Annotated in this window: 44 protein-coding genes and 1 pseudogene; 29 read left to right on the forward strand and 16 right to left on the reverse strand. The window is 69.9% G+C overall.

Going from position 1 to position 55,820, the window contains the following annotated elements; genetic code table 11:
* From PV679_RS30025 to PV679_RS30100, 16 genes are all read left to right on the forward strand, one after another.
* A partial coding sequence (locus tag PV679_RS30025) for a non-ribosomal peptide synthetase (protein ID WP_319683729.1) occupies positions 1–6,582 on the forward strand: 6,582 nt, incomplete at its 5' end.
* Positions 6,582–6,788: an MbtH family protein gene (locus tag PV679_RS30030; RefSeq protein ID WP_319683730.1), complete on the forward strand. Its 207-nt coding sequence runs from the start codon at positions 6,582–6,584 to the stop codon at positions 6,786–6,788. The genes PV679_RS30025 and PV679_RS30030, both read left to right, overlap by 1 nt.
* Positions 6,789–7,039: 251 nt before the next feature.
* Entirely contained in the window at positions 7,040–7,498 is a 459-nt protein-coding gene (locus PV679_RS30035) for a cobalamin B12-binding domain-containing protein (protein WP_319683731.1), read from the forward strand.
* Positions 7,495–8,802, forward strand: coding sequence for a methylaspartate mutase (locus PV679_RS30040; protein WP_319683732.1), 1,308 nt, complete (start codon positions 7,495–7,497; stop codon positions 8,800–8,802). Before PV679_RS30035 ends, PV679_RS30040 begins: the two co-directional genes overlap by 4 nt.
* Before the next feature lie 14 nt (positions 8,803–8,816).
* Positions 8,817–9,833: an asparagine synthetase A gene (locus tag PV679_RS30045; protein ID WP_319683734.1), complete on the forward strand. Its 1,017-nt coding sequence runs from the start codon at positions 8,817–8,819 to the stop codon at positions 9,831–9,833.
* A complete protein-coding gene (locus PV679_RS30050; RefSeq protein ID WP_319683735.1) occupies positions 9,830–11,152 on the forward strand; it encodes a glutamate synthase-related protein in 1,323 nt (440 codons plus the stop codon). Before PV679_RS30045 ends, PV679_RS30050 begins: the two co-directional genes overlap by 4 nt.
* On the forward strand, positions 11,149–12,078 hold the full coding sequence (locus tag PV679_RS30055; protein ID WP_319683736.1) for a 3-oxoacyl-[acyl-carrier-protein] synthase III C-terminal domain-containing protein: 930 nt from the start codon (positions 11,149–11,151) through the stop codon (positions 12,076–12,078). Before PV679_RS30050 ends, PV679_RS30055 begins: the two co-directional genes overlap by 4 nt.
* Positions 12,079–12,151: 73 nt before the next feature.
* Positions 12,152–13,549 carry an ATP-grasp domain-containing protein gene (locus PV679_RS30060; protein WP_319683737.1) on the forward strand — a complete coding sequence of 466 codons (1,398 nt, stop codon included), beginning with the start codon at positions 12,152–12,154 and terminating at the stop codon, positions 13,547–13,549.
* Positions 13,542–14,822 (forward strand): alanine racemase, encoded by a 1,281-nt coding sequence (locus PV679_RS30065; protein WP_319683739.1) that lies wholly within the window; start codon positions 13,542–13,544, stop codon positions 14,820–14,822. The genes PV679_RS30060 and PV679_RS30065 overlap by 8 nt, the downstream gene beginning before the upstream one ends.
* 130 nt (positions 14,823–14,952) lie before the next feature.
* The gene (locus tag PV679_RS30070; protein WP_319683740.1) at positions 14,953–15,219 is read left to right on the forward strand and encodes an acyl carrier protein; all 267 of its coding nucleotides are present in this window, start codon (positions 14,953–14,955) and stop codon (positions 15,217–15,219) included.
* 3 nt (positions 15,220–15,222) lie between these two features.
* Positions 15,223–16,155, forward strand: coding sequence for a hypothetical protein (locus PV679_RS30075; RefSeq protein WP_319683742.1), 933 nt, complete (start codon positions 15,223–15,225; stop codon positions 16,153–16,155).
* Entirely contained in the window at positions 16,152–16,871 is a 720-nt protein-coding gene (locus tag PV679_RS30080; protein WP_319683743.1) for a hypothetical protein, read from the forward strand. The genes PV679_RS30075 and PV679_RS30080 overlap by 4 nt, the downstream gene beginning before the upstream one ends.
* A complete protein-coding gene (locus PV679_RS30085) occupies positions 16,868–18,037 on the forward strand; it encodes an acyl-CoA dehydrogenase family protein (RefSeq protein ID WP_319683744.1) in 1,170 nt (389 codons plus the stop codon). Before PV679_RS30080 ends, PV679_RS30085 begins: the two co-directional genes overlap by 4 nt.
* Complete coding sequence (locus tag PV679_RS30090) at positions 18,018–18,932, forward strand: 4'-phosphopantetheinyl transferase family protein (RefSeq protein ID WP_319683745.1); 915 nt, start codon at positions 18,018–18,020, stop codon at positions 18,930–18,932. The genes PV679_RS30085 and PV679_RS30090 overlap by 20 nt, the downstream gene beginning before the upstream one ends.
* Positions 18,933–18,937: 5 nt before the next feature.
* The gene (locus tag PV679_RS30095; protein WP_319683746.1) at positions 18,938–19,399 is read left to right on the forward strand and encodes a hypothetical protein; all 462 of its coding nucleotides are present in this window, start codon (positions 18,938–18,940) and stop codon (positions 19,397–19,399) included.
* Between the two features lie 27 nt (positions 19,400–19,426).
* Positions 19,427–20,833 (forward strand): MFS transporter, encoded by a 1,407-nt coding sequence (locus PV679_RS30100; RefSeq protein WP_319683748.1) that lies wholly within the window; start codon positions 19,427–19,429, stop codon positions 20,831–20,833.
* 202 nt (positions 20,834–21,035) lie between these two features.
* Here PV679_RS30100 and PV679_RS30105 read toward each other — a convergent pair whose 3' ends face one another.
* Together PV679_RS30105 and PV679_RS30110 are read right to left on the reverse strand one after the other, a co-directional pair.
* Positions 21,036–21,821 carry an SAM-dependent methyltransferase gene (locus PV679_RS30105; RefSeq protein ID WP_319683750.1) on the reverse strand — a complete coding sequence of 262 codons (786 nt, stop codon included), beginning with the start codon at positions 21,819–21,821 and terminating at the stop codon, positions 21,036–21,038.
* A 330-nt stretch (positions 21,822–22,151) separates the two neighbouring features.
* Complete coding sequence (locus PV679_RS30110; protein WP_319683752.1) at positions 22,152–23,375, reverse strand: epoxide hydrolase; 1,224 nt, start codon at positions 23,373–23,375, stop codon at positions 22,152–22,154.
* Positions 23,376–23,513: 138 nt separating this feature from the next.
* Between PV679_RS30110 and PV679_RS30115 the strand changes: the two genes are divergently transcribed.
* The 6 genes from PV679_RS30115 (at position 23,514) to PV679_RS30140 (ending at position 30,159) form a co-directional block, all read left to right on the forward strand.
* Positions 23,514–23,909: a metalloregulator ArsR/SmtB family transcription factor gene (locus PV679_RS30115; protein WP_319683753.1), complete on the forward strand. Its 396-nt coding sequence runs from the start codon at positions 23,514–23,516 to the stop codon at positions 23,907–23,909.
* Positions 23,906–25,021: an ACR3 family arsenite efflux transporter gene (gene arsB, locus PV679_RS30120; RefSeq protein WP_319683755.1), complete on the forward strand. Its 1,116-nt coding sequence runs from the start codon at positions 23,906–23,908 to the stop codon at positions 25,019–25,021. The genes PV679_RS30115 and arsB overlap by 4 nt, the downstream gene beginning before the upstream one ends.
* Positions 25,014–25,427 carry an arsenate reductase ArsC gene (locus PV679_RS30125; protein ID WP_319683756.1) on the forward strand — a complete coding sequence of 138 codons (414 nt, stop codon included), beginning with the start codon at positions 25,014–25,016 and terminating at the stop codon, positions 25,425–25,427. Before arsB ends, PV679_RS30125 begins: the two co-directional genes overlap by 8 nt.
* A gap of 226 nt (positions 25,428–25,653) precedes the next feature.
* Positions 25,654–27,300: an alkaline phosphatase D family protein gene (locus PV679_RS30130; protein WP_319683757.1), complete on the forward strand. Its 1,647-nt coding sequence runs from the start codon at positions 25,654–25,656 to the stop codon at positions 27,298–27,300.
* A 306-nt stretch (positions 27,301–27,606) separates the two neighbouring features.
* Positions 27,607–28,956 carry an aspartate aminotransferase family protein gene (locus PV679_RS30135; RefSeq protein WP_319683758.1) on the forward strand — a complete coding sequence of 450 codons (1,350 nt, stop codon included), beginning with the start codon at positions 27,607–27,609 and terminating at the stop codon, positions 28,954–28,956.
* Between the two features lie 216 nt (positions 28,957–29,172).
* On the forward strand, positions 29,173–30,159 hold the full coding sequence (locus tag PV679_RS30140; protein ID WP_319683760.1) for an alpha/beta hydrolase: 987 nt from the start codon (positions 29,173–29,175) through the stop codon (positions 30,157–30,159).
* A gap of 78 nt (positions 30,160–30,237) precedes the next feature.
* On the opposite strand, the gene PV679_RS30145 is transcribed toward PV679_RS30140, so the two are convergent.
* Positions 30,238–31,077: an alpha/beta hydrolase gene (locus PV679_RS30145; protein ID WP_319683761.1), complete on the reverse strand. Its 840-nt coding sequence runs from the start codon at positions 31,075–31,077 to the stop codon at positions 30,238–30,240.
* Between the two features lie 231 nt (positions 31,078–31,308).
* Between PV679_RS30145 and PV679_RS30150 the strand changes: the two genes are divergently transcribed.
* Entirely contained in the window at positions 31,309–32,262 is a 954-nt protein-coding gene (locus PV679_RS30150) for a hypothetical protein (RefSeq protein ID WP_319683762.1), read from the forward strand.
* 347 nt (positions 32,263–32,609) lie between these two features.
* Positions 32,610–34,250, forward strand: coding sequence for a pentapeptide repeat-containing protein (locus PV679_RS30155; protein ID WP_319683763.1), 1,641 nt, complete (start codon positions 32,610–32,612; stop codon positions 34,248–34,250).
* On the opposite strand, the gene PV679_RS30160 is transcribed toward PV679_RS30155, so the two are convergent.
* Both PV679_RS30160 and PV679_RS30165 read right to left on the reverse strand, forming a co-directional pair.
* Positions 34,240–34,866: a hypothetical protein gene (locus PV679_RS30160; protein ID WP_319683764.1), complete on the reverse strand. Its 627-nt coding sequence runs from the start codon at positions 34,864–34,866 to the stop codon at positions 34,240–34,242. The two genes, PV679_RS30155 and PV679_RS30160, sit on opposite strands and share 11 nt — an antisense overlap.
* Positions 34,867–35,148: 282 nt before the next feature.
* Positions 35,149–38,586, reverse strand: coding sequence for a S8 family serine peptidase (locus PV679_RS30165; RefSeq protein WP_319683765.1), 3,438 nt, complete (start codon positions 38,584–38,586; stop codon positions 35,149–35,151).
* 261 nt (positions 38,587–38,847) lie between these two features.
* On the opposite strand from PV679_RS30165, the gene PV679_RS30170 reads away from it, so the two are divergent.
* Complete coding sequence (locus PV679_RS30170) at positions 38,848–39,831, forward strand: helix-turn-helix transcriptional regulator (protein WP_319683766.1); 984 nt, start codon at positions 38,848–38,850, stop codon at positions 39,829–39,831.
* 164 nt (positions 39,832–39,995) lie between these two features.
* Here PV679_RS30170 and PV679_RS30175 read toward each other — a convergent pair whose 3' ends face one another.
* From PV679_RS30175 to PV679_RS30205, 7 genes and pseudogenes are all read right to left on the reverse strand, one after another.
* Positions 39,996–40,445: a cold shock domain-containing protein gene (locus tag PV679_RS30175; RefSeq protein WP_319683783.1), complete on the reverse strand. Its 450-nt coding sequence runs from the start codon at positions 40,443–40,445 to the stop codon at positions 39,996–39,998.
* Positions 40,446–40,693: 248 nt separating this feature from the next.
* Positions 40,694–40,936, reverse strand: a pseudogene (locus PV679_RS30180) (cadmium resistance transporter); the annotation flags it as partial.
* Positions 40,937–40,971: 35 nt separating this feature from the next.
* A complete protein-coding gene (locus PV679_RS30185) occupies positions 40,972–41,376 on the reverse strand; it encodes a nitrile hydratase accessory protein (RefSeq protein ID WP_319683768.1) in 405 nt (134 codons plus the stop codon).
* Complete coding sequence (gene nthA / locus PV679_RS30190; protein ID WP_319683770.1) at positions 41,373–41,969, reverse strand: nitrile hydratase subunit alpha; 597 nt, start codon at positions 41,967–41,969, stop codon at positions 41,373–41,375. Before nthA ends, PV679_RS30185 begins: the two co-directional genes overlap by 4 nt.
* Positions 41,966–42,631: a nitrile hydratase subunit beta gene (gene nthB / locus PV679_RS30195; protein WP_319683772.1), complete on the reverse strand. Its 666-nt coding sequence runs from the start codon at positions 42,629–42,631 to the stop codon at positions 41,966–41,968. Before nthB ends, nthA begins: the two co-directional genes overlap by 4 nt.
* A 294-nt stretch (positions 42,632–42,925) precedes the next feature.
* Entirely contained in the window at positions 42,926–45,292 is a 2,367-nt protein-coding gene (locus PV679_RS30200) for an alpha-L-fucosidase (protein ID WP_319683773.1), read from the reverse strand.
* Between the two features lie 364 nt (positions 45,293–45,656).
* A complete protein-coding gene (locus PV679_RS30205; RefSeq protein WP_319683784.1) occupies positions 45,657–46,016 on the reverse strand; it encodes a DUF805 domain-containing protein in 360 nt (119 codons plus the stop codon).
* Between the two features lie 264 nt (positions 46,017–46,280).
* On the opposite strand from PV679_RS30205, the gene PV679_RS30210 reads away from it, so the two are divergent.
* Complete coding sequence (locus PV679_RS30210; protein ID WP_319683774.1) at positions 46,281–46,925, forward strand: hypothetical protein; 645 nt, start codon at positions 46,281–46,283, stop codon at positions 46,923–46,925.
* Between the two features lie 184 nt (positions 46,926–47,109).
* Complete coding sequence (locus tag PV679_RS30215; protein WP_319683775.1) at positions 47,110–47,247, forward strand: hypothetical protein; 138 nt, start codon at positions 47,110–47,112, stop codon at positions 47,245–47,247.
* Between the two features lie 110 nt (positions 47,248–47,357).
* On the opposite strand, the gene PV679_RS30220 is transcribed toward PV679_RS30215, so the two are convergent.
* Positions 47,358–47,822 carry a hypothetical protein gene (locus tag PV679_RS30220; RefSeq protein ID WP_319683776.1) on the reverse strand — a complete coding sequence of 155 codons (465 nt, stop codon included), beginning with the start codon at positions 47,820–47,822 and terminating at the stop codon, positions 47,358–47,360.
* Between the two features lie 206 nt (positions 47,823–48,028).
* Between PV679_RS30220 and PV679_RS30225 the strand changes: the two genes are divergently transcribed.
* Positions 48,029–52,693, forward strand: a complete 4,665-nt coding sequence (locus tag PV679_RS30225) for a cation-translocating P-type ATPase (RefSeq protein WP_319683778.1) — start codon at positions 48,029–48,031, stop codon at positions 52,691–52,693.
* A gap of 347 nt (positions 52,694–53,040) precedes the next feature.
* Here PV679_RS30225 and PV679_RS30230 read toward each other — a convergent pair whose 3' ends face one another.
* Positions 53,041–53,277, reverse strand: coding sequence for a hypothetical protein (locus PV679_RS30230; protein ID WP_319683779.1), 237 nt, complete (start codon positions 53,275–53,277; stop codon positions 53,041–53,043).
* 105 nt (positions 53,278–53,382) lie between these two features.
* Here PV679_RS30230 and PV679_RS30235 point away from each other — a divergent pair, with 105 nt between their 5' ends.
* Complete coding sequence (locus tag PV679_RS30235; protein WP_319683780.1) at positions 53,383–53,730, forward strand: SDR family NAD(P)-dependent oxidoreductase; 348 nt, start codon at positions 53,383–53,385, stop codon at positions 53,728–53,730.
* A 205-nt stretch (positions 53,731–53,935) separates the two neighbouring features.
* Here PV679_RS30235 and PV679_RS30240 read toward each other — a convergent pair whose 3' ends face one another.
* Together PV679_RS30240 and PV679_RS30245 are read right to left on the reverse strand one after the other, a co-directional pair.
* Positions 53,936–54,712 carry a hypothetical protein gene (locus PV679_RS30240; protein ID WP_319683781.1) on the reverse strand — a complete coding sequence of 259 codons (777 nt, stop codon included), beginning with the start codon at positions 54,710–54,712 and terminating at the stop codon, positions 53,936–53,938.
* A 187-nt stretch (positions 54,713–54,899) separates the two neighbouring features.
* Positions 54,900–55,343: an SRPBCC domain-containing protein gene (locus tag PV679_RS30245; RefSeq protein WP_319683782.1), complete on the reverse strand. Its 444-nt coding sequence runs from the start codon at positions 55,341–55,343 to the stop codon at positions 54,900–54,902.
* Positions 55,344–55,820 lie beyond the last annotated feature (477 nt).

Raw genomic sequence — 55,820 nt, forward strand, 5'->3', positions numbered from 1 at the left:
CTCCACCACTGGCACACCACACTCCACAACGCACCACCCGTCCTCGAACTCCCCACCGACCGCCCACGACCCGCCACACCCACACACACCGGCGCGGTGATTCCCTTCGCCCTGGACGGACAGGCGCATCAGCGGCTGGCGCGGATCGCCGCGGAGAGCGGCGCGACCGTGTTCATGGTGCTGCAGGCCGCGCTGGCCGTCACGCTCTCCCGGCTCGGCGCCGGCCACGACCTGCCGATCGGCACCGTCGTGGCAGGACGCGCCGACGACGCACTGGAGGACCTGGTCGGCTTCTTCGTCAACACCCTCGTCCTGCGCACCGACGCCTCCGGCAACCCCACCTTCACCGAACTCGTCCACCGCGTAAGAGAGACAGACCTCGCCGCCTACGCCCACCAGGACCTTCCCTTCGAGCGCCTCGTCGAACACCTCAACCCCGCACGCTCCACCGCACACCACCCGCTCGTGCAGGTCATGCTGATGCTGACGAACGCCGTGGCGCCGGAGACCGGTGACTCGCCGCTGGCCGGTACGGAGATGCCCTTCGACTCCGGTCTCGCCAAGTTCGATCTGACGCTGACGCTCGGTGAAGAGCGCGACGCCGACGGTGTGCCTCAGGGACTGGACGGTTTTCTGGAGTACGCGACGGATCTGTTCGATCCGGCGACCGCCGAGCTCATCGCCACCCGCCTCGGCCAGATCCTCCACACCGCCACCACCGACCCACACCAGCACATCGACGACATCGACCTCCTCACCACCGAAGAACACCACTGGCTCCACCACCAATACAACAACACCACCACCGACAACGACCCCACCGGACCCGTCCACACACTCTTCGAAGCCCAGACACACCGCACACCCCACCGAATCGCCCTCTCCTACGAAGACGAACACCTCACCTACACCGAACTCAACCAACGCGCCAACACACTCGCCCACCAACTCATCCAGACCGGAGTACAACCACAGGACGCCATCGGCATCCTCATGGACCGAAGCCCCCACCTCATCACCGCCACCCTCGCCGTCCTCAAGACCGGCGCCGCCTACGTACCCATCGGTACGGGTCTGCCGGCTTCCCGGGTTCGGATGATCATGGAGGAAGTGGGTGCCACCGTCCTGCTCACGGACACGGCCCGGCTGAGCGGCGAGGCCGTGCGCCAGGAGGAGCGGGCCGGCAGCCGGATCATCGTCGCGGATCTCCCTGTCACCGAGCCGGCTACGGCCGGCGACCCTCAGGTGGAGACGGACGACCAGGCGCTGATGTACATCATGTTCACCTCCGGCTCGACCGGCCGGCCCAAAGGCGTCGGCGTCACCCACCGCAATGTCGCCCAGCTCGCCGCCGACCGCTGCTGGGACCTCGACAACCACCGCCGGATGCTGGTCCATTCCGCCTATGGCTTCGACGCCTCGACCTATGAGATCTGGATCCCGCTGCTGCACGGCGCCCAACTGGTCGTGGCCTCCGGTGACGACGCCGATGTGCGGGCGCTGGCCCGCACGATCGAGACATACGGCGTCACGGCCGCGTATTTCACCGTGGGTCTGTTCCATGTCATGGCCGAGGAGGCCCTCGACACGCTCAAGCTGCTGCGGGAGGTCTGGACCGGCGGCGATGTCGTCTCGCCCGGCGCCGTGCGGCGCGTCCTGGAACACTGCCCGGACACCGTGCTGGTCCACTCCTACGGGCCCACCGAGACGACCTTCGGCTCTCACCATCAGCGCTTCGGCCTGGCGGACCGGGTGCTCGACGCGGTCCATCTCGGCATGCCGATGGACAACACGCGCGCCCATGTCCTGGACCACCGCCTGCGTCCCGTCCCTCGCGGCGGCACGGGCGAGCTCTATCTCGCGGGATCGCATGTGGCCCGCGGCTATCTGGGCCGACCGGGTCTGACCGCGGACCGGTTTGTCGCGGACCCGTTCAGCGCCACCGGTGAACGCATGTACCGCACCGGAGATGTCGTGAGATGGACCGCGGCGGGACAACTGCGCTTCGTCGGCCGCGCCGACTCCCAGGTCAAGATCCGCGGTTTCCGCATCGAACCCGGCGAGATCGAGACCGTCCTCGGCCGCCATCCGTCGGTCGGACAGGCCGCCGTCGTCATCCGTGAGGACCGGCCGGGCGACAAGCGGCTCGTCGCCTACCTGGTCGCGCGGGCCGGCGCCTCTCTCGACGAGGCGGCGCCGCTGTCCTGGGCGGCCGAGACGCTGCCCGGCTACATGGTGCCCTCCGCCGTGGTCGTCCTCGACGCACTGCCGCTCACAGCCAACGGCAAACTCGACCGGGCGGCGCTGCCTGCTCCGGTGCGCGGCGCCGCGCGCACCGGACGCGGTCCGCGTTCGCCTCGCGAGGAAATTCTCTGCGGACTGTTCGCGGACGTCCTCGGCCTCGGCCAGGTCGGCATCGACGACAACTTCTTCGACCTCGGCGGACACTCCCTGCTCGCCGGCAGGCTCATCAACCGGGTGCGCTCAGCGCTCGGAGCCGAGGCGACGATCAGGGACCTGTTCCAGGCGCCGACGGTGGCGGGTCTGGACCGGCGGATCGGCGAGGCGGCCCAGCCGGTGAGCCGGGCGGCGCTGGTACCGGCGGAGCGAGCCGAGCGGATGCCGTTGTCGTTCGCACAGCGCCGGCTGTGGTTCATCAACGAACTCGACGGACCGAGCGGCACATACAACATCCCTGTCGTCGTACATCTCGACCGGGCGCTGGACCCGGCTGTCCTGGCCTCGGCGCTGGCCGATGTCGCCGCGCGGCACGAGGTGCTGCGGACGGTGTACCGCGCGGCGGACGGTGAGCCGTACCAGCTCATCCTGCCGGACGCCCGACCGGAGCTGAGCGTGGTGCGCACCTCCCGCGAGGAACTGGCCAAGGCCATCGACACGGCGGCGGGACATGTCTTCGACCTGGCCACGGAGATCCCGTTGCGAGCCTGGCTGCTGGAGGTGGACGACACCGGCGAGCAGGTGCTGGTGATCCTCGTCCATCACATCGCGGCCGACGGCTGGTCCATGGCGCCGATGATGTCCGACCTGTCCGCGGCCTGTGTCGCCCGGCTCGCCGGACACGAGCCCCACTGGGAGCCGCTGCCCGTGCAGTACGCGGACTACACCCTCTGGCAGCGGCGGCTGTTCGGGTCGGAGTCCGACCCGAACAGCGTGCTGAGCCGTCAGCTCCACCACTGGCGCACCGTGCTGGACGGCGCGCCCGCCGTGCTGGACCTGCCGGCCGACCGGCCGCGCCCGCCGGTCGCCAGTCATCACGGCGGCCTGGCGCCCGTCATCCTGAGCGAGGAGATACACGACGGGCTGGCGCGGATCGCGGCGGAGAGCGGCGCGACGGTGTTCATGGTGCTGCAGGCCGCGCTGGCCGTCACGCTCTCCCGGCTCGGCGCCGGCCACGACCTGCCGATCGGCACCGTCGTGGCAGGACGCGGCGACGACGCACTGGAGGACCTGGTCGGCTTCTTCGTCAACACCCTCGTCCTGCGCACCGACGCCTCCGGCAACCCCACCTTCACCGAACTCGTCCACCGCGTAAGAGAGACAGACCTCGCCGCCTACGCCCACCAGGACCTTCCCTTCGAGCGCCTCGTCGAACACCTCAACCCCGCACGCTCCACCGCGCACCACCCGCTGGTGCAGGTGATGCTGCTGCTGGAGAACGGCGCGGAGCCGGACGGTTCCGGTTCGCCGCTGGACGGCGCTCCCGTGCCCGTCGACACCGGCGTGGCCAAGTTCGATCTGACCTTGTCGCTTCGCGAGCTGCGCGACGCCGACGGCGCGCCTCGCGGTCTGCGGGGCTTTCTGGAGTACGCGGCGGATCTGTTCGATCCGGCGACCGCCGAGCTTATCGCCACCCGCCTCGGCCAGATCCTCCACACCGTCACCACCGACCCACACCAGCACATCGACGACATCGACCTCCTCACCACCGAAGAACACCACTGGCTCCACCACGAATACAACAACACCACCACCGACAACGCCCCCACCGGACCCGTCCACACACTCTTCGAAGCCCAGACACACCGCACACCCCACCGAATCGCCCTCTCCTACGAAGACGAACACCTCACCTACACCGAACTCAACCAACGCGCCAACACACTCGCCCACCAACTCATCCAGACCGGAGTACAACCACAGGACGCCATCGGCATCCTCATGGACCGAAGCCCCCACCTCATCACCGCCACCCTCGCCGTCCTCAAAACCGGCGCCGCCTACGTACCCATCGACACCCGCGCGCCCGGCAGCCGCGTACGCATGATCATGGCGGAGGTCGGCGCGACCGTCCTGCTCGCCGACGCGGCCACGCTCGACGGCGAGGCCGTACGAGGAGAACGGGCCGCCGGGACGGTGGTCCTGGCGGCGGACTCGCCCGCTCCGGCGGATACTCCGGCCGGCGATCCGCTGGTGGAGACGGACGACCAGGCGCTGATGTACATCATGTTCACCTCCGGCTCGACCGGCCGGCCCAAAGGCGTCGGCGTCACCCACCACAATGTCGCCCAGCTCGCCGCCGACCGCTGCTGGGACCCGGACGTGCACCGGCGCGTGCTGGTGCACTCCCCTTACGGCTTCGACGCCTCGACCTACGAGATCTGGGTGCCGCTGCTCAACGGCGGCCGGCTCGTGGTGGCTCCCGGCGACGGCGCCGACGTACGGGAACTGACCCGCACCATCAGGAAGCACCAGGTGACCGCCGCGTTCCTGACCGTCGGTCTGTTCCATGTCATGGCCGAGGAGGCGCTGGACACACTCAGGCTGCTCCGTGAGGTGGGCAGTGGCGGTGACGTCGTGTCACCGGCCCTGGTCCGCCGCGTCCTTGAGCACTGCCCCGACACGGCGGTGGTGCATGTCTACGGCCCCACGGAGACGACCTTCGGTTCGCATCTCAGGCGCTACCACCGCTCCCAGGGACTGCCGGAGGCCGTGCATCTGGGCCGTCCGCTGGACAACACCCGCGCCTATGTCCTGGACGGCCGGCTGCACCCGGTGCCGCGTGGTGCCACCGGCGAGCTGTACATCGCGGGCGGCCATGTCGCCCGTGGATACATCCGGCGCGCCGCGCTGACGGCGGACCGGTTCGTGCCCGATCCCTTCGCCTCGAACGGGAGCCGGATGTACCGCACCGGCGATCTGGTGGCCTGGACCGGACACGGCGAACTGCGCTTCGTCGGCCGCGCCGACGGCCAGGTCAAGCTCCGCGGTTTCCGTATCGAACCGGGCGAGATCGAGGCCGTACTGGCCAAGCGGACCTCGGTGGGCCGGGTCGCGGTGGTGGTACGCGAGGACCGGCCCGGCGACAAGCGTCTGGTCGCCTACGTGGTACCGCGGCCCGGCGCCGTCCTCGACGAGGCCGCGCTGCGCGCGGCCGCCGCCGAGCGACTGCCCGACTACATGGTCCCGTCGGCCGTCGTCGTGCTCGACGCCCTGCCGCTGACGGTCAACGGCAAGCTGGACCGGCGCGCTCTGCCCGCGCCCGTCCACGACACCACCGCCACCGGACGCGGTCCCCGCACCTCCCGCGAGGAGATTCTCTGCGGTCTGTTCGCCGACATCCTCGGCCTCGGCCAGGTCGGCATCGACGACAACTTCTTCGACCTCGGCGGACACTCCCTGCTGGCGGTCCGGCTGATGAGCCGGGTCCGGGCCGCGCTGGATGTGGATCTCGGCGTCCGCGATCTGTTCCGCTCGCCGACCGTGGCCGGTCTGCTGGGCGAGGAGGCCGGCGCGGACGCTCTGGGCGTGCTGCTGCCGCTGCGCGCGGAAGGCGGCGGGCGCCCGCTGTTCTGCCTCCATCCCGGCGCCGGGATGGGATGGCCGTACGCCGGGCTCACCCGGCATCTGGACGGTCCGCTCTACGCGCTCCAGACCCGGGCGCTGACCCGGCCCGGCTATCGCGCGGCGAGCGTCGAGGAGATGGCGGACGACTACCTGGCGCGGATCCGCGAGGTCCAGCCGCGAGGACCGTACCGGCTGCTCGGCTGGTCCTTCGGCGGTGTCGTCGCACACGCCATCGCCACCCGGCTCCAGGAGACCGGTGAGCAGGTGGAGCTGCTGGCGCTGCTGGACTCCTATCCGGTACCGGCCGAGGAGGCCGCGATCCCGCTCACCGACCGGGAGAGCCTGGAGATCCTGGTCGGGCCGCAGGACGAGGAGGACGGCCTGCCCGCCGGGTTCTTCGACCGTTTCGACGCCGCCGCGGTCGTGCAGGTGCTGCGGCGCAGGGACCCGGTGCTGGCGGGCTTCGCCAGGACGGAGGTGGCCGCACTGGTCGACGCGGCCCGCAATCACGTCGACATCATGCGCGCGTACCGGCCCCGGGTCTTCGTCGGCGATCCGGTGTTTTTCACCGCCACCGCCGGGAGAGGATCCAACACGCCCACCATCGACCGGTGGAACGGCCATGTCGAAGGAAAGGTGGACGACTACGACATTGATTCCACTCACCTTCGGATGACAGAACCAGAACCCCTCGCACAGATCGGCCGCATTCTCCAGCGGAAGCTTTCCGCACTGCCAGAAATTCCCGCCACTCTCAATAAGAAGAGGAACTCCTGATGACCAACCCCTTTGACGACAACGACGGCACCTTCCTTGTCCTGGTCAACCACGAGGGACAGCACTCCCTGTGGCCTGCCTTTGCCGAGGTGCCCGCAGGCTGGGACATAGCCCGAGGTGAGGGCACTCGTCAGGAGGCTCTGGACTATGTGGAGACACACTGGACCGATATCCGGCCGAAGAGCCTGGTCGCCCAGTACTCCTGAACGCACGGCCCGGTACTCCTGAATATCCGTCAGCAGCGACGGCCCGTCCCGCCATCGGCGCGGCGGGCCGTCGCTCTTTGTCGCATGCCGGCCGTCGCAATCATATCCACCGACTGCCCGCATTACTGCCGCATCAACTTCCGTCGGCACCACGACAGCGCTTCTATATTTTAAGTGCGCCACAAGGAATGGCCCCGGTCGCGGAATTCGTCCGACAACACGGGGACCCCACATCTTTTCGGAGAGCGTCAATGGTGCTGTCGCAGTGCGGGCTCAAGGTCCTGGTGACCAGTAGCGCATCGGATTCGCACAACTGGAACCTGGTCTTTCTCCAGCTCCTCATCGAGGAGATGGGTCACCAGGTGGTCAACCTCGGCCCGTGTGTGCCGGACGAGCTGCTGGTCCGGCGGTGCCGGGCGCACGCTCCCGACCTGGTCGTCATCAGCAGTGTCAACGGTCATGGGTATCGCGACGGGCTCACGGCCATCACGCGGCTGCGACGGGACGCGGCGCTCGCCGAGGTCCCGGTCGTGATCGGCGGCAAGCTGGGAGTGACCGGCGCGGGCGACGCGGACAGCGCTCTGCGGCTGCTCACCGCCGGTTTCACGGCCGTCTTCGACGACGGTGACCTGACCGCCTTCCAGGAGTTCGTCTCGGCGCTGGCGGCCGGTGCGTCGCCGGCCCTGCGGACCAGGCGGGTGGCGACATGACCGGGCCCGGGATCCCGTACACCGCCGACGCACCGCGCGGCCATGGCGCCGGTGTCTCTCCGACGGTGCGGCGATCGCCCTTCGGACGGTTCGTCGCGGACTCGGCGGCGGCCGGCCGGCTGGTCGTCCAGCCACGGATGGGCTTCAGCGACCTGGCACGGATGCGTGCCGGGCTGGCGCGGACCAAGTCCGCCGCGGCCACCACCGTCGGCACCCTCACCATCGACAGCTACACACGGCTGGGCGAGCACGCGGCGGCCCGTAAGGCCCTCGCGGAAGGCGCGCGGCTCAACGGCTACCCGATCGTCTCCCATTCACTGAGCTCCACCCGGGCCGTGCTGGACGGGCTGCTGGACGAGTCCTTTCCGGTGCAGGTACGCCACGGTTCGTCGCGGCCCCAGCGCATCGTCCAGGCCCTCACCGCCGCAGGTCTGGAAGCCACCGAGGGCGGACCGGTCTCCTACTGCCTGCCCTACGGCCGCACCCCGCTGCGCGAGTCGGTGAAGAACTGGACGCTCACCTGCGCGCTGCTCGCCGGTTCGGCCAGGACACCGCATCTGGAGAGCTTCGGCGGCTGCATGCTGGGCCAGCTCTGCCCGCCCGGCCTGCTGGTGGCGATCAGTGTGCTCGAAGCGGTCTTCTTCACCCGGCACGGCGTCAACAGCGTGTCCATGAGCTACGCGCAGCAGACCGATCCCGCCCAGGACGAGGAGGCGGTCCGGGCACTGCGCCGGCTCGCCACCGAGTTCCTGCCGGCCGAGACCGACTGGCACGTCGTTCTCTACACGTACATGGGCGTCTATCCGACCTCGGAGAGCGGCGCCCGGCGGCTGCTGGAGAGATCCGCCGAGCTGGCCGTACGGTCCGGAGCGCGGCGGCTGATCGTCAAGACGGCAGCGGAGGCGCACCGCATCCCGACCGTCGGAGAGAACGTGCGAGCGCTGGAGACCGCCGCCGCCACGGCAGCGGCCACGCGCGGTACGGCGAATCCTCACCCGCCTCTGGACAGCGGGGTCTACGAAGAGGCGCGCGCTTTCGTCACCGCGGTCCTCGATCTCGGCGACGACCTCGGCCGGGCCCTGGAGACGGCGTTCCGCCGCGGCTATCTGGATGTCCCGTTCTGTCTGCACCCGGACAACGCCGGCCGGTCCCGGAGCTTTATCGACCACGCCGGACGGCTCCGCTGGTCGGCGGTGGGCGCGATGCCGATCAGACCGAGTCCCGCGCCCAGTGCGCGATCCGCCATGACCTCGACGCAACTGCTGTCCGCTCTGCACAGCGTCGCACGGAAGTTCGACCAATGAAGCCAGGAGGCGAGATGCTCCACACGGACGACATCGCAAGCAACGCGGCGGACGGCAACGGGCCCGCACCGCTCGGCGAGCATCTGCGCTCGCCGTCGCTCAGGGCCGCCATGTCCGTACAGCAGGAAGCGCTGTACGCGGCGCGGGAGTTCCTGCGCTCACACGGTTTCACCGAACTCCTGCCACCACTCGTCGGCCCGGTGACCGATCCCGGCGGACGCGGTGCCAAGGCGCTCGACGTCGACTACTACGGCGAGCCGTACAAACTCATGACCAGCGCGATCCTCTACAAGCAGGCGTCGCTGCGCGGCTTCGGCAAGCTCTTCTACATCGCGCCGAACGTCCGAGTGGAACCTCCGGAGACGGCGGGCACCGGACGGCATCTCGTCGAGTTTCACCAGATCGACGTGGAGATGGCCGGCGCGTCCAGGGACGATGTGATGGAGATCGCCGCGGGACTGCTCGCGCATGTCACCGCGCGGGTGTGGGAGACGGTGCCGGAGGTCCTGCGCGGACTCGGCCGCGACGAGCTCTCGTTCGCCGAGCTGCTCACCGGCAAGTTCGATGTCCACACGCACGAGGAGGCCGTCGGACGGCTGCACGGCCAGGGCCACGGGCAGAGCGCGGACGCCGAGATCGACTGGGCCGGTGAGGAGGCGCTGTCCCGGCAGGCGGACCGGCCCTTCTTCATCACCGACTACCCGAAGGGCTCCCGCGGGTTCTACGACCGTGAGGCGCCGGACCGGCCCGGCACGCTGCGCAACTTCGATCTGATCGCGCACGGCGGCTACGGCGAACTGGTCAGCGGCAGCGAGCGGGAGACCGACTACGCCACGATCGTCACCAGGATGCGGGAGAGCGGTGAGAACCCCGCCAAGTACGCGTGGTATCTGAGCCTGGCACGCGAGGGCATTCCGGCGAGTTCGGGCTTCGGCATGGGCGTCCAGCGGCTGGTCCGCTTCCTCACCGGCCTCGACGCGCTCTGGCAGGTCAGCGCCTATCCGAAGCTGCCGGGAGTGATCGCGCCATGAGCGGTCTGCGCGCACAGGGCTTTCCCGAGCGGCAGGTGCGGGCCCGCGCCCGCAACGGGACCGGCGAGGTGTTCCCGCCGGTGGCCGCGTACGGCACCGAGTTGTTCGGCGCGGACGTGCCCGGCCCCGGCCACGGATACGGCGACGAGCTGGACCGGGCCCGGATCGTCCCGCCGGTCTTCATGCCCCGGCGGCTGGAGAAGCTCATCGCGCTGGGCCGTGAGCCGCTGGACGACGATGTCGACCTGCGCACCGTCATCGGCGGTTTCCGCTCCACCCTGCCGGTGTTCCTGTCGGCGTTCGGGTCCACCCGGGCGGGCAGCGGCGACCTCGGGATCGCGGCGAGCCGGCAGGCCGGCAGACTCGGCGTCCCCATGGTCATCGGCGAGAACATGGTGCCGGTGCACGGATACCGGAAGGGCTCCGGCCGGGCCGCTCCGGCGATGCTGGCCCGGATCCACGCCTACCTCGACGAATCCCCGGCCGGCCTCGGCGGAGTGACGGTGCAGCAGAGCACCGAGGACGCCGATTCGGAGGTCTGGAACCTCGTCTACAGCGACCCGGCGACACGCCCGCTGCTGGAGTCGGGACGGCTCGCCTTCGAGCTGAAGATCGGCCAGGGCGCCAAACCGGGCCTGGGCGGTATGACGGTGATGGAGCGGGCCGAAGGGCTGCGGCTCGCCAACCGCTTCTCGGTGCGCGAGGTGTTCGGCGCGGACTCCGGCAGCGTGCTGCGGTGCGCCAGCCCAGGCACCTTCACCGAGGAGATCGTGCGCCAGCAGGTGCGGTTCATGCGCAACAACTTCCCGAGGGCCAAGGTGTGGGTGAAGTTCCACCCGGGCCGCGACATCGCCACGGCCGCCGCCACGGCATGGCGCGCCGGTGCGGACGCGGTGACCGTCGACGGCGCGGAGGGCGGCACCGGCTGGGCGCCTCGCACCTTCCTCGACCATGTCGGCCTGCCGCTGGCGGAATGCCTGCGCCGGATCGGCCGCCCGGAGGGCTGTCTGCTGGTGACCGGACGCATGTGGGAAGGCAGCCGGGTGGTACGCGGCCTCGCGCTCGGCGCCACCGCGGCGGGACTGGGCCGGGCGGCGCTCGTCGCGGTCGACGAGGACCCGGAGGCCGGACTGGTCCGGCTGGCCGAGAGCCTGGCGCTGGAGACCCGCCTGCTGATCAGCTCGCTCGGCAAATACACCGCCGACGCGCTCACGCCGGACGACCTGTGGTGGCCGGCCGCCGGATCCCCGTACGACGGCCCGCCTGCCGCGCCCGCGCCCGCCGGTGTCGGCGCCGACGAGATCGGAGAAGGAGCATGACCGCTCTCGTGGAAGTCGGCTGCCATCTGCCCGAGTCGAGCGTCGGGATCACCGAGATCGGCGCGGAGGTGGCCGCCGAGGACAGCCTCATGTGGACATTCCGCAGGTTCTACGGGCTCAGGTCGGTGCGCCGGGCCCCGGACGACGATCTGCGGACGACCCTGCGGTCGGCGGTGAACTCTCTGACGGCCTTGCGCGGCAACGAGCACCGGGTGCGATACGTCGTCTACGCACGGACCGTGTCCACCGTCGAACCGGCGGGTGAGAACACCGTCGAGGACCTCTGCGCGGAGCTGGGACTGGCCAACGCCATCGGCTTCACCCTGACCCAGCACGGCTGCGCGACCGGCGTGTTCGCCATGGATCTCGCCGGGCGGCTGCTCGCCGCCGACGGAGACGCCACGGCCCTGGCCCTGGTCGTCACCGGCGAGAAGGTGTTCAGCCGCACTCTGCAGATCATTCCCGAGAGCACGGTCATGGGTGAGGGCACCGCGGCCTGCCTTGTCTCCGCCGACGGACAGCGGGACCGGCTGCTCGGCTTCGCGACCGTCACCCGCGGTCAGTACAGCGGTGAGTTTCCGCCGTACCCGCTGGATCCCATGTTCCTCAAAGAACACAACGACACACTGGCCGCCGTCATGCGGGACGCGGCCGAGGACGCGGGTGTGGACTTCGACGATCTGGCCCTGATCCTGCCGCACAACGTCAACCGCCTTTCCTGGCAGTGGACATGCAAGGCCCTCGGCATCTCGATGGACCGGGTCTACCTCGACAACATCCCGGTGACGGGACACTGCTTCACCGCCGATCCCTTCATCAACTACGTGCACGCGCGTGAGGCGGGACGCCTCCGGCCCGGAGACCTCTATCTGATGGCCGCCGTCGGTCTCGGCGCGACGTTCTCCGCCGCGGTCCTGCGCCACTGACCCGCACGTCCCGCGTCGCCGGCAGGCGGAGCGCGCCGGATCCCACCCACACGAACGAGACAGAAGGAACTCCATGTCACCGTCCCCACCACTCAAGAGCCTGAACTTCCTCGACGGCGTGAAGAGCGCCTGCACCGGCGATCCGCGGACCCCGTTCGTCCTGCTCGGCAACTTCGAGGTGGAGGACGAGTGGGCCAGGGACGAGGTCGGCCTGCCCACAGTGGGAAGCAGCGCCTCGGCGGCGATCGTCAACAGGATGGACGAGTTCGCCCTGCTGCTGGCGGGCAAAGGCGACTGCGTCGTACTGAAGTCGGCGCCCGATCCCGGCTATCTCGGCTACCTCGAAGGGCTCGGCCTCGACCTGCCGGAGATCCTCGTCACGGACTCCCATGACCCCGCGCACACCGTCAGCGCCGACGCGCTGCTCTCACCGCGTCTGATCGGATCGCTGAGGCAACTGGCGGAGCGGGGCGCGCGTCTGCTGCCGCACGGCATGTCCGTCCTGGAGGACCGGCTGTGTGAGCTGACCGGCCTCACTCCGGCGCTGCCGCCCGCCGCGCTCGTCAAGTCCGTCAACAGCAAGATCTACAGCCGGCGGGTCGCGGACGAGCTGGGACTGCCGCAGGCCACCGGCTGGGAGTGCGAGACGGTCGACGAGTTCACCGCCGCCGCCGAAGAGGCCCGTGCCTCACTGGCGGCGGGACGACGGGTCGGCGTCAAGGACGCCTTCGGCGTGTCCGGCAAGGGAATCATGGTCGTCGAGGACGAGCGCCGGCTGGACCAGCTCGTCCGGATGGTCGCCCGGACCGCCAAGCGCACCGGCGATCCGCGGATCTCGGTGGTGATCGAGGAGTGGGCCGACAAGGCCGTCGATCTCAACTACCACTTCACCGTGGGACGGGACGGCTCGGTCCGCTTCGACTTCGTCAAGGAGGCGCTCACCGAGCGAGGCGTACACAAGGGACACCGCATCCCCGCCCGTATCCCGGACGAGCACACCGCCGAGATCGAGCGCTGCGCCACTCTGATCGGCGCCCGGCTCGCCGCCGACGGCTTCCACGGTGTGGTCGGCGTGGACGCGATCGTCACCGCGGACGGCGGCCTGCTGCCGGTCCTGGAGATCAACGCCCGTAACAACATGTCCACTTACCAGACCAGCCTCCAGGAGCGGTTCATGCGCCCCGGCGATGTCGCGCTGGCCCGGCAGTACGAACTGTCACTCACCGGCGCCGTCCCGTTCACGCGTCTGCGCGCACGCCTCGGCGATCTGCTGTTCAGCACGGAGACCGGGCGCGGCCTGCTGGTCAACAACTTCGCGACGGTCAACGCCGCGATCACCGGCGAGGACGCGGGACGGACCCGCAACGGCCGTCTGTACGGCCTGCTGATCGCCGGCTCCGAGGCCGAACTGACCGAACTCGACAACGCCGTAGCACAGAGTGTGCAGAAGGAGAGCCGATCCCGTGTCTGAGTCCCCCGGGCCCCACACCGTACAGAACATCACCGTCACCGAACTGGCCGAGCGATTCGGCACCCCGCTCTACGTGTACGACGGCGATGTCATCGCCCGCCAGTTCAACGGGCTGCGTGAGCTGCTCCACCCTTCCGTGGAGATGTTCTACTCGCTCAAGGCCAATCCCAACATCAGTATCTGCGCGCTGCTGCACTCGCTCGGCGCCCGCGCCGAGGTCTCCTCGCTGGCCGAGCTCCTCACCGCGCAGCGAGCCGGTGTGCCCGCCGACCAGATCATGTTCCTCGGACCGGGCAAGAGCCGCACCGAGATCACCGCGTGCCTCAAGGAGGACATCACCGTCATCTGTGAGTCCTTCGGCGAACTCGCGCTGATCGACGAGGTGGCCGCCGGACTCGGCACCCATGCCCGGGTGGTACTGCGCGTCAATCCGAGCTTCGCGGTCAAGGGCGGCGGCCTGACCATGGGCGGCAAACCACGGCAGTTCGGCATCGACGAGGACGCGCTGATGGCCGCGCCCGATCTCGCCGCCCGGCACACCTCGGTGCGGGTGACCGGCTTCCAGGCGTACATGGGCACCCGCTTCCTCGACGAGGAGGTGATAGCCGAGAATTCCGGCCGGATCCTCGAACTCGCCGAGCGGCTGTCGGAGCGGCTGAATGTCCCGCTCGATGTGGTCGATGTCGGCGGTGGCCTGGGCGTCGCGTACTTCCCGAAGGAGCGCGACCTGGATGTCGCCAGGCTCACCGAGCGCCTGAACCCGGTGTTCGAGGACTTCGGCGCACGGCATCCCGGCACCCGGCTCGTGATGGAGCTGGGCCGCTATCTGGTCGGGCACAGCGGTCTGTACGCGGTGGAGGTCCGCTACACCAAGGAGTCCATGGGTGAGCGTTTCGCCGTGGCCGACGGAGGGACCAACCACCACATGGCGGCCGTCGGTATCGGCTCGTACGTCAAGCGCAACTTCCCGATGCGGCTGCTCAATCGGGCGAGCGCCGCGGAGAACACACCGTGGAATGTGACCGGTCCGCTCTGCACACCCAACGACACCATCGGCAAGGCCGTCGAACTCCCCGCCGACCTGGGTCCCGGCGACATCGTCGGAGTGGAGCGCTCGGGCGCGTACGGACCGACCGCCTCGCCGGTGTACTTCCTCAGCCACGGATATCCGGCCGAGGTGCTGGTCCACGCGGGCGAGGCACGCCTCATCCGCACCCGTGACGACGCGGAGGCCATGCTCGCCCCGCAGATCCGGCACGACTTCGGCGGCTGACCCGCCACCGCCGGCTCCTCCCGTCCTCCTCCACCGGACAACGGCGTTCGCCGCGGTCCGTCGCACCGCAGTCCCGTAAGCCAGTCCCGTAAGCCAGTCCCGTCAACCACCGAAACGGCAGGAACACACCATGACCACCACCGCCATCGACACCGACCGCCGCCAGATCATCGACGCCATCGTCGTCGCCCTCTCGGACGTGCTGCGCAAGGAACTCACCGATGTCACCGAGGAGACCCGCCTCTTCGACGATCTGAGCCTCGACTCCACCAGTGTGCTGGGCCTGCTGATGGCTCTGGAGGACGGCCTCGACATGGAGGTCGACCCGGAGAGCCTGCAGCAGAGCCACCTGGAGAGCGTCGGCGCGCTGGCCGACTACATCGCCGAGAGCCGCTGACCCGTGCCGGCCACGGGCCACTCGGGGACCCGACGGAGTCCGGCCGCGCAAGGCGGCGCGGCCGGACTTCGCCTCGAACGCGTCATCCCGTTCGCCTTCACCGCCGCCGACCGCGGCTCCGAATCAAACGATCAGCGGGCCTACCGGGACCATGTGGAGTCGATCTACGGCCCGCTCGGAGACTTCTCGTGGCTGGAGGACGGCGTCGCCGTCAGCTACCACGACATGGTCCGGGTGATCCACCGGGAACTCGCCGCCGAACTGGCCGGCATCGACCTCATCATCACCGTCGACGCCAGCCCCGACTGCCGGCACCAGAGCTTCCCCGCCTCCCTGCTGTCCGATCTGGTCCCGGGCGACCCACTGCTGATGGGCATCTCCGAACAGGGCGTCGCGGGCCCCTTCACCGCCTTGCGGATCGCCGTCGACCGGCTGGCGAGCGGCAGTTCGCACCGTGCGCTCGTGCTGGTCATGGAACAGAGCACACTGCCGCCCGACGACAAGGCGGTGCGGCCCGCGCGCGATGTCGCGGTGGCCCTGCTGCTCGGCCCGCGAGGCACAATGCCGCTGGACCGTCCCTTGATCACCGCGACCGGCCGCGGCGGCGCGGCGGCTCCGTCCGACGCTGCGCGGCCCGCCGCGGGGAGCGGGCCCGCCGAGCGGGAAGCACGGGTGCTCGTGGCCGGCGCCGGCCTCGGCGATCTGGTGCCCGGCCCGGACGTAAGGCTGACCAGGGCGGCGGAGGGCCATCCCTGCGCCGGCGTCTGGCTGGCCCTCGCCGCGCTTCTCGAACGCGGCGACGCGCCAGGCGGACAGATCCTGATCGCCGACCGTGACCCCGTACTCCCCTACCTCTGCAGTGTGCGGATCACACTGCCGGCCGAGCCGTCCATGGCGGCCCACGCGCAGTCGAGACAGAAGGAAGGCGCCGAATGAGCGACACAGCGACAACGCCACTCAGCGGCGACCCGGTCGTCGCGCCGGCGGACCCCGTGCGGAGCGATCCGCGCCGTTACCGGGACGCGGCGTACGAGCACGGCGCGGCGGCCGCTCTTGTCCTGCTGCACACCGAGGCCGTCCCCGGTGTGCTGCCGGCCGGTCCCGGCGGGCATGTATTCGTACCGCTGACGGTCGAGGCGGTGTGCGACCGCCATGAGACGCCGACCGGTCCGCGTGCCCGGGAGAGCGGCGCCGCCGAGGAATTCCTGGGCCGGATCCCGTCCGGAGAACAGGAGATGATCGCTCTACGCGTCGCCGGTTCCGGACCCGTGCCGGCCGGCGACACACCGGGAGCCTGGCCGACCGGCCTGGCCTGGATCAGGCTCGGGCTCGCCGACCGGCTCGTGGAACAGGCGGCCGCCCATCTGCGCGGCCGGACCGTCCAGAACACGGTCACCCTCAACCTCGCGCTGGTCAGGGCCATGCTCGCGGACGCCGTCGGCGGCACCACCGAGGCCCGTGCCCTGCTCGGCGGTCCGCCGACCGCGCGCACACTGCGCCGGGTGCACCGGAGCCTGGACGAGACCGGCCGGATCTGTCTGCATCTGTTCGGCGCGACGGGCTATCTGACCGGAGGGCCCGGCAGCGAGGTACGCGTATCGGAACTGCTCGCCGACACCTACGCACCGTCAACCGACCCGGAGCGGCCATGACCACCGACAACGGCTTCCTGTCCGATCTGCGCGCGCTCGGCCGGGAACACGCCGCGACCCTGGGCGCCACCGCGCTCGAACTGGACCGCGACCCGTCCCGCGCGACCGCGCTGCTCAGCGGAGAACTGCCGTGGCGTCAACTGATAGGAATGCCCGCCGAGTACAACCCGGACCCGCTGCGGGTCCGCGGCCGGCCGGTGTACATGGACCGCTGTGTGGAACAGGTCGTCGTCATGGAGGAGCTGGCCCGGGTCGACGCCGCCGCCGTACTGGCGCTGCCCGGCCCGTCGATGTCGGGCTTCGTCATCGCCGACATCGCCGACCAGCCACAGCGCGACCGCTACTACCAGTTGCTCGCGGACCGTCCCACCTGGACCTTCTTCGGGATGACCGAACCGGCGCACGGCTCGGACCCGGCCGGTATGCGGACGGCGCTGAGCCCGGACGGCGCCGGAGGCGGCCTGCTGCTCAACGGCACCAAACGGTTCGTGGGCAATGGCGCCCGCGCCGGAATCGGTGTGGTCTTCGCCCGCCGGCACGCCGGACCACTGGGTGTTGTCGCGGTACTGCTGCAGTCCGGCACGGCCGGCTTCACCGGTGTCCCGCTGGACACCCTCGGTCTGCGCGGCCTCCAGCTCAGCGAACTGCGGATGCGCGACGTACCGGTCGCGGAGGAGGACCTGCTCGGCCGGCACCGCTCCGCGACACGTGGCGGCATGTGGTCGGCGGTCCGCACCTTCAACCGCTACCGCCCGGTCGTCGCGTCCTTCGCCCTCGGTGTCGCCCAGGGCGCCCACGACTACGCGGCCGAGCACCGGCGCCGGCTCAGCGCCGGAGAGCGGCATCAGCTCTCCGACCTCGCAGACCGGCTCGAAGGCACCCGGGCGATGGTCCTGGCGGCCGCGCACGCCGCCGACCGCGATCCCGGCGACGGCACTCTCGCCTCGGCGGCCAAGATCCGGGCCACCCGGCTGGCGGAGGAATCCACACTCCTGGCCCTGCGGCTGTTCGGTCCCGGCGCGCGCTGGGAACACCCGCTGCTGGACAAGTGGGCGCGGGACGCCCGTGCCTTCGAGTTCATGGAGGGCACCAGCAATGTGCAGCGGCTCACTCTGACCCAGGGCTATCTGCGGGGACGGCTGACCGATGGCCGGCCTGCCGCCTGAGCCGGAGTTGTGGGCGGACTTTGCCTCCGGCCCGGTGAAGCCCTGCCCCAACTGCGGCGAGGTCCATGTGACGATGGCCGACTCGCCCGGAGTACCGCGCGGCGCGGACATCTGGTACATCCGGCTGGACGTGGACGACGAAACCGTCCGCCTGGCCGCGCCCCTGCTCGACGCGCACGAGCGGCGCCGGGCCGCACGGATGCGGGACGGACCGACGGCGCGGCGGTACGTCCTGGCGCACGGCGCGACCAGGACCATCCTGGGCGGCTATCTCGGGATCGCCGGGTGCGCGCTGCACTGGTCGGCCGGGCGGCACGGAAAGCCGGAGTTCGGCGGTGCGCTGAGCCAGTGGCAGTGGAGCCTGAGCCGCTCGGCGGACCACGCGCTGCTCGCGGTGTGCCTGCCGGATCCGGTCGGAGTGGACATCGAGCGGATCGAGGAGCACACCGCCGCGGCGGCACTGGCCGGACGGTTCCTGCCGCCGGACGAGGCGGCCGGCGTCGCCGCTCAGGACCGGCCGTACGACTCCCGGGCCGTCTACCACCGGCTGCTGTCCCGTAAGGAGGCATGTGTCAAGGCGAGTGGCGGCCGGCTGCTCGACGGGCTGGGTCTGCGGGTCCTCACCACGGGCACCGTGCACGGCGCGGGACCCATGGCGGGTCAGAGCTGGACTCTGCGCGATCTGCCGGCGCCGCCCGGATTCGTCGCCGCGCTCGCCACGCTCGGCGACGCGGCCCGCCGGCCGCGGATCTTCGACTGGGACTGGCGTCCGCCCGGACCCGAGCCCGGAAACTGCCCGCCACCTGCCCCGTCAAGCGCCGCGGCTCAGACGCTCGATTTCCTACCGTTCAGATTCCAGCGGTCGCGCGGAGACCCGTGGCCGCAGAGGGAGTGAAGAAGATGACCACACACCGGCCCTCCCGTCCCCGGTCCTGCACAGCGGTCAGAAGCACCACGCTCACCCGCCCCGCACCGGCGTCCTCGGCGGACCGGACACGCCGGCGCGAGGCGGAGACAGGAAGAGGCGGCGCGTACACCGTGTGCGTGCGGTTCACTCCCTCGGACATCCCGGGACTGACCAGCCGGCCCGCGCACCGTACGGCGGTGATCCGGGCGGCCGGAAAGGCACTCGACGCCCAGGGCCGCGGATATCTCGGTGGTCATCTCGAAATCACCTCGAACGCGCCGCTCGCGCGCGGCTGCACCCTGGCCGCGAGCGAACAGCTCGCCGCCGCCCGGGCGGTCGAGAACGCGCTGCACGGCGGCTGCGGCACGGTCCGGCTGCCGCTGCCCGACCGGTGGCCGGACGCCTCCGGCGAACCGTGCGACGCCCATGGCGATCCCTGCTCCGAAACCGACTGACCCTCCTCTCCTAGAACAGGCGTGTCCATGAAGAAGACCGACGTATCCGGGCCACCCGCCACCGGCACTCAGCCGCCGATCCAGTGGCGGAGGATCAACGCGCTGGTCGCCGGTCAAGGGGCCGCGATGGGCGGCGACTACGTGCTGCTCATCGCGATGAGCTGGACCGCCATCCAGCTCGGCGGTGCGAGCGCGGTCACCACACTGATGCTCGCCGCGACGATCCCTCGTGCCGTGATGCTGGTCTTCGGTGGCGCGGTCGCCGACCGGTTCGGTCCCCGCTTCGTCCTGCTGCGCACGAACGCGGCCCGGGTCGTGCTGCTGGTGGCGGGAACCGTCACCGTCTCCTCGGTGCGTTCGCTCTGGCCGCTGATCGTCATCGTCCTGTTCGACGGAGTGCTGTTCGGGCTCGCCAGTCCGTCGGCGGGTTCGGTCATCCCGCACCTGGCCACCCATGACCAACTGCCTCGCGCGAACTCCCTCTACGCGATGGTGTCGCGGGTCTCGCCGATCGTGGGCTCACCGGTCGGCGCCTGGATGATCGCCACCGGCGAACTCTGGGAGGCGCTGCTGGTGGCGGCCGTCACCTGCGCGATCTCGCTCGGCACCCTGTTCGTCGTCACCAAGGGCATGCGGCCGCCGGAGCGCACGCCCGGCAAGAGCCTGGTGAAGTCCTCGGGCGACGGCCTGCGTCTGCTCGCCTCGCACCCTCGGCTGCGCTGGACCTTCGTGTGCGCCCTCTGCCTCGACATGGCCTTCGGCTGGCCGATCGAGGTGGCGATGCCCCTGCTGGTCCAGGAGCGTGGCTGGGGTGTCTCCGCCATCGGCGTGATCATCGCGGCGTTCAGCTCGGGAGCCCTGGTCTCCAGCGCCACCGGCGCGGTCCTCGCGCACCGCATTCCCGTGGTGGTCCGGTTCGTCGTCAGCGGCGCGGGCATCGCGATCGGCATCCTGCTCATGGCGCTGATGCCGTCGGTCATCGCCATCGCGGTGACAGGGTGCGCGGTCGGCATCATGGCCGGGCTGAACGGTCCGGCCATTGTGACGGTCTACCAACAGGCCGCTCCCAAGGCCAAGATGGGCGCGGCCATGTCGACACTGACGCTCGCGAGCATCGGCACCGGTCCGATCTCCATCGCCCTCTTCGGCAGCCTCTCGCTGACGATCGGCCTCAGGACCACCTGGATGGTGTGCGGCGCGGTGGCGCTGATCGCTCCGCTGGCCGCGCTGGCGGCGCTGCGCCACCCGGTCGCGAAGCAGGACGACGAGACGGCCGGAGCCGCCCGGCCGGCGAATCCGGCCGAGGCGGAGGAAACCTCGCGAACGCCTGCGGCGAACGACCCGCTGACCGTCACGAAGGACGACGCGAAGGACGGCGCGGAGAAGCCGGTGCCGACCCGTCCCGAGGCGGAGCTGGCGGCCCGGGCCGGCTGAGGCCCGTCTCCTCGGACCTCTCTTCGCACTTCTCCTCGGACCTCGCGGGCCCGGAGCGCCGTCGCGACACCGGCCGACCACAACGGTGGACGGTGTCGCGAGGCCACGCCCCGGGTCCTCCGCGTGCGACGCCGGCTCCGGCCGGCCGGTATCGCTGCCGGCCGGAGGAATGCCCGTCCGCCGGACGGGATCTGACACGGGATCAGCGAATGCGGGCCACTCCGGCGTAGATGCCGCTGTCCTCCGCCTGCGGAGCGGACGTGTCCCTGAACCACTCCGGCGCCGTCACCAGGCCGGGCTCGACCAGGTCGAGCCCTTCGAAGAAGCGGCCGACCCCGGCACGGTCACGGAAGCCGAGCTGGATACCGCCCTTCGCGTACTCGGCGGTGACCCGGTCCGACAGCTCCGGGAAGAGGTCCGAGGCCGCGTGGGACAGCACCAGATAGCTTCCGGAGGGCAGCGCGTCCACCAGGGTGCGCACGATGTCGTGCGCGTCCTGGCTGTCCGGAATGAAGTGCATCAGAGCGATGAGCGAGAGAGCGACCGGCCGGTCGAAGTCCAGGAAGCCCCGGGCGTGTTCGAGGATCACCTGCGGCTCGCGCACGTCCGCCTGGATGTAGTCGGTCATGCCTTCCGGCCTGCTGATCAGCAGGGCCTCCGCGTGCCGAAGGACGATGGGATCGTTGTCGGTGTAGACGATGCGCGCGGCCGGCACGATCTCCTGGACGATCTGGTGCAGGTTGGGCTCGGTCGGGATGCCCGTACCGATGTCGAGGAACTGGTCCACGCCGGTGCTCGCCAGCCAAGCGCCCGCGCGGCGCATGAAATCGCGGTTCTGGCGCGCGGCGTCCTTCGCCTCTGCCGGAAGCTTCTCCCCCACCTCCTGGTCCACTGGATAGTTGTCCTTGCCGCCCAGGAGCCAGTCGTAGACACGCGCGGGATGAGGCTTGCTGGTGTCGATCTGGGGCTTGGGAGTACCTGCTGTCATGACGAGCTCCGTAGCGCGATGGATACAGACGGGACAACGTCAGGTGCGAAACAGGGCGCGCGGCGAACCGGACCGGCCACCGGGGCCGGGGCGGGCGGTCGGCGAACCGTCCCGGGACACGGACGGCCGTGACAACGTTCCCCGCCACTGCCCCGCGCTGCCGCGAAAGACTCGTCCGGCCCGCTCATACACACCCCCACCGCCACCTGACCAGCGCAGTCTCCCACAACAAGGTGACGGTGAGGAGGTGGTGCCGATCGTGACGGTTCCGTCGAACACCTGCCGTCACGGCGCGTTCACGCCCTGCGAAGTCCCCGGTCCTCGACCGGCTCACCGGCCTCCGTCGGCGCCGGGTCCGCCGGGCGGCCGGCCGGCCAGTTCCCGGAAGAATCTCCGTACATCGGCGACCAGCAGATCCGGCTGCTCCATCGCGGCGAAATGCCCGCCACGGTCGTACTCGGTCCACTGCACCATGTTGTTCGTCCGCTCCGCGATGCGCCGTAGCGGTACGAAATTCTCGTGCGGGAAGTCGGCCAGTGCGGTCGGCGCGGCCGACGGCTCCGGCGGTGCGCCCCAGTAGTGGGCATGCGCTCGCTCGTAGTAGATCCGGGCGGACGAGCCGGCCGTGCCGGTGAGCCAGTACAGCATCACATTGGTGAGGAGCTGGTCGCGGTCGACCGCGTCCTCCGGGCGGTCCCGCGAATCCGTCCACTCCTTGAACTTCTCCGCGATCCAGGCCAATTGGCCGACCGGCGAGTCGGTCAGCCCGTATGCCAGTGTCTGCGGCCGGGTGGACTGGATGTCGGCGTAACCCTGGCGGTCGCGGTTCCACCGCCGGCCGCGCTCCCAGGAGGCGATCGTGCGCGCGCGTTCCGCCGGACTCAGTGTGCGGAGTTCCTCGGCGTCGGGCTCCTCGGTCGCGGCGGCACCCGGCAGCAGGTTCAGATGTACGCCGATGACCTCGTCGGTGTGCGTACGCCCGAGCTCCCGGGAGATGGCCGCGCCCCAGTCGCCGCCCTGAGCACCGTACGCGCGATAGCCGAGGCGGCTCATCAACTCGGCGAACGCGGCGGCGACTCGGCGGAATTCCCAGCCGGTCTCCCGCGTCGGCCCGGACAGCCCGAACCCGGGGATGCTCGGCAGCACCAGATGGAAGGCGTCGGACGGATCGCCGCCATGGGCCCGTGGATCGGTCAGCGGTCCGGCGACCTGCGCGAACTCGATGATGGAACCGGGCCAGCCGTGCGTCATGATCAACGGAGTCGCGTCCGGTTCCGGCGACCGGACATGAGCGAAATGAATGTTGGCCCCGTCGATCGTGGTGGTGAACTGCGGCCATTCGTTCAACTCGGCTTCCGCGGCCCGCCAGTCGTACTCGTGCCGCCAGTATCGCGCGAGTTCCTTCAGATAGCCGAGCGGGATGCCGTAGGCCCAGCCCACTCCGGGCAACTCGTCGGGCCAGCGGGTGCGATCGAGACGCTCGTGCAGATCGTCCAGGTCGTCCTGGGGAATGGCGACGCGGAAAGGGCGAAGGCTCTGGTCGGGGCTCGTCATACCCGCGGATGCTACGGGCTGTCCCGTAATCCCTGATGGATCAGCTCGCGGCGGCAGTCGCGGCGCATCACGACCGGCCGCATCGATATGCATCGATACAGCCTTGCGCACTGGATCGAAAAACGTCAACATAGAAGCATGTCGAAACAAGAGCTCCTGGTGCTCGGCCAGGACGACGCGGATGCCTGCTGCCCGGCGCTGCTGACCGCTCCGCTGGACGAGGACCAGGCGGCCGGACTGGCGAAGGTCTTCAAGGCCCTGGGTGATCCGGTGCGGCTGCGGCTGCTGTCGATGATCGCCTCCCGGGCCGGCGGAGAGGTCTGCGTCTGCGACCTCACTCCGGCCTTCGAGCTGTCCCAGCCGACCATCTCCCACCATCTCAAGCTTCTGCGGGAGGCCGGTCTGATCGACTCCGAGCGGCGCGGGACGTGGGTGTACTACCGGCTGCTGCCGGAGATGACCGACAAGCTCGCCGGTGTGCTCACCCGTCCCGCCGGTCCGCCGCCGACCGGGCCCGACGGGGCCGCGCTGTGAGTTCCGCGGCCACCGAGGCGAGGCCGGCCGCCGCCCGGCTGTCGTTCCTGGATCGCCTGCTGGCCGTCTGGATCCTGATCGCGATGGCCGTCGGCCTGGGCCTGGGACGGCTCGTGCCCGGCCTCGGGCACGCGCTGGCGAAGGTCACTGTCACCGGCGTCTCGCTGCCGATCGCGCTGGGCCTGCTGATGATGATGTATCCGGTGCTGGCCAAGGTCCGTTACGACCGTCTCGGCGCCGTCGCCCGCGATCGCCGCCTGCTCATTCCCTCCCTGCTGCTGAACTGGATCGTCGGCCCCGCGCTGATGTTCGCGCTGGCCTGGATCTTCCTCCCGGACCTGCCCGAGTACCGGACCGGCCTGATCATCGTCGGTCTCGCGCGGTGTATCGCGATGGTCATCATCTGGAACGATCTCGCCCGCGGCGACCGCGAAGCCGCAGCCGTCCTCGTCGCACTCAACTCCCTGTTCCAGGTGGTCGCGTTCAGCCTGCTCGGCTGGTTCTACCTCACGGTGCTGCCCGGTCTGCTCGGCCTGGACCGGACCGGACTGGACATCTCCGTCCTGGAGGTCGGGCGCTCCGTCCTGATCTTCCTCGGTATTCCGCTGCTGGCCGGATTCGCCACCCGGCGCCTCAGCGAGCGGGCCAGAGGCCGCGCCTGGTACGAATCCAGGCTGCTTCCGAGGATCGGGCCGTTCGCTCTCCACGGACTGCTGTTCACCATCGTCGTACTCTTCGCCCTCCAGGGCGACGCCATCACCTCGCGGCCCGTGGACGTCCTGCGGATCGCACTGCCACTGCTGGTGTACTTCGCCGTGATGTGGGCCGGATCCATGGCCCTGGGCAGGGCCGTGGGGCTGGATCATCCGCGCGCCACGACACTGGCGTTCACCGCCGCGGGCAACAACTTCGAACTCGCCATCGCCGTCGCCGTCGCGACCTTCGGCGCCGCCTCGGGGCAGGCCCTGGCCGGAGTCGTCGGCCCGCTGATCGAGGTGCCTGTCCTGGTCGGCCTGGTCCATGTCGCCCTGGCCGCCCGCCGCTTCTTTCCTCAACCGACCACCAGCGCCGCCGAGCCGGCCGCCGCCGAAGAAGGTTCCGTCCGTGTCTGATACCTCCAAGCCGTCCGTGCTGTTCGTGTGTGTGCACAACGCCGGCCGCTCCCAGATGGCCGCCGCCTTCCTCACCCGCCTCGCGGGCGACCGTGTCGTGGTCCGCTCGGCCGGCTCGGCACCGGCCGAGACGGTCAGTCCCGCCGTGGTGGAGGCGATGCGGGAGGCCGGTGTCGATCTGAGCGCCGAGACGCCGAAGGTCCTGACCACGGAGGCCGTGCGGGCGTCCGACGTGGTGATCACGATGGGCTGCGGAGACGCGTGTCCGGTCTTTCCCGGAAAGAAGTACCTCGACTGGAAACTGGACGATCCGGCCGGACAGGACCTGGACGCGGTCCGTCCGATCCGCGACGCGATCGAACAGCGCGTCCGCGGCCTGATCGCCGAGTTGGCACCGGCCGGCTGACCGACGGCGGCCCGCCACGGGCCGGCTTCCGCGGCTCCTGAAGGGGCCCGACTCGCGCCCGCCCAGCGCGTCCCGTACATCCGGTGACTCAACTCGCCTTTTGGCGTGCCCTTTGGCGCGGCACGGGCAACTCACGCAGCGGCCATACGGATGTCGGGTGCACGACAGCGGTTCGCCTCCGCGCCTGACTGCAATGCCTGTCACCACCGCAGTCAGGGAAGGGCATATGACTCCTGTACACCGCAACGCGCCGGGCACTCACTCCTCCGACCTCAGGGCCGCCGCGGCGGACTTCGGCCGCCGCCGGTTCCTCACCGGGACCGGGGCAGCCGTCGCGCTGGCCTTCGCCGTCAATCTGCCGGCCGCCGGCACCGCGAGCGCCGCCGAACTCGACGCCGCGAAGATCAAGAGCGACCCGTTCACCCTCGGCGTCGCCTCCGGCGAGCCGCGGCCGAACGGCGTGGTGCTCTGGACCCGCCTCGCGCCCAGCCCCTACGAGTCCGGCAGCGGCCTCCCGGCGAAAAGAGTCTCCGTTCGCTGGGAGGTCGCCAACGACTCCCGTTTCACGCGCGTCGTCAAGCACGGCACGGTCGACGCCCACCCCGAGTTCAACCACAGCGTGCACATCGACGTGTCCGGCCTGGACTCCGACCGGGTGTATTACTTCCGCTTCCGCACCGGTGCCTGGATCAGCCCGGTCGGCCGCACCCGCACCGCGCCCGCCCGCGGCGCCCGGATCACCGAGCTCAGGCTCGCCGCGGTCTCCTGCCAGGCGTACCACGACGGCTACTTCACCGCGTACAAGCACCTCGCCGAGGAAGACCTCGATGTCGTCTTCCACCTCGGCGACTACCTGTACGAGTACGCGGTGACCGCCGTCGGCGGTGCCAGGAACTACACCGACCGCCGGCTGCCCGCGCACTTCAACCGCGAGACGGTCACGCTGGAGGACTACCGGCTGCGCTACGCGCTCTACAAGTCGGACCCGGACCTGATGGCCGCACAGGCCGCGCATCCCTTTGTCGTCACCTGGGACGACCACGAGACCGAGAACAACTACGCCGACGAGACACCCGAGAACGATGTGCCGCCGGAGGAGTTCCTGCTCCGCCGGGCGTCGGCCTACCGCGCGTACTGGGAGAACCAGCCACTGCGCAAGCCGCAGCAGCCCGACGGGCCGGACATGCGGCTCTACCGCCGGCTGTATTTCGGCCGCCTCGCGCAGTTCGACATCCTGGACACCCGGCAGTACCGCTCCGACCAGGCATACGGCGACGGCTGGCAGACCCCGGGCCCCGAGTCCGAGGACCCGGCGCGCACCCTGACCGGCGGGACCCAGGAGCGGTGGCTGCTGGACGGCTGGAAGAACTCCCGGTCGACCTGGAACGTCATACCGCAGCAGGTGACATTCTCCCAGCGCCGCAGCCTGCCGACCGCCGACTTCAAGCTGTCGATGGACTCGTGGGACGGCTATCCGGCCTCACGCCAACGCCTCATGGACGGCGCCGAGGCGGCCGGACTGGACAACCTCATGGTGCTGACCGGAGACGTCCATGTCGCCAACGCCTACGACCTGAAGAAGGACTGGAACGACCCGGACTCCCGCACCGTCGGCACCGAAATCGTGGCGACCTCCATCAGCAGCGGCAAGGACGGCTCGGACAGGCCGTCCAACTACGACACCTATCTCCAGGCCAACCCGCACATGAAGTTCTACAACGGACGACGCGGCTATGTGACCGTCACCCTCGGCAACGACCGGGCCAGGGCCGACTTCAGAACGGTCTCCGCCGTGACGACGCCGAATGCCCCGGTCAGTACGGCCGGTTCATTTGTCACCGAGACCGGCGACCCGGGGCTGAAGCCGGTCTGACGCACCGTCGGCGAAAAGCGCCGAGAGACCGGGCCCGCGCGGCCGGACGGACTGAGCGGGCTCGACAAGCGATCCTCCCGAAAGTTCGCGAGAAGCGCGGGACGGTGCTTTGCGGCACCGTCCCGCGCTTCGGCTCTCGGGGCAACACCTCCCGGGACTCACTCTCCGGTCGCGCGGGCGCCGGAAAAACGGCGTGCTGTTTGCCGTTCGAGGTCCTTTCGTGTACCACGGAAAGTGCCGGTATTCGGTTGGGGGGCTCATTGTCGTCACTCTGAGAATGCAACTCGCAACCCGCAGGGAGTTCCCATGTCTCAGCGCTCGTCCACCGTGCTCGAACCGCAGACGTCCACCATGCTCGAACCCCACACCGCTCTCGGCCTGGAAACTCCGCCGCATGTCATTGTGCGCGGCGAAGGCATCACGGTGTGGGACAGCGAGGACAACGCCTATCTCGACGGCGTCTCCGGAATTCTCTGCACGAATCTCGGCTACGGCGAGCCCCGCCTCATCAAGGCGGCCGCGGACCAGATGGCCAAGCTGCCGTTCTATCCGTCCTTCGATCACCGCACGACCGACGTCTCGATGGCGCTGGCCGACGATCTCGCCGAGATCGCACCCATTACCATGGGGCGCACCTTCTTCGCGAACTCGGGATCCGAGGCGGATGACAGTGCTTTCAAATTCGCGTGGTATTACCACCGAAGCCTGGGGCGTTCTGGACGCACGAAGATCATCTCTCATCAAAAGGGCTATCACGGGACCACCGTGGCCACCGCCTCGGCCACCGGCATCGCTCAGATCCACGACGGATTCGGCATCCCGCTGCCCGGATTCCTGAAGGTGCCGTGCCCCGACCCGCTCGACGCTCGTGCGAACAACCTGACAGATGACCAGTTCGTCGACTGGCTCATCTCGCGGCTTGAGGATCTCATCGCCACCGAAGGCGCTGACACGATCGCCGCGTTCATCGGCGAACCAATTCTCGGCGCGGGCGGAATCATCATCCCTCCGACTGGTTATTACCGCCGGGTTCAGGAGGTTCTGGCGCGCCACGACATTCTTTTCATAGCCGATGAGGTGGTCACTGGATTCGGCCGCACCGGTTCTATGTTCGGGACCACAGAATTCAATCTCAGTCCGGACATGATCACCTTCGCCAAGGGGCTTTCCTCTTCGTACCTGCCGATCTCCGCGGTCATGGTGGGACAGCGGGTGTACGCCGCTCTCGCCCAGGGTTCCGCGAACTCCGGCTCGTTCGGCCATGGTTTCACCTATTCCGGGCATCCGGTGGCGGCGGCCGTGGCCCGTGAGAATCTCGCCATCCTCAAGGAACGCGACATCCCGGGCCATGTGCGCGCCGTCGCGCCGGTGCTGGCTGACGCCCTTGGCACGTTTCGTGACGCGGATCTGGTCCGCGATGTCCGCACCTATGGCTTCCTCGGTGCCGTCACGTTTGACGCGGCCGCCCATGGGCTGCCGGAAGGCCGCTTGGGCCCGCTCATGGCCGCGAAAGCGGTGGAACAGGGTCTGCTGCTGCGCGCGACGGGCGACACCGTGATCTTCGCGCCGCCGCTGGTCAGCTCCGACACCGAGATCAAGACGATGGCCGATCGCTTCGGCGACGCGTACCACGAGGAAGTCACCGCTCGCTCGTAACCGGATGTGTCTCGCTGAGAGAGCCCGGCCGGTGGATTCCCGGCCGCCGAAAGGCCGGAGCCGAGCAGAGCTGGTTTGCCGGAGCAGCAACAAGGTTCGCGACAATCGCGCCGTTCGTCGCATGCTCGTCGTCCGAGCCGTCGGGCGGCGGGCCGCGAGCGGCGCCGGTCCGCTCGTGCGTACGGCATGCCGCAGAACGAAAGAGCCGGAGAATCCATGCTTCAGCACAGCCGGGCCACGGAAGGCGTACACCGCCTGGTCTCCTCGCCGGCAGGCCGGACACACCTGGTGGAAGAGGGCAGCGGGCCACTGGTCCTGATGGTGCACGGGTTTCCCGAGTCCTGGTACTCCTGGCGCCACCAGTTGCCGGTACTGGCGGCAGCCGGGTACCGCGCGGTCGCCATCGACGTCCGCGGCTATGGGCGCTCCTCCAAACCCGACGGCGCGGCCGCGTACCGGATGCTTGACCTCGTCGAGGACAACGTCGCCGTAGTGCACGCCCTCGGCGAGGAGTCAGCGGTGATCGTCGGCCATGACTGGGGCTCGAACATCGCCGCCGGCTCCGCGCTGGCCAGACCGGACGTCTTCCGTGCGGTGGCTCTGCTGAGCGTGCCCTACACCCCGCGCGGCGGACCTCGGCCCAGCGAGGTCTTCGCGGAGATGGGCGGCGACGAGGAGTTCTACGTCTCCTACTTCCAGCGGCCCGGCCGGGCCGAAGCCGAGATCGAGCCCGATGTCCGCGGCTGGCTGGCCGGCTTCTACGCCGCCCTGTCCGCCGACACCATGCCCACTCCCGGCTCGCCGGACCCGCACTTCGTGAGCCGGGGAGGAAAGCTCCGTGACCGGTTCCCCGCCGGACGGCTGCCCGCCTGGCTCAGTCAGGACGATCTCGACGTCTACGCCGGGGAGTTCGAACGGAGCGGCATGAGCGGGGCGCTCAACCGCTACCGGAACATGGACCGGGACTGGCAGGACCTCGCCGGTTTCGACGGCGCACCCATCACCCAGCCGTCCCTGTTCCTCGGCGGAGCCCTGGACGCCTCCACCATCTGGCTGGCCGATGCGATCAAGGCGTATCCCACCACTCTGCCCGGCCTGCGTTCCGCACACATCCTCGACGGCTGCGGCCACTGGATCCAGCAGGAACGCCATGACGAGGTCAATCGGCTCCTGCTCGGCTGGCTCGCCTCGCTGCCCGCCTGATCTCGTGCGAGGTCAGACGGGACGTGTCAGTTTTGGTGTTGACGCCTACAGCGAGCCACACTCGGGTGTGGCGGTCTTTCATCCCAGGAACGCCGCGGTGGTCGCCACGAACCGATCGGCGTCGTCGAGCCACGGAAAGTGTCCGGCCGCGGGCTGAACGGCGAGCTCGGCGTTCGGAAACAGCCCGGTGAAGTCGGCCACGGTACGCGGAGGAGCCGCCAGGTCCACCTCTCCCGCGAGCAGCAGCACCGGCTGCTCGAACCGTGCGAGCGCGGCTCGGGTGGCGTCCGGGTCGAAGGCGCCATCGGCGCCGAAGACGGCCGCCGCCTCGCTGTTCGTCTGCTCGTCCCCGGCAGCCTGATGGCTCCGGGCCGCCTCGTCCCAACGGCCGTAGTAGAACGGCGCGATGGCCCGCCAGCTCTCCTCGGTGCCCTTTTCCTCGGTGATCGCCGTCAAAGCCGCGAACGCTGCCGGAAACCACGGTTCGTCCCGGCGGAGCCGCGCGGTCTCGCGCCGGACGTCTCCCGTGATCGTGATGCCGACGGCCCGGGTACTCGGCGTGATCAGCGCGAGCCGGCTGACACGTTCCGGATGGCGGCCCACGTACAGCGCCGCCAGATTCGCGCCGGCGGAGTGCGCGAGCAGGTCCATCCGGTCGAGGCCAAGGTGCTCGCGCAAGGCGTCCACGTCGTCGACGAGCCGGTCGCAGCGGTAGGAGGCAGCGCTCTCCGGTGTCGCGGACCGGCCGGTGCCCCGAAGATCCAGCATGATCAACTGCCGATGCGCGGAAAGACCGCCCAGATCGCCGAGGTACGCGGAGTCCTGCATCGGTCCTCCGGCCAGGCACACCACGGGAGCGCCGTCTCCCAGCCTCTGGTAGGCGAGCTTGGTTCCGTCCTGCGCGAAGAAGTCAGACATGGTCAGACCCTGTCACCGGCGTTCGGACGGAACAACCGGATCGCCGTTCAGAAGTACGGATCGCGACGGCGGGCGCCGCTCGGACAACCACGTCCGCACAGACGGTGACATACTGGTTACGGAGGGGTGGATTACTGCCGTGCCGTGGTCGCCGCACGTGGACGAGGGCCACGAGCCGGCGCTCAACGCACGGCGCGCGAACGGGAGTTCATGGTGCGGAAAGGTGGGGGGATGCGGCAGGCGGGGGTGCTCGATGTCGGCTGTCACAGCGCATTGCTCGCTGTGGCGCGACGGCGGAAGGGCGGAACGCTGGAGCCGGTGCTCACGCGCAAGGTCCGGCTGAGACTGCATATGTTCCTCGACGCGGACGGACGGCTGAGCGGGCCCGGAATCAAGAGCGTGCAGCGGGCGGTGGCCGAGGCCGTCGCGACGGACCCGAGGCTGCGCCTGCCCGAGGCATTCGCGTTCGCCACCTCCGTCATCCGGGACGCGCCCAACCGCGACGAGGTCATCGACCGGGTGGCCCGGGCCACCGGTGTCCGGCTGCAGGTGCTGCCGGGCGAGGAGGAGGCGCGGCTGGCCTATGTGGCGGCCCGGCACTGGGCGGGCACGGTGACCGGCCCGATGCTGGTCCTGGACATCGGCGGTGGAACCGTCGAGATCGCCTCCGGTACCGCGGATCAGCCCGGGGCCCTGTACTCGCTGCCGCTGGGCGCCCGCAGGATCACCCGCGACTGGCTGCCCGGCGGCACCGTTGGCTCCGAAAAGCGGCTGGCCGGCGTCCGACGGCATCTGCGCCGCTCGCTGAAGGCGCTGCCCGGTCTGCCACGCGCCGCTCCGGGCGGACACGTCCTGGCCTGTTCCAAGACGTTCGCCCAGCTTGCCCGGCTCGCCGGCGCCCGAAGCACACTCGTACGTACACCACGGCAGCTCACGCTGTCCGAACTGCGGGCGACGGTACCGCTGTTCATGGCGGCGGACCCGGCCCGCCTCGGGAAGCTGCCGGGCATCTCGCGGCACCGCGCCGAGCAGTCCCTGGCCGGCGCACTGGTCGCCGAGGCCCTCATGGAGAGCTGCCGGGCCGACAGCGTGACGATCTGCCACTGGTCCACCCGGGAAGGACTGCTGCTGGAGCGCCTCGGCGTGGCCGCCGGAGCGGCCCCGCGCCCGCGCCTCGCCGACTGACCTGGCCACGGACACACCGACCGGGCCGGACACATAGCGGCCCGGAGAGGCGAAGGGCCGCTCAGACACGGGCCGTTGTGGCCGGAGTCGGTGCCGGCCGAGCGCGCGGTGCGCAACCGGACCGGAGCTGTGGCCCTGCCGCGGCGGCACGGCGGCCCGTACGATGTCCCGGTGGTCAGCAGGCATCGATCAGCGCACGTGACGGCGGCCCCGAGCCCGGCGGCGACCGCTCGCGTCCGGCGGATGTCCCCACTTTCATGACCTCAGCCTCCGCACCGCCGGACTGGCCGCACTGTGGCGACGGAGCCGACCCGGCAGGCGATCGGGCCGGCTGCCACGGCCGCCGCGTGGCCCCGTACCCCGCGTGTCTGGCCCATCTCGCTCCGGACCAGCGCGACTCCTACCTCGCCGCCCTCACGCCGGGCAGCGGTCTCGACCACCGCGGCACCGAACTCGACGGGGCCCTTCTGCACCGGCTTCTCGACGCGTTACGGATATCTGACACCGGTCTCAGCGAGATCGGGACTGCCCAGTTCGACCACGCCGTCTTCACCGGTGACGCCCGGTTCGACTCCGTCGCTTTCAGCGGTGAAGTGCGCTTCGACTACGCCGCCTTCACCGGTGACGCCTGGTTCGACTCCGCCACCTTCGCCGGAGAGGTCCGGTTCCTCTCCGCCGTCTTCCATGGCGCCGCACGGTTCCACTCCGTCGCTTTCACCGGTGTCGCCTGGTTCAATGTCGTCTCTTTCGGCCGTGACGCCTGGTTCGACTCCGCCACCTTCACCGCTGACGCCTGGTTCGACTCGGCCACCTTCGCCCGTGACGCCTGGTTCGACTCCGCCGCCTTCGCCCGTGACGCTCGCTTTCCCTCCGCCGTGTTCGACCGGACGGCGCAGTTGGGCCCGCTGGTGTGCGCGGGCGTGTTCGATCTGACGTCCGCGTTGTTCGGCAGCCCGGTGACCATCGAGGCAGCCGCGCGCCTCCTGGTGTGCCGCCGTACGAGATGGTCGTCGACGGCCGGCCTGCGGCTGCGGTACGCCGCGGTCGATTTCACCGAAGCGGTCTTCGAGTATCCGCTCAGCATCGCCGCCCGGACCCGGCCTTTCGCCCTGCCTCTGGGCGGAGCGATGGAGGAGGGCGTCCTGACCGCGCTGCCCGCGAGAGTACGCGTCCTGTCCCTGCGCGGCGTGGACGCGGGTCACCTGGTCCTGACCGGCCTCGACCTGTCCGTATGCCGGTTCGCCGGGACCGTGCACCTGGACCAACTGCGGCTGGAGGGACGCACGGTGTTCGCACGGACACCCGGTGGAGTCCACCGGCACGGCCCGCGCCTGGTCCGGTTCACCAGGCGGCGCACCATCGCCGAGGAACAGCACTGGCAGGCGGCGCGTCGCGCGGCCGCTCCCGGCTGGACAGCGGCACCGGACGGAGACGAGGTGGAGGGTCCCGCGGTGCTGGCGCCGGTGTACCGGTCGCTGCGCAAGGCGTTCGAGGACGGGAAGAACGAACCGGGCGCGGCGGACTTCTACTACGGCGAGATGGTGATGCGCCGCGCGGACGAGGACACTCCGCCGGCCGAACGATGGCTGCTCACCGTGTACTGGGCCCTGTCCGGATACGGTCTGCGCGCCACCCGGGCGCTGCTCTGGCTGCTGGTCTCGATCGCCACGACCCTGCTGGTGATGATGGTGTGGGGCCTGCCCGGCGACGATCCCCGTCCGGTCTCCACGGGGACGGTGACCGGACGGCGGGTGGAGCTGACCACCGACACGCCCGACCCCGCCAACCCCACCGGCTCTCTCCGCGCACGCCTCAGCACCGAACGGTTCGAGAAAAGCCTGCGCGTGGTCGTCAACTCGGTCATCTTCCGCTCCTCCGGCCAGGACCTCACCACCACCGGCACCTATGCCGAGATGACCTCCCGCCTCGCCGAACCCGCCCTGCTCGGCCTCGCCGTCCTCACCGTCCGAGGACGTGTCAAACGCTGACACCGGGCGCCTTCGGCGGCGTCTCGGTCCGCCGTTCTCGTCGCACACGGCGCGCCGCCATGGGAACCAGCACCGCGACAGCGGTGGGAATCAACAGATCGACAGCCAGGATCGGTATCTCCTCCGCGAGGGTGTAACCGGCGGCGAGCACACCGAGCAGCAGGTTCGCGACGGACACCATCAGCCACAGCGGCAGGAAGACGGACACCGAGGTGCCGCGCTTCGCCGTGCGGCGGGCGGGGGGCACGAGCAGCGCGACAAGCAGTTCGACAGCGGCCCACAACGCGACACCCGCCGCGAGCATCACCGGAGTCCGGCCGGTCGTGACCAGCGGGCCGCCGTCCCACTCGGTGTGACTGATCCACCAGGTGACCAGCGCGACCGCGGCCGGCGCTCCGAACACGGCGAGGAAGACCGCGGCCTCTTCGACGCGCCGGTATCCGGCCGCCACACCGAGCGCGGCGTTGACGGCCATGAGGCAGTACCACAGCGGTACGAAGACGGCGGTGGCGGTCGCGCCGACCGAGCCGTAAGGCGGTTGCGCGAGCAGGCCGGTCAACAGGAACACGGCGGCGAACAGCAGGATTCCGGCGAGCAGAAGGCGCGGCAGGCGCATGGCTGGGTTCTTCCCGGTGAGGCGATGGGCGGCAGCCCCGAAAGGAGGTTTCCCTCGGGCCGGCCCGTGGTGGCCGTGTGAAGACGAGGGAAGTGCCGGTGTTCTCGGGTCAGAAGAACAGTGTCATCGCAGCGGTCGGCGGAGAAGAGTGCTCCGGGCCCTGGGGTCGGCGACCCCAGGGCCCGGAGCCGCGGAGGCCGGGCCGGCGGACATGCCCGGGGCGCCGGAGTCCTGAGAGGTCTCCGGCGCCTCGGGCGTTCGTGTGGGACGCGTTCCGCCTCGTTATCGGCGCACGGTGAACTGGCCGGTCAGAGGACCGACCGTCACGGTGTACGTGCCCGCCTCCTTGCGGCGCACATCGAAGGTGAGCCGTACGCTCCGGCCTTGCCGGACCTCGACGGTGCGGCGCTGCTCCACCTCGTCTCCGACCAGGAGGACCGCCTGGTACGAGCCCGCCTTCTCACCGACGTTCTTCACCTCCGCCGTGACGCGTACGCGTGCACCCGCGCGAGCGGTGTCCGGTGTGATGGACAGTCCGCTCCAGGCGAAGCGGGCCTCCGGCCCGGCGACTCGGTCGTGGACGAAGATGTCGGACCGGCGGTTGGTGTCGTCGGCCACGAGGTTGGCAGAGGTGCTCTCAAAGGCGACATAGCGCCCGTCGCCGCTGATCGACGGCAGGTCGGACGTGCCATCGCCCCCGGCACCTTCCAGACCGTCGGAGATCCTCTGAACGGTGCCCGCCGTGCGGTCGCGTACGAAGATGTCCGCCATCCCGTTGGTGTCTCCCGGGACCAGGTTGGTCGCGCTGCTGTAGAAGGCGACCAGATGTCCGTCGGTGCTGAGAGAGGGAGCGAAGGACCAGTCGTCGCCCTCAGTGCCGTCGGAGGCGACCGCGACCTGCTCGGTGGCGCCGGTCCTCCGGTCGTACACGTAGATCTTTCCGTTGTCGGTGCCGAAGGAGACCACCTGGCCGTCCGCGCTGATCGTCGGTCCGGTGTTGTTGGCGTCCGGAACAGGACCGGGAATCAGCGTGGTCGTGCCGGTCTGCCGGTCGTGGACGAAGACATCGGTGGCACCGTCGGTGTCACCGGCCACCAGGTTCGTCGCGTTGCTCTGGAAGGCGACATAGCGGCCGTCCGCGCTGATCGACTGCTCCCGGGAGCCGCCGTCGCCACCGGCACCGCCCGGCGTCTGCGAGATACGGTCGGTCCGGCCGGTCTGCCGGTCGTGCACGAAGACGTCGGTGGTGTCGTTGGTGTCACCGGGCACGAGGTTGGCGGCGTCGCTGTTGAAGACGGCGAATCTGCCGTCGGCGCTGAACGAGGGAGCCGATGACAGGCCGTCGGCCTCCTTGCCGTCGGAGGTGACCGACACCCGCTCGGTGACACCGGTCCGCCGGTCGTGCACGAAACTGTCGGTCTGCTCGTTGGTGTCGCCCGTGACCAGGTTTGTCGCACCGCTGCTGAAGCCGATGTACCGGCCGTCCTGGCCGAGGGTCGGAGTCAGCGAGAAGCCGTTGCCCTCGGCGCCGTCAGAGGCCACCGACACCCGCTCGGTGGATCGCGTGCCGAGGTCGGTGACGAAGATGTCGAGATCGCCGTTGGTGTCGCCGTCGACCAGGTTGGACGCGAAGCTCGCGAACACAACGGTGCTTCCGTCGGCGCTTACCTTGGGCCACCAGGCATCTTGGTTGACCTGCTTGCCCTCGGGCGTCAGCGAGACCCGCTCAGTGGCGGAGGGACGAGGCAGTCGCGGGTCGGCGTGACCGGTGAGGCGACGCTTCTTCACCTCCACCGGCACGGGCTGGGAACGCGAGATCCCCGCGGCCGAGGCCGACACCTGGTAGCTGCCCTCGGGCACATCGCGGATGGTGTAGCGGCCGTCGCGGTCCGTCGTCGCCACCAGTGTGTCCGGCACGTCGAGAACGCTGACGGTGGCTCCAGGCACCGTGGTCCCCGTCGGTCCGTAGGTGACCCGACCGGTGATCTTCCCTCGCGGAGTCGGCGTCAGGCGCGGCCGGACGTCGGTGTACCGGTCGGTGATCACTCGCGTCCTGACCGTCCCCGGCTGGTAGCCGAACCGTGAGAACCGCAGTTCCTGGTTGCCGGCGGCGAGCCGGATCTCGAAGCGCCCGTCCTTGTCCGTCTCGACCTCGCGGCCGGTGTCCGCGCGGGCCACGGTCACACCTGCCAGCGGCTTACCGGTCCGGGCGTCGGCGACCGTGCCGCGCACGCCGCTCTTGAGACCCGCTTCCGTGACAGCGGCGTAGGCGTCGATCCTGCCCCAGCCGAACCGCGGGTTGGGACGGGCGCCGTACCGCTCGTCGAAGAACGACGTGCCGGCGAGGATGTCCAGGGTGTCGTCGACGGTCAGTTCAGGATTGGCCTGGAGCATGAGGGCGACCGTGCCGGAGACATGAGGCGTGGCCATCGAGGTCCCGCTCAGCATTCCGTACTCGCCGCCGGGCAGGGTGGAGAGTACGTCGACTCCCGGGGCGGAGATGTCGGGCACGACATAGGACTCCGGCCATTCGGCCGGTGCGTCGATCCAGTCGCTTCTGTCGACCACTTCGCCGCACGAGAAGTCGGCCACGTCGTCGCCGCCGTCGGTGGCTCCGACCGACACGGCCTCGTACACGTTACCGGGGCTGGCCGAGCCGTTCACGCACTCGTTGCCGATGGCGAAGGACGGGAACACACCGGCCCGGTAGATGTTGCGGGTGGGCTCGACGAGTTCGTCGGAGTAGCCCTCCGCTCCCAGCGACATGCTGATGACATCGGCCGGCTCACCGGCCGGCGTGCCGTCGGCGGCGTACGGCGCTATCGCCCACTGCATGCCGGCGATCACCTGGGCGAGCGTTCCCGATCCGCCCGGAATGATCAGTCCCGCCATCAGGTCGACGCCGGGCGCGACTCCGACCTGAGTCCCGGAGGCGTTGCCGCCGGCGACGGTGCCCGCCACATGGGTGCCGTGGTAGCTGCTGTCGTGCGGCTCGGACGGCACCGGCTCGCCCGTACCGGAGAACTCGATCCATCCACCCGGATACGACGGATCCGAGGCCTTGTCGGTCGCGAGCTTCCCCGCCAGATCGGGATGGGCGATGTCGACGCCGGTGTCCAGCACCGCCACCCGTACGCCCTCGCCGGTCACCTTCCGCTCGCTCTGCACCCGGTCGGCGCCGATCTTCGCCAGGCCCCAGGTGGTCGGCTCGGCGACCGCGGCCCGACTCGTCTCGGCCCGGGTGGCCGGCGGCACCTTCAGCGTGAAGTTCGGGATGATGTGGTCGACCGGTGCGAGCTCGGCGAGTTCGTTCAGCGTCTCCGGCGTGGCCTTCACCAGAACCATGTTCTTCAGCCAGAAGGTGTTCAGCACTTCGTCGCCACGGGCTTCCACCATGTCCACGACGGGCGACTGCACCGACTGCGCGGTCCGGCTCAGTTCACCGCGTACCTGTCTCGCCTCGGTCCCCCGGTCCGGGAGTCCTGGCCGGTCGCGCAGTACGACGGCCGCTTCGACGCGGCCGCTGCCGCGCGCGCCGGCGGACTCCATCCGCTGAAGCAGTTTCGGGTCGATCTTCGCTCGTCCGGCCGAAGCCGGTGGCGCCGCCGGGCCGGTGTCCCGCGCCACCGCCGAACCACCGCCCAACGTCGCCGCGGATATTCCGAACGCCAACAACAGCGCGGGCAGGCGTAGCCCGCGGGACCGGAAGGCTGACGACAACCTGGACTCTCCTTCTCGACGTGGTCCGACCGGTCACCGGCTGGTGATCGATGTGAGCCACGCCGCGTATCGAACTGACGGGGTAAATGCTGGAACGCTGACATCCGCTTCGGCGTCCTGACAAGCTCCACCGGCGGCGACTTCCCGTCAGGTGTCGTATGTGCGACAAGGATTGAGACAGGATGAGAGGCGACGACCGGGATCGGGACGGCGACGGCGACCGGCACCGCGACCGGCACCGGGACGTGAAGGAGGCCGGCGATGTTGGAATCCATCGGTTTGAGCAAGCGCGACGAGGCGGTGTACGACGCCTTGGTCCGCAGCACACAGGCGTCGGTGTCCGACCTGGTGCGCACCTGCCATCTGCCCGCGCCGACCGTCCGCCGGAGCCTTCAGTCGCTCATCCGGCTCGGTCTGGCCACCCGCTCGGGAGGCCGTCCGGTCACCTATGTGGTGGTCTCGCCCGACAGCGGACTCGAAACGGTACTGCGTGAGCGCGAGCGCGCACTGAACGACGTGCGGCCCCACATCAAGACGCTCATGGACCTGTACCGTGCGGGCACCCGCTTCGCCTATCCCGGCGAGCTCGTGGAAGTCGTCTCGGGCCGTGACGATGTCAACCACCGCTGGGCCCAGATGCAGCGGGACACACGCACGCAAATACGGGGCTTCGACCGCCCGCCGTATGCCGCGCCCGAGGAACACACCGAGCCGAACCACATCGAACTCGACCTGCTGAGAAGAGGCCTGCGCTATCGCGTCATCTATGACAACACCGTCCTGGCGCTGCCCGGCTGGCTGGAGGACGTCACGGCGGGAGTGCGCCAGGGAGAGCAGGCGCGCATCGCTCCGGACCTGCCGATGAAGCTGGCCATCTCCGACGACCGGCTGGCCATCATTCCTCTGCTGCGCCCCGACGACAGCGCGGTGACGGCGTCCTATCTGATCCATCCGTCGCCGCTGCTGGACGCGCTGATCGCGCTGTTCGAAGCCTTCTGGGAGCGCAGTGTCCCGGTCCGTCTGCCGATGCCCAGAGCGACGGGCGACACGGCGGACGAATTGCCGGACGAGGAGGCAAAACTGTTGAGCCTGCTGGCCGCCGGCGCGACGGACAAAACGGCCGGCCGGGCACTGGGCTGGAGCGAGCGCACCGTACAGCGGCATGTCACCAGGCTGATGCAGCGCTTCGGCGCGCAGACCCGATTCCAGATCGCCATGGAGGCGACCCGCCGCGGCTGGATATGAACCGGGTCAGCGGTGAGTACGGCCCGCGTCACGAGGCCGTGAGCACACCGGCCGGGTCCCGGCGGGCGGACGACAACGGCGTCGTCCAACTGCCACACACCACAGTTGAACGACGCCGGAGACACCGCGAGTCGGTCTCGCTCGCCGTACGAGACGGCGCCGGGTCAGTCCTCGGTCCAGCCGTGACTCTCGGCGGCCTTCAGCAGCTCATGGCGGATCTCAAGGATCTGCTCTCCCGTCAGCCGCGGCCCGGCCTTCAGCAGGAGCTCGGTCACCTCCCGGGTGTACTCCTCCACTCCGAGCACATCACACAGCGAATCCTCTCCGCCGGACGCCGACAGCGTCGTCGCCGCCGCCGTGGACGGAGTCGGCAGCGGCGCCCGGACCGGCTGCGGAGCCGGAGCGCCGGACCGCTCGGCGAGCCGTACGGAAGACGCCTTCAGACCCCGGCCGCCCTCCTCCGTCTCGAACTCGACCTCCAGACCGGAGCGCACATAGGACTCCGGAATCAGCAGATCGTTCACATGCAAAAAAACATCCTCGCCACCCGTTTCGGGAGCGATAAACCCATAACCCCGCGTCGCGTCAAAACGAACCACACGCCCAGCAACCATGCCAACCAACCCCAAACAAGACCGGGCCCCTTGCCCGACAACCATGGTCAGATCGTAGCGGTGCCGGCCCGGCTCCGCGAGGTGCGGACCGGAACCACCGCCCGAGGTCTTCGGCGCCTGCGGGAGACGCTCAGCCCTCGGCACACCTGACATGGGGAGCGACGGCGCGCGGCTTCTCGCACCTCTCCTCGATCTCCTCGCCCGAGGGCCACGCGCACCGGTCCGTGTCCGCCGGAACTCCGGTCGGCTCAGAGGCCGAAGGCGCCGCCCTCGACAAGGATCAGCAGACCGATCGCGACGAGGACCAGCGGAAGCAGGATGTGTCCCCAGCGGCTGAGGGCCTTGGCAATGACCGGTCGGGTGGCGAAGAACCGTCCCGCGAAGCACCACACGCCAACCAGGATGAGGAAGACGATGGCGTAGGGGCTCATCCCGCCGATGCCGGCGGTGGCGAACACCGGGACGTAGACGCCGATGCTGTCGCCACCGTTGGCGAAAGAGAGGCCGCTCGGCCGTCAGTGATTCATCACACGGTGGGACGCTCGCCGTGCGGATGGCTTTCGTGGTCGTTCGGATGGTCGAAGCCGACTGGGCGCCGACTCAGTTCTCCGGCTCGTGTGGTGACCTCATCGGCGAGCACGGTGCCGCCGTCGGTCAGTACGTCCTCCAGCGCACCCAGCCAGTGCGGATAGTAGTTCCAGCGCCGGCCCTCGGTGGGCAGGGCCTCCCAGTCGGCGATCCGGGCGGTCAGTGCCGCCTGGAACCGCGGCCAGGTGAACGCGCCCGCCTCGTAGAGGGTGACGGCCATACCGAAGGCACGGCTCTCCCACGGCTCCGCGAACACCAGCTCGCCGTTGGAGCGCGGCGGCGCCGCCGGCCCTTCCACATCCAGCGGCGCCGCCGGCCCCGCCACATCCAGCGGGGCGGTCACAGCGCCCTGGCCTTCGCCACGCCGACCATCGCGTCCCGGGTCACCAGTCGCACAAGTTGCTCCTCGGTCAAGTCCTCGGTGCCCGGAGGCCGTTCGGGCAGCACGAACCAACGCACTTCGCTGCTTGAGTCATGGACGGTGATCTGTACGTCGTCGTCGAGTTCGAGGCCCATCTCGGCCAGGACCTCGCGTGGTTCCTTGACCACCCGTGAGCGGTAGGCCGGGTCCTTGTACCAGCTCGGCGGCAGGCCGAGCACGGGCCACGGGTAGCACGAGCACAGCGAGCACACCACCACGTTGTGGGTGGTGGCGGTGTTCTCGACAACAACGATGTGTTCTCCCTGCCTCCCGCCGAAGCCGAGTTCCCTGATGGCGGCGGTGCCCTCGGCGAGCAGCCGCTGCCGGTACTCCGGATCGGTCCACGCTCTGGCGACCACTTTGGCTCCATTGAGCGGGCCCACATTGGTCTCGTAGGTGGTGATGATCCTGTCCAGGGCATCCGGGTCGATCAGGCCCCGCTCCGTGAGCAGTTGTTCCAGGGCCTCGGTGCGGACCGCCGCGGGAATACGGTCGCCGGATTCGGGAGTGCTCATGTGGTCTTCTCCAGATAACTCTCGTACAGCTCGACGGTCAGTTCGAAGAGTTCCGCCTCCGCTCCCCACAGCTCGTGCGAGTCGAACCGCACGGAGTAGACGTGCTGCGGGTTCTCACCTTGGAAAAGCGCGTGTGTGTCAGGCAGGAGCGCGGCCGGCTGGATGAGCGCGACGACGCCGGTGTGTCCACGCACATAGCGCGGCAGTCTGGTGTGACCCGGCGGCGACATGTCCCTGGCACGCACCCGCTCGCCCGGCGCGAAGGCCGGCGCGGCGTCCACGGTACGCAGCGAACCCTCGGCGGTCGGCGCGTAGTCGGGCTTGGCGGGCTCGGGAATCGGCGGTTCGTCGACCCGCTCGCCACGCAGGTTGCGAGCGCGGGCCTCGATCGCGCCGGACGCCAGGATGCCGCTCTGCGTCAGCATCAGCTCGGACGCGTTGAGCCAACGGCCGAAGTAGCCGTCCGCCAGATAGCCGGTCCGGCTGAGGCGCTCCTGCGCGTACCGGAAGGCGTCCACATTCTGTCCGGCCACACGGATGGAGAGCTGCGCCAACGCGAACGCCCGGCCTTGCCAGGGCTCCGCGAAGACCGGCTCGTCGCCGCGCGGCGGATGAGTGGGGCCCCAGCCCTCGGTGCCACCCATGTCGGCGATCCCGTCCATCGCACCAGCTCTCCGAGGTCTGCGGCGTGCGGCTGCTTCAGCGCTCACACCCTTGTCGCTTCGGAGCCGGCGGCGTGGGAGGCGCGCCAATCCGTCCTCCGTCTCGCACATCAGAGGCGCGGCCGCTCGTGCTCGAAGGTGGCCGTGCGCGGAGTCGGCTGTGGTCGAGGCGGGTTCGACCCGGGTCAGCGGCAGCGGCGGTGCGGCGGCCGTTCAGGTGGTGCGGCTCGCGCAGGGGCTCGCCGCCTGGTCCGGAGTGCCGGACCAGGCGGCGGAGGTGGAGTCCGGTACCGGTCAGGACCTCCAGTCGATCTTGAAGACCCAGGTGTGCCGTCCTGCCCTGCGGGCCGCCGCCGGTACGTCCACGACCAGCGCGCCGTTGGTCGTACGCCAGGTCAGCGGCCGGTGGTGGCCGAGCATGGTGATGCGGTCGCCGGGCCTGACAGGCACCGGGGCTCCGACCGTGAGGGTACTGCCGGGCTCGGCCAGGGAGTGGATGTAGAACGCCTCGTTCGGCTTGACAGTGAAGCGCAGGTCCTCACCGAGCTGCGGCATCCGCGCCCAGTACGTACTGCCGTAGATCGCCTCGCCGTTGACCTTGAGCCACTCTCCCGTCTCGCGGAGCCTGCGTTCCATGATCTCCGGGATGGTGCCGTCGGCACGCGGTCCGATGTCGAGCAGGAAGTTGCCGTTCTTGGAGACGATGTCGACCAGGGAGTGGATGACCTCCTCCGTCGTCATATAACGGTCGTCGGGTGTGGCGCGGTTGTAGCCGTACGAGCGTGGGTCCAGGCCCCTGCTGGCCTCCCACTTCGCGGTGACGACGGTGTCGTACGTGGTGTACTCGGGCGTGGTGAAGTCGTGCGGCGCGATGCCGGACCGGTCGTTGACGGTCACGTCGATCGGCCGGGCGCTGTTCTTCGCGTGGTTGAAGTACTCGGCGAGCACACGGTGGCTGTCGTTGTCACCGCCGATGTCACACCAGATGACCTCGGGGTCGTAGTTCTCGATCAGCTCCAGCATCTGCGGGGCCTGGAGATCCTTGATGTAGTCCTTGCCGGCCGCATAGCCGGTGTACGGGAGCGGTTCGAGGGTGTACGGATTGCGCGGCGCGTGTCCCTGCCAGGGGTTGTCCGGGTTGAACCACTCCGGCATCGAGAAGTACAGGCCGCGGTGCAGTTCCGGCGCGTAGCGGCGTGACGCCTCGAAGAGCTCCTTGACGATGTCCCTCTTCGGGCCCATCTTCACGGAGTTGCGGTCGGACACCTTGGTGTCCCACAACGCGAAGCCCTCATGGTGTTTGGACGTCAGGACGTGGTATTGCGCACCCGCGTCACGGAAGAGCTCCACCCAGGCACGCGGATCGAAACGTTCGGCGCGGAACAACGGGATGAAGTCGTCGTAGGCGAACGACTCACCGTAGGTGTCGCGGTGGTAGGCGTAGGCGGGATTGGTGGGGTCCTGCATCTGGGCCCAGTACCACTCGGCGTACTGCACGCCGACCGGCGCCCAGGCGGGCACGGAGTAGACGCCCCAGTGGATGAAGATTCCGAACTTGGCGTCCTGGAACCAGTAGGGCGCCTGATGGGTGTGCAGAGAGGCGTCCGTCGGCTGGTAGTCGGGCACGCCGAGGGTCAGGTCGAGAGCGGTGCCGGCGGCCCGTCGGCCATGACTGGTGGCGGTGATCCGGCCGCCGCGGCTGGTGCCGGGTGCCGTGCCCGGCGAGGGCCGGATGCCGATGGTGACGCGGGCCTGGTCGCCCGGGGAGAGTCTGGTGATCCTTCCCGGCGCGACCGTACGGGCACCGGGGACGTCCACCGAGAGCGTGAGCGCGTCGGAGGCGAGGATGCCGACGGTGCCCGCGTTGACGACGGTGGCCTCGACGCTCTGCGCGCCGTTGTCGAGCAGAGATGTCGTCGAGTGCGCGCCGCGCAGCGACAGCGCCCGGCCCTCGGCCACCGGCTGCAGGGACAACGCGAAGATGTGCAGGGACGAACTGCCCTCGGTGGCGGCGTGGGTGACAGGCAGTGTGACGGCCACGGCCTCCTTGGCCGGGTCCATGGCGAGCTCGGACGTACCGATGACCACCTGGTGCTGGTCCTTGGAGCCGTTCGGATCGTAGCGGTACGGCGCGGTCAGTGCTCCGCTGCCGGAGTACCAGTCGGATCCGCCGAGTCCGGCGCTTGTGGTGGTGCCGTCGGCGTAGTGGACGGTGGCCGTGCCCGATGTGGCGCCGTAGCTGCAGGAGGTGAGGAACAGGGCCGAGAGATAGCGGCCCGGAGGCAGGTCGACGCGCTGTCCCAGCGCGACGATGTTGTTCTTGGCACCGGTCGCCGAGGCGGGAAAGAGATAGGTGATGCCGTCGATCTCCCATTCCCCGGCGGGGAGTTCCTCGCCCGGGAAGGTGTAGCCGGAGCCGTCGAAGTCGCCGCCACGGGCACCGGCGGTGTCGATGCCGTCATTGTCGAACCAGCTCTCCAGGGACACGGGGACGGCCGCGGGAGCCGTGCCCCAGTGGCCGCCGTGCTCCGCCTGTCCCTGGACTGGCACCGAGTCCGCGGTGAGCGGGCTCGCTTCGGCTGTGGCCGGGACGATCAGAGCGGCGCCGATTGCCGCTCCTGCCGTCATTCCGAGTACCTGACGCCTAGGAAGTTCGGTCATGAGATCCGATGATTGGAGCGAAGTGATGGGCTGTCAATGCCTCCTGCACGACAGAAGTCGACTGCTATCTCTCATCCATCGGATGAATGGACGCGCGGTGGGAGGGGACGGTGAAGCTGTGAAACAGCGGACGCGGGCCGGGCCGAGCGGAACTCCGTGGTCGGGACGGCGTCTGACACCGGGCAGGTCCCCGGCGGAGTGGTGCCCCTGCGGGCCGTGCTCACTCCAGCCCGGCTGTGACGAAACAACAAGACGAAACAACGAAATGCCCGCCGGCTCGGCGCCGACGGGCATTCGGGAAGGACTCACAGCTTTGACCGGGGCCGAGACGGGTCTGCGAAGCAGATGTCTCAGGCCCTCGGAATCACAGGTGCGCGCCGGCCTGCTTGGGGTTCTCGCCGTGCGCGTTCGCGTTCGGCTGCCCCGCGCTCGCGAGGAAGACGAGCAGGATGATGCTGCCGACGAGCGGTATCAGGCTGATGAGGATCCACCAGCCGCTCTTGCCGGTGTCGTGCAGCCTGCGTACGGTCACGGCGAGGGCCGGGATCAGTACGGCGAGCGTGTAAATCACGCTGAGAATGGAGTTCAGCCCGATCACGGAGTCAATAATCGCCACCACAATGGCGACGACCAGGTTGATCAGATAGAACATCCAGAATTCCTGGCGCCGCGCGCGTCCGCTGAATCCCGCGTAGTTCTTGAGTACGTCCACATACCAATGCACTGCGTTCCCCCCCAAGGGCCCACGATGTTGACCTGTCCTTATGGATCAGGCCAGATGGCTGAAGATATGCGGCTTGAACTGGGCAGGTCAAATCGGGTCCGGTATACCGCGCCCCGGATCCCGGCCGCCCGGACACCGGCCGTCGAGCCCTCGGGCGGGATCGTCACCGCCTTGAGCCGCACATCCGTCGCCCGGGCCGCACCGTGAGCGGCCATCCACTCGGCGTCACTATGATCAGCAGCCGACAGCGATACGGGGAGGGTCATGCGCAAGCAGTGGTACGTGCGGGCTGCGGGGACGGGACTGGGGGCGGCACTGCTCGCCGGATGCGGTGGCGAGCCGGCGAACACCGCCGTGCCGCTCGATCAGGCACAGGTCCGGTCAGTGCTGCCGGACGCGAAGGCCATGCCCGGCTGGAAGACCGCCGAGAAGCTCTCGTCCGGCGCTCTGGACACCGAGTTCAAGCGGAGCGGCATCTGTCCCAACGAAGGCAACAAGGGATGTGAAGGTTCCCGCTTCACTGGTGCCGTCACCTTCGAGCGTGCCGACAGCGATGCTCTCGCCGGTCTCTGGATGGTCGCCTACGAAGACGAACAGGCCGCCGAGGCCGCGTACGACGTGCTCTGGAAGGACACGGAGCGGAAGGCCGGCAAGGAGAAGGCCGATCTCGGCCCGGCGGGCGAGGAGCGCGACGCGCTGCGCGGCACCATCGGCGCGCAGGGCACGCAAGGGATCACCGGGCAGATACGCGTGGGCACGACGATCCTTCGGCTCGACGCCTCCGCCCGCCACGAGGACCAACTCGACAAGGGCTTCGTCAAGGACATCGCCGCGCTGTTCGCACGCCGCGCCCAGCAGGCCCAGAACGGCGACACGCCCTCGGCCGCACTCGACGACGTCCAGGACTGACGCTCCAGGCCCGCACCACGGCCGCGTGACGAGCCCTCGGGAGCCTGCCGAGGGCTCGTCACTTCTCGGGCCGCGAGGATGTTTACCTGTAGTTCATTCGGTATTCGCCGCTGCGGGGCGTGCGTGGCTCACAAAGGAGAGGAGAGAAAAGCCGCGGACAGCGGCACCGACAGAAAGAGCACCCATGCCCGACTTCCTGACCCCGGTCCTCACCAAGGTGGCGCTTGTCGCGATCGAGTCGATCGTCTCCCTCCTGCTCACCCGGCTCTGGACCGATTACGCCCGCTCGCGGCGCGCCGCCACCGCCCCGGCATTCGCCTGAGGGATGAAGCCGGGCGCGGCGGTCCGCCCGGCGAGTCGCGAAGGACGGACGCCTCGGTGCCCGTCGTACACGCACATCAACGCGTCCGGTCCCTCACGCCCTCGCTTCCGTCACGCCTTGGCGGCGGACGCCTTCTTCGCGGTTTCCTTCGCGCCGCCTCTCGTACCGCCCTTGGCACCACCGTGCCCGCGCCCGTTCGTGGTGGACGCCGCCGCGGCGGACGACGCGGCGCTTTCGCGCTCACCCGCCTCACGCCGTCCGCTGCGGGCCACCACGGTCGCGGCTCCTATGGCCACCGCGACCGGCCAGTCGATGGCCCCGAGGACCGCGAGCGCACCCAGGCCGCCATAGAAGGCGAGCCGCTTGGGCGAGGGCATGGAGGGCGTCGGCGCCTTCAGTTTCGCGCCCGTCGCACGGGCGTTGGCGGTGATGTCGTCGGCCGTGAGGTACGGGATGGGCAGCTCCGCGTGCAAGGTGTGCATCCGCAGGCCCCCTCCGGACCAGACCTCGGACGCGTGCTCCGCCCCGTCGCTCTCCCGTCCGCCCCCGCGCCGTGACCTGGTGGCGTCTGTCATATCGATCGCCTCCTTGAGCTTTTGTCCCTTTTATACTAACTTTTGAGCCACATACGTGCTGTACGGCCGCCTGCCAACGGTCGTCGATGAAGCGTGCGCTGCGCCGACCGCCTCTCCCCTTGGCATCCGGGCAAGTCGGCCGAAGGTGACGGTGAGCTGTGGGAATCCCCGGACTCGGTACGCTGCGAGCGGTTACGCGACCGGCCGTGAGCGCACTGGAAGCGCTGGTGGAGTCCCTCCCGTCCCGGGGACACACGCGTGTGTCGACGTTCGAAGGCGGACGAGCGCATCTCTCCGTGCGCGGGCTGCGGGGCCATACCGGCCCGAAGGTCGCCGAAGCCCTGGAGCGGCGACTCGCCGAAGTGCCTTCGGTCCGATGGGCCGTGGTGAACGCCGTCCTCCAGAGCGTGGTCGTCGCCGTGGAGGGTCCGGCGGACGACGAGGAGATCTTATGCCGACTGGTCGATGTCGTCGAAGCGGTCGAAGAGGCGTATGACACGGCCCACGGGCCGCTGCCGCCGCACCCGGCCTCCGCCGGCCCGGCCGGCCGTGCCGTCTGGGCCCTGGCGGCGCAGGCGGCGGCGCTGCCGCTGGCGGCTGTCGGACTTCTGACCCGCAGGGCTCCGCTGCCGATCGAGCTGGCCTCGATCGTCACCATCGTCGATACGCAGCCGCGTCTGCGGCGCCTCGTCGGGCGGGTGGTGGGCGACCGGAATACCGGGCTCGTACTGGCCACATTGAACGCCGCCGCCCAGAGCAGCGCCGGCGGATTTCTCGGCCTCGCCGTCGACGCCGTACGGCACGCCATGAGCGCGGCGGAGCTCAAGGCCCACCGCACGGCCTGGACCAGCGCGGAGCCGGATGTCGCCGGCGCTCCCGAGCTGGTCCGCGCGGAGTCGCGAGAGCGGATGCCGCGCCCGGTGCCCCTGCGTCCAGGACCGGTTGAGCGGTACGCGGACACAGCGGGTGTGATCGCCGGACTGACCTTCGCCGGGGCGCTGGCGGTGACGCGGCGGACGGGCAGCGCGGCCAGTGCCGCGCTCGCGGCCATTCCGAAGGCCCCCGGACTGGCTCGGGAGGGCTTCGCCTGCACGCTCGGCGGCGCGCTGGCCCACAGTGGCACGCTGGTCCGCGATCCGGAGGCGCTGCGCAGGCTCGACCGCGTACGGACCGTCGTCCTCGACAGCGCCGCACTGACCACCGGCGCGTATTCCCTCGCCGATCTCATCCCGCTCAACGAGGCGTCGGCCGGGGATCTCGCCGCCACGGCTCACCGGCTCTTCGATCCGCGCCGCCCAGAACGTCTCAGCCGGGGCCGTGGCAAAAGCGCGCGGGAGCCGTCCGGACGGGAGGACGAAGGCGGGCCCGGACGGCAGGATGGCACGGAGTCCCGCGAGGATGTCCACGCCGCGTCCGGACGGGCATATGACGCGGAGTGGATTCTCGGTCCGCTGGACCGGCTGTCCCTGCGTGGACGGACCGGAGCCCGGGCGCGGACGCGACTTGAGCGCGCGGGCAGCGCGTATGTGCTCGGCCTGGCACGCGGCGACCGGCTGATGGCCGTGGTCGGTGCCGTACCGGAGGTCCACGAGGCCGCCGAGAGACTGGTGGCCGCCGCACGAGGCGCCGGACTGCGGGTGCTGGCGGCGAACGACGGCGCGTCGGCCGTCGCTCTCGGCGCCGACGCGACCGTACCCGGCGGCAAGAGGCTGGCCGCGTCCGTACGCGAACGGCAGGCCGACGGCACCGGAGTGCTGGTGGTGTCCCGGGACCGCGCGGCCCTGGCCGCCGCGGACATCGGCATCGGCGTCGCCGGCGGCGAGGGCCGGCCCGCGTGGGGCGCCCATCTGCACGCCGCGGATCCCGGCGACGCCGTGATCGTGGTCGAGGCGTGCGCCGTCGCCCGTCAGGTCGCCCGTCGCGGGGTGTGGCTGGCCAAGGGCGCCTCGGGCCTCGGCAGCACGATGACCCTGGCCGGGCGGACGGGACAGCCGGGGGTGCTCAGTCTGGCGGCCGTCAACTGGTCGGCCGCGCTGGGCATGGCGTACGGCGCGTGGTCCGCGGCCGAACTCCTGCGCCGCCCGCCGGTCCACGGAGCGTCCCGCCAGCCCTGGCACTCGATGCTCCCGGAGACCGTACTGGCCAGAATGGCCAGCGACCGGAACGGTCTGACGCGACGTCAGGTGAATGAGCGTGCCGGGCAGTCCGGTGCCCAGACGGTCCGGATTCCCTCACTGCCGCGCGCCGTCATGACCGAACTGGCCAATCCGCTCACGCCCGTTCTGGTGGGCGGCGCGGCCCTGTCCGCGGCGGTCGGCGGCGTTCTCGACGCGGCCATCGTCCTCGCGGTCACCGGCCTGTCCGGCCTCATCGGCGGCACCCAGCGCCATATGACCGACCGGGCGGTGCGCCGGCTGCACCAGCGGTCCGCCGTCATGGCCCGGGTGGTGCGGGACGGCGAGGAGTGCGGCGTGCCCGCCGAGGAACTCGTCGCGGGCGATGTCGTCGCCCTCGGCTCCGGTGATGTGGTGCCCGCCGACTGCCGGCTGCTGGAGGGACACGGGCTGGAGGCCGACGAGTCGGCGCTGACCGGCGAGTCCATGCCGGTCGGCAAGACGGTCCGCCCCGTGCTCGCGGCGGATGTGGCGGACCGTACGTCGATGCTGTACGAGGGTACGACGGTGGCCGCCGGACGTGCCCGGGCCGTCGTCGTGGCGACCGGCGGGGACACCGAAGCCGGACGCGGCGCCAGCGCGGGCCGGGGCGCCCGGCCCGCGGTGGGTGTCGAGCACCGGCTCGCGCGGATCACCAAAACCACTCTGCCGCTGGCGCTGGGCTCGGCGGGCGCGGTGATGGCCGCCGGGCTGCTGCGCGGCCGGCCCGTGCGCGAGACCGTGGGCGCCGGGGTCGGGCTGGCCGTGGCGAGCGTGCCGGAAGGGCTGCCGTTCCTGGTCTCCGCCGCTCAACTCGCCGCGGCGCGGCGGCTGTCCACTCTCGGCGTGCTGGTTCGCGATCCGCGCACCATCGAGGCGGCGGGCCGCGCGGACGTGCTGTGCTTCGACAAGACCGGCACCCTCACGCACGGACGTATCGAGCTCGCGCGGGTCGTGGCGTACGGCGACGAGGCGGGCCGTCCGCCCGAGCACCCCGATCGCCGTCAACAGGCCGTGCTGGCAGCCGCCTTGCGCGCCACGCCGCGCCCGCGCGACAACCGCAAGCTGGAGCACTTCACCGATCGCGCCGTGATGTCGGGCGCCGAGCGGGCCGGTGTCGTCCGTACCGACGGAGCAGCCGGCTGGCGACGTACCGGAAGCCTGCCGTTCGAGTCCAGACGTGGCTTCCACGCCACGCGGGGCCGTAGTGGCGGCCTGCGGCTGCTGTCGGTCAAGGGCGCGCCGGAGCGGGTCGTCGAACTCTGCGCCATGGACCGCGAGGCGAAGGCCGCGCTCCTCAACGACAGCGAGAAGCTGGCCGCCGAGGGCCATCGCGTCCTGGCCGTCGCGGAGTCGCGCGGTGTAGGCGAGGGTCCGCTCACCGACGACTCGGTGAGCGGGCTGGACTTCCTCGGATTCCTCCTCCTCAGCGACAAGATCCGCAGTGGCGCGGCGCGCTCGGTGCGGCAACTCGCCGAGGCCGGTGTGCATATCGTGATGATCACCGGGGACCATCCGCAGACCGCCGAGTCGATCGCCCGTGAACTCGACGTCGTCGACGGCCGGCGGGTCGTCACCGGCGCGGATCTGGACGCGCTGGACGACGACGCGCTGGACGAACTGCTGCCGCACGTGGGCGTCGTGGCCCGGGGCACACCTACGCACAAGGTGCGGGTCGTCAAGGCGTTCCAGCGGCTCGGCCGTACGGTCGCGATGACCGGCGACGGCGCCAATGACGCGCCCGCGATCCGGCTCGCCGACGTCGGCATCGCTCTCGGCACCCGCGCGACCCCGGCCGCCCGCGCCGCGGCCGATCTGGTGGTCACGGATGACCGGCTGGAGACCATCCTGGCCGCGCTGGTCGAGGGCCGCGCGATGTGGGCCTCCGTACGCCAGGCGCTGGCCATCCTTCTCGGCGGCAACCTGGGCGAGATCGCTTTCACCGTCCTCGGCGCCACCGTCAGCGGCTCCTCACCGCTGACAGCTCGTCAGCTCCTGCTGGTCAACCTCTTCACGGATCTCGCTCCCGCCATCGCCGTGGCCCTGCGTCCGCCCCGGAAGGACGCGAAGGAACGGCTCCTGCGTGAGGGCCCCGAGTCGTCGCTCGGTACCGCCCTGACCGACGAGATCACCGTACGGGCCATGGCCACCGCGCTGGGAGCCGCCGCCGCGTGGACGACGGCGCGTGCCACGGGACGTCCCGTGCGTGCCCGGACGGTCGCGCTGGCCGCTCTGGTCGCGACCCAGCTCGGCCAGACCCTGCTGGTCGGCTGGCGCAGCCCCGCCGTCCTGGCCGCCGTCGCCGGTTCCATGGGGGCGCTGGCCGCGGTGATCCAGACTCCTGGAGTCAGCCACTTCTTCGGCAGCACACCGCTCGGTCCGGTCGGCTGGACGATCGCGCTCGCCGCGGCGACAGCGGCCACGGTGGCGTCCGTCTTCCTTCCTCCGGTGGCCCGCCGCGCCCGCACATCACTGGACACGCTCTGGACGGGCCCGTTCGGGTCCGTGCCGGCCGCGCTGTGGGAAGCCGCTCACCGGGCAGGCGTGATCGCCCTGTGGCGGCGGTTGACCGAAGGGCCCGACATCGCCGGTCCGAGCGCACCCGGCGGTACGGAGAACGCCTCCGGCGGCCCGGCGTCGGCCGTGTCGCACGAGACCAGCACGAGTGACAGGACTTCTCCGCTCCACAAGGCCGCCATGAGTCCGGCACGGGTCTGAGCCTCCGCGCCGAAGCGGGGCTTCACGTCTCCGGCTTCCTCTCGGGCGGAGGATGATCCACGTTTTCCTGTCGCGCCGCGTGGGACAGGCTCCGCGCGATAGCCGCCACTCGGTCTGCCGAGCGCGCTCCAGATCCCTGTCCAGATCCCTGAAACGCACCGATCCGGGCGCCCGGTTCGGAGGCGAGGAGAACAGCGGACCCGGGCGGGAACTGAGCGCGGAAGGCCGGCCTCCCGCCGGCGACTTCAGCCGATCCGCGTGTGAGCGACGCTCCAAGGCCCCGTGGAATCCGCCGCGTCCGGGCTCCGCCTGGTCAGGGAGGCTCCCCGGCGAGACCGTTGAAACGGTCAGGAGGCAGACGACCCGCCATGTCTGGCTCCCGCGAAGATCGCGACCATGCCGGTGACCTCATCGGTGACGTCCCGGTGCCATACGTAGCGGCCCTGGCGCCGGCGGCCCGCGACGATGCCGTGGAGAGCGGTCCACAGATGCTCGGCTCTCTCCAGGGCATCCGCTCTGTCGTCGACCGAACCGGTGGACGCCGATGACAGCGCCGTCGCGGACCAGCTCGCGGTCGGCGTCACGGCCCTCGTCGATCTGACGAAGGCCTTTTACGCCGACCTGCGGGACGCGGAGGCGGGTCTCCTCATCAACGTGGCCAGCATGACGGGCTACGCGCCCATGCCGGAATGGCCGTCTACGCGGCGGCGAAGGCATTCGTGATCTCCTTCACCGAAGCCCTGTGGGTCGAGGCGCGCGGCAGCCGGCTGCGAGTCCTGTGCCTCTCACCGGGAGCAACCAGCAGCGAGTTCTACGATGTCTCGGGCACCGCCACCGAAGGCATCCGTTTCCAGACCCCTCGTCAGGTCGTCGACACGGCCTTCCACGCACTGGACACCAGCCGGCGCCCCACCGTCGTGTCGGGCCGTGTCAACGCCCTCCTCGCCGGGCTCACACGCACGCTGCCCAAGAGGCTCGTCCTCGCCCTCGCGGCACGCCAGGCACCCCGGCCCGCCACTGTCGCCGCGCGCCCCTGAGGGCTGTCCCGGCAGGGAACGCCGGATCGGCGAACCGTCCGGACCTGGCCCGCGTCCTCCCTCGCGACCGCCACCACGCGCACAGGAGAACAGTCCATGACCGACAAGGCCGTTGAGCGGGAGACGCGCGTCAGCTGTGCCGCTGTCGGCTACCGATCCGGTTCCCGCGCTCGCGTTCGGGACGGCGTACGGCGGCCCAGACCCCTCAGTGAGGACGCGTGTCCACACGCTCCGCCGACAGCAGCCACCGCGCCTGCTTCACCAGCTCGTCGAGCGATGCCTCGTTCTTCTGCTTCGCCGCCCGGAACAGCGGCTCCACCGGCGGCTTCCGCGCGTCGTCGGCAAGGGCATCGGTGTCCAGGTCCTCCAGGCCCGGCACGTTCCAGAGAGCCTGCCGGGCGGCCGAGTGGAAGATTCCGATGTCTTCCTCCAACCGCTCCCGGTAGGCCGACTTCAACTGGTCGAGCATGTCGCTCGCCCTGTCGGCGTCCATCCCCACCGTACGGTCCAGACGCGCCTGAGCACGGCGCGCCGGACCACGCTCCACCAACAGATCGAACGCCTCCTGAGTCGCCTCGCGAAGAGCCTTGCTGGACCGTACGACGTCTTTCGGAGCGACGAGCGACAACTCGGTTTCCTGGCGGAGCATCTGTTTGACCAGCGGCCCGACCGCGGCGACGTCGTCCTCCGACGCACCGCCGGACGCGGGCTCGAACGCAGCGAAGATCGCGGTATCCGCCTGCCGGGCCGTCTCCACCAGCCGCGCCAGCAGCACCCGCCGGTCCGTGTGCAGGGCAGCCAGCCGCTGCGCCTCCGCCGTGATCCGCGCGGCATCCATCGCCGCCGACGCCTGCGCCCTGCCGGCGCGCGACTGGAGCCACGCACCGATCCAGTTACCGGCGATGCCCCCGAGGATGCCGAAAAAGGCCACCATCACGGTGAACGCCTTCTCGTTGCTCCCGATCAGTTCTATGAGATCCACGGGCCCCATCCTGCCGAGCCGGCCCTCGGTTGGGCACTGTCCGGCGGATCATGTGACCTTCTGACGGTTGCTCCGCGTCGGGGCCGTACCGCTGCTTCACTCGGGAAGGAGCGGATACGGCCTCGACGAGAACGCGCGGCACCGATCCACGATCAGACACCCGCTCGGTGGCGGGGGTTGTGGTGTGTCAGTCCGCGGTCGTGAGGAAGGCCGTCAAGCCTCCCAGGAGCATGGTGGTGCCCTGCTCGGCGAGGTCGCGCTCGACGGCGGTGTCGCAGGTCTGGGCCACCACGATGCGAGTCCGGTCAGCACCCCGCTCGGCAAGTTCGACGGTCATGACCGCCGGCTCGTTCTTCCCGGGTACGTCCATGCCGATCACCAGACGCCGGTTCTCATCGACCTCGGAGTAGGAGCCGGTCAACGGGAACCGCCCGCCGTCCGGAGTGACCATCGTCGCCTTCCACGTCCCACCCGGCCGCACGTCCATCTCGACGGACCCGGGGGCGGCATGGGCCCACCGCGCGTAGGACTCCGCAGTGGTCCAGGCGCTCCACACGGCCGCCACAGGTGTCTCCAACGTCCGCTCCAACGTGTAGGAGAAACCCTCGGCAGTCCTCTGTTCCGTGGTCATCTCGCGCTCCCTGTCTCGCTCTTGTCGGGTTGTCGCACGGTAGACGAGGGCCGGCCCCAAAAGTCATCGGTCTCCCACGGCTTTTCCTGAGCAGGCAACACCTCATCACCGGCCAACGACGGCGACGAACCACCATTTCGTGAGCCAGTCGATGTCTCCGGTAGCGTCCGCCTGCGCCCGGGCCGCCCGGAGCATCCGTTCGAAGGTGCCGTCCAGGGTCTTTCGTTTGGATCTGGCTGGGTCAGGGAGCGGGGTCTGGTGCCGTGGATCGCAAGACGGAGGAGGGAGCCGACGCGGAGCGTCGGCGAGCGACGACAACGCCGCGGGGCGCGGTGCCGGGGCACGCGAGCCCGGCAAGATCCAAACGAGAGGCCCTGGCTAGCTTGATCTTTAACCTCGGGGTCCGAACGGCTCGTCGTACTTGATCACTCGGACTGGTAACTGCGGTACATGCGGGCGGCCTTCGGCTGAGCATGT

The organism is Streptomyces sp. AK02-01A, from assembly GCF_033795305.1.
Lineage (GTDB): Bacteria > Actinomycetota > Actinomycetes > Streptomycetales > Streptomycetaceae > Streptomyces.

Bases quoted from the DNA above. Each gene is read 5' to 3' on its own strand.
- PV679_RS30030 (WP_319683730.1), top strand. From the start codon at position 6,582: ATGACCAACCCCTTTGACGACAACGACGGCACCTTCCTTGTCCTGGTC.
- PV679_RS30035 (WP_319683731.1), top strand. From the start codon at position 7,040: ATGGTGCTGTCGCAGTGCGGGCTCAAGGTCCTGGTGACCAGTAGCGCA.
- PV679_RS30040 (WP_319683732.1), top strand. From the start codon at position 7,495: ATGACCGGGCCCGGGATCCCGTACACCGCCGACGCACCGCGCGGCCAT.
- PV679_RS30045 (WP_319683734.1), top strand. From the start codon at position 8,817: ATGCTCCACACGGACGACATCGCAAGCAACGCGGCGGACGGCAACGGG.
- PV679_RS30050 (WP_319683735.1), top strand. From the start codon at position 9,830: ATGAGCGGTCTGCGCGCACAGGGCTTTCCCGAGCGGCAGGTGCGGGCC.
- PV679_RS30055 (WP_319683736.1), top strand. From the start codon at position 11,149: ATGACCGCTCTCGTGGAAGTCGGCTGCCATCTGCCCGAGTCGAGCGTC.
- PV679_RS30060 (WP_319683737.1), top strand. From the start codon at position 12,152: ATGTCACCGTCCCCACCACTCAAGAGCCTGAACTTCCTCGACGGCGTG.
- PV679_RS30070 (WP_319683740.1), top strand. From the start codon at position 14,953: ATGACCACCACCGCCATCGACACCGACCGCCGCCAGATCATCGACGCC.
- PV679_RS30080 (WP_319683743.1), top strand. From the start codon at position 16,152: ATGAGCGACACAGCGACAACGCCACTCAGCGGCGACCCGGTCGTCGCG.
- PV679_RS30085 (WP_319683744.1), top strand. From the start codon at position 16,868: ATGACCACCGACAACGGCTTCCTGTCCGATCTGCGCGCGCTCGGCCGG.
- PV679_RS30090 (WP_319683745.1), top strand. From the start codon at position 18,018: ATGGCCGGCCTGCCGCCTGAGCCGGAGTTGTGGGCGGACTTTGCCTCC.
- PV679_RS30095 (WP_319683746.1), top strand. From the start codon at position 18,938: ATGACCACACACCGGCCCTCCCGTCCCCGGTCCTGCACAGCGGTCAGA.
- PV679_RS30100 (WP_319683748.1), top strand. From the start codon at position 19,427: ATGAAGAAGACCGACGTATCCGGGCCACCCGCCACCGGCACTCAGCCG.
- PV679_RS30105 (WP_319683750.1), bottom strand. From the start codon at position 21,821: ATGACAGCAGGTACTCCCAAGCCCCAGATCGACACCAGCAAGCCTCAT.
- PV679_RS30110 (WP_319683752.1), bottom strand. From the start codon at position 23,375: ATGACGAGCCCCGACCAGAGCCTTCGCCCTTTCCGCGTCGCCATTCCC.
- PV679_RS30115 (WP_319683753.1), top strand. From the start codon at position 23,514: ATGTCGAAACAAGAGCTCCTGGTGCTCGGCCAGGACGACGCGGATGCC.
- PV679_RS30130 (WP_319683757.1), top strand. From the start codon at position 25,654: ATGACTCCTGTACACCGCAACGCGCCGGGCACTCACTCCTCCGACCTC.
- PV679_RS30135 (WP_319683758.1), top strand. From the start codon at position 27,607: ATGTCTCAGCGCTCGTCCACCGTGCTCGAACCGCAGACGTCCACCATG.
- PV679_RS30140 (WP_319683760.1), top strand. From the start codon at position 29,173: ATGCTTCAGCACAGCCGGGCCACGGAAGGCGTACACCGCCTGGTCTCC.
- PV679_RS30145 (WP_319683761.1), bottom strand. From the start codon at position 31,077: ATGTCTGACTTCTTCGCGCAGGACGGAACCAAGCTCGCCTACCAGAGG.
- PV679_RS30150 (WP_319683762.1), top strand. From the start codon at position 31,309: ATGCGGCAGGCGGGGGTGCTCGATGTCGGCTGTCACAGCGCATTGCTC.
- PV679_RS30160 (WP_319683764.1), bottom strand. From the start codon at position 34,866: ATGCGCCTGCCGCGCCTTCTGCTCGCCGGAATCCTGCTGTTCGCCGCC.
- PV679_RS30170 (WP_319683766.1), top strand. From the start codon at position 38,848: ATGTTGGAATCCATCGGTTTGAGCAAGCGCGACGAGGCGGTGTACGAC.
- PV679_RS30175 (WP_319683783.1), bottom strand. From the start codon at position 40,445: ATGGTTGCTGGGCGTGTGGTTCGTTTTGACGCGACGCGGGGTTATGGG.
- nthA (WP_319683770.1), bottom strand. From the start codon at position 41,969: ATGAGCACTCCCGAATCCGGCGACCGTATTCCCGCGGCGGTCCGCACC.
- nthB (WP_319683772.1), bottom strand. From the start codon at position 42,631: ATGGACGGGATCGCCGACATGGGTGGCACCGAGGGCTGGGGCCCCACT.
- PV679_RS30200 (WP_319683773.1), bottom strand. From the start codon at position 45,292: ATGACCGAACTTCCTAGGCGTCAGGTACTCGGAATGACGGCAGGAGCG.
- PV679_RS30210 (WP_319683774.1), top strand. From the start codon at position 46,281: ATGCGCAAGCAGTGGTACGTGCGGGCTGCGGGGACGGGACTGGGGGCG.
- PV679_RS30215 (WP_319683775.1), top strand. From the start codon at position 47,110: ATGCCCGACTTCCTGACCCCGGTCCTCACCAAGGTGGCGCTTGTCGCG.
- PV679_RS30220 (WP_319683776.1), bottom strand. From the start codon at position 47,822: ATGACAGACGCCACCAGGTCACGGCGCGGGGGCGGACGGGAGAGCGAC.
- PV679_RS30235 (WP_319683780.1), top strand. From the start codon at position 53,383: ATGGCCGTCTACGCGGCGGCGAAGGCATTCGTGATCTCCTTCACCGAA.
- PV679_RS30245 (WP_319683782.1), bottom strand. From the start codon at position 55,343: ATGACCACGGAACAGAGGACTGCCGAGGGTTTCTCCTACACGTTGGAG.